The organism is uncultured Shewanella sp., assembly GCF_947491715.1.
GTDB lineage: Bacteria > Pseudomonadota > Gammaproteobacteria > Enterobacterales > Shewanellaceae > Shewanella.
In genome coordinates, this window is record NZ_CANLKR010000029.1 from 1 (window position 1) to 57,671 (window position 57,671).

A 57,671-nucleotide genomic window follows, 5' to 3' on the forward strand; every position below is an offset into this window, starting at 1 on the left:
CTCAAATTAAAGCAGATACCTTTCTGGGCGGGAGTCTAATCGGCAATGGTGAGCAAATCACCAACTTAAATAACGAATACCTGCCGCCGCAAATAGATTTAACCCAGGGGAATACGGTTACCGGCACACAAGTAAAGGCCGAAACCTTAATCGGCAATGGCGAGAAAATCACCAACTTAAATAACGAACACCTGCCGCCACAAATAGATTTAAGCCAAGGGGATACCGTTACCGGAACACAAATAAAGGCCACTCAAATTAAAGCAGATACCTTTCTGGGCGGGAGTCTAATCGGCAATGGTGAACAAATCACCAACTTAAATAACGAACATCTGCCGCTGCAAATAGACTTAACCCAGGGGAATACGGTTACCGGTACACAAGTAAAGGCTGAAACCCTAATCGGCAATGGCGAGCAAATCACCAACTTAAATAACGAACACTTGCCGCCACAAATAGATTTAAGCCAAGGGGATACGGTTACCGGAACACAAATAAAGGCCGAAACCTTAATCGGCAATGGCGAGCAAATCACCAACTTAAATAACGAACACTTGCCGTCGCAAATAGATTTAACCCAAGGGAATACGGTTACCGGCACACAAATAAAGGCCGAAACCTTAATCGGCAATGGCGAGCAAATCACTAACTTAAATAACGAACACTTGCCGTCGCAAATAGATTTAAGCCAAGGGAATACGGTTACCGGCACACAAGTAAAGGCTGAAACCTTAATCGGCAATGGCGAGCAAATTACCAATTTAAATAACGAACACTTGCCGCCACAAATAGATTTAACCCAAGGGGATATGGTTACCGGTACACAAGTAAAGGCCACTCAAATTAAAGCAGATACCTTTCTGGGCGGGAGTCTAATCGGCAATGGTGAGCAAATCACCAACTTAAATAACGAACACCTGCCGCTGCAAATAGATTTAACCCAAGGGAATACGGTTACCGGCACACAAGTAAAGGCTGAAACCTTAATCGGCAATGGCGAGCAAATCACTAACTTAAATAACGAACACTTGCCGTCGCAAATAGATTTAAGCCAAGGGAATACGGTTACCGGCACACAAGTAAAGGCTGAAACCTTAATCGGCAATGGCGAGCAAATTACCAATTTAAATAACGAACACTTGCCACCACAAATAGATTTAACCCTAGGGGATACAATTACCGGTACACAAGTAAAAGCGGAAACCTTAATTGGCGATGGTTCACAGATCATAAACATAGCAGCCAATAATTTGCCGGCGATACCTAATGAAAAGCTTGATTTAATTACCACGAGTAACAAGGTAAATCGTAATAACCTGCCTGAAGCCAGTGGCACTCAAACCGGCATTGTCAGGCTGGCTCTAGCTGAAGAGGCTGAGCAAGGTACAGCCGCTAACCTTGCCATTTCGCCACTGTCTTTTGCCAGTGCCGCTAAATTAGAACATCATTTTGAATTTGTCGAAGATACCAATCAAACCATCACACTTGCCGATATTCCTGAAGGAAAAATCCTTGCTTTATATACCGATGTAAACTGAGGTCGAAATGTTATATACCAAAATTGACAACCAACTAAAAAAACTCTCAACTTGCCTGATCCAAACGAGTCATGGTGTAAAAAAACTTAGCCGCTTGATAATGAAGCAAGGTCAAACGGTAACCACTATTGCTATGCCGGATTCTTTCCCCGTGCTTGGAGAAGATAAGACTCCATATGATAGCGGTACCTTGGTGTTTAATGGCCTGGGGATTTTATTTACTCAGCCGGGAGCACATACTTTTACCATACCTTTTGGAGTGAAAAAGGTTCACATGGTGGCAATTGGCGCTGGCGGCAGTGGTGGCTTGGGAGGTGATCACGGCTCAGGAGGTGGCGGTGGCGGGCTTGCAGCCTTAAATGATGTTGCTGTTGGCCCAGGACAAGCATTAGACATTGATGTTGGTGCTGGCGGAAAAGGTGCTGTTAACAATACCGCTTATGGTTTTGGCATTGATGGCGGAGACAGCCAGGTGCAGGGATATTTATTGGCGACTGGCGGGAAGAAGGGAGGAAGTGATGGCGCAGCAAATAATGCTGCAGGTGAAGGGGGGGAAGGAAATATAATTATCTCAAACGTTGACGACTTTGTGGTTGGTACCGGGGGAAGCGGTGGTTTATCCAATCCAACTACAGGTATAGCTGTTGACGGCGGTGGTGGCGGCGGAGCGGCAGGTTATGGAGGAAATGGCGGTAATGGTGCTGGCGATGTGAATGGCGCTGTTAGCAATGCTTCAGGTGGCGTTTTGGGTGGCGGCGGCGGTGGCGGTACCACTAATAGTGGATTTAGAGGAGGAATGGGAGGAGGTGTCGGAGCTTTCGGCATAGGATCGGCTGGCAGTGGTGGCGCTTCATCAACAACAGGCAGAAATGGTTTTCCAGGTGAAGCGGGAAGTCAACACCTTAGCTATCCAAATGATGTGTTTGGAGCCGGGAGTGGTGGAGCAGACAATGTTGAAATTACAGTTGATGCCCAAAATGGTGCAGTTCTTATTTGCTGGGGAGAGCCATTAGTTTTGTCTTAAATCACTCACTAACTCACTTATTAAAGCAATCAATTTGGCGCTGGTTATTATTCCTGCTTCATATATATCTTCTCTCATTCATTCAATTTGTCGATGATAAGGACGTCCCATGAAACCACTGCAAGTGATGTTTATCATATTGTGTCTCTATTGCGGCGCATTAACCTTAAGCTGTGAGGCTAAGCCCTTGCCCAATGTCTATAGTGCGGAGCTCATTAAAGTCATTGATGCCGATACCATCAAAGTCCGACTCTTGTTATATCCGGGTTTACACCAGACAGTGAACCTGCGCATTGCGGGCATCGATACCCCCGAGTCTCGCCGTGGGGTCAAAAGTGGTCAACGTATTCGCGAATGTGAGATCATTTTAGGCCATCAGGCCAGCGATTATGCCCGCAACTTATTACACCATGCCCAGCAGTTACGGGTCAAAAATATCGACCCGACGCTCACCAAATACGCCAGCCGCATCAATGGCGAACTGTGGCTGCTAGACGGCGATTCTCCTATGAGTAATAGCATGAGCAATAGCATGAACAATGCCATGAACTATGGCGCGCATTTAATCGAACAAGGCTTGGCAGTGCCTTACACCGGCGGCGCTCGCCAGCCCTGGGAGTGTAAAACTAACCCCGCCACACCCGTTCAATAACAGCGACAAGGAGAGGATATGTATTTACAAAAAGAGCAGCAAGAAGATATGGTTACAAGCCAATCCAAGGAAAAAGTCGATTACATTCAAATGCGCAGTTATTCCCGTGCTGGGCGTTATGTGCCTGGGCAAAGTGGCTATCAAGCGCCCACTGTGAATCGCACCGGTCTGCCGGATCATGTTAAAGCGGGGGTGGAGCATTTATCTGGCGTGTCACTGGATCATGTTAAAGTGAATTATAATTCAGCCAAACCCGCACAGCTCAATGCCCATGCCTATGCGCAAGGCAGTGAAATCCACATGGCACCGGGCCAAAATAAACACGTGGCTCACGAGGCTTGGCATCTCACCCAGCAGGCCCAAGGCCGCGTGGCACCGACCACTCAGTTTGCAGGCCATGCCATTAACGACAGTCAAGCATTAGAGCATGAAGCCGATGTCATGGGCGCCAAAGCCGAAAGCATTGGCCGCAGCTTGGTCTAGAGCGCCTTCAGCGAAAAGCCTTGAGCAGGAGCCCTCAGCGGAAGCCTTTAGCGAATAGAAAGAAAAAGGATTGAATCATGTATGCACCATTACAGCTGACAAAGGATAAAAACAGGGTGGCCTTTAGCTCAATTACCACTTTTAAAAGAAAGAAAGCCCTCAGCGATGTTGATGGAAACCTATTTAGCAAACACAATGTATTGCAGACTCATAGTACTAGATCGACTCAGTCTATCGTTCAAAGGCGGGTACTTAACCTAGATAGTTCGGACCCCACAAGTGTTGAAGCAAGTAAAATAGCAGCGAATCGTGAGAGAGCTGTAGGTCGCTCCCCTGGCGTGATAATGACAGATGATGATATTCAGGCTCTGCTAACTATGGGTAAAGGTGAAGAACTAACAATCATAGCGCATGGAAGCCCGATGTTTGGTAAGGACGAACCGACGGTGGCAGGTAAAACAGCCCAAGAGCTATTTGACTATTTAGTACACACTGGATTGAGAGTTGAGCATACTGGTGTAATCAATCTTTCTGCATGCACTACGGCCTGGGCAAGATGGGGGGAGAAATCGTTTGCAGAGAGACTGAGAGATATACTTCAAAAGAATGGGCGCACAAATAAAGTGACAGGTTTTAGAAGTTTTGTGGAAAGTTTGGACGTCGATACGGAAGTTGAATCGGCATACGATGAACGGGAAACTCGATTGGCACTGGCACATTTTGGAAGATACACCATGGCGTTTATGAAATTGGTGGATAGAGAAGAAACAGAGGATGAGAAAAATGAAGTAGTGCAATCATTGGTGAAAAGCGCACAAAATCATATCAGGGAGGTGAGCAAAGCGGGCTCTAGCATCGAAAGGGTATCACAGATACCTCAAGAGGTGCAAGATTATCATCTAGCTATAGGTCAACTTTTAATGTCTTTCAAAAGGCGGTATAACGAAAACGATACTCCGAGTAAAAAGGCGGCGTTTTCAGGGGGAGTATATGAAGAAATGAGAGTTATACACCACACACTCAGGAATCAGGCATTTGGGGGAAAAGATGAAAGTCCGAAAGTGACTGCTTTGCCGGTGACATTTGATAATCGATAGATTAGGGTGATGCTGCGCTTTGTTAGTTATGCTTTTCGGCGCAACTATTTGAAATATAAATCAATTTATCGTGATTTCCCATCATCAAATCCTAACATTAAAACACTTTTTAGCTTCACTCTTGTTCCTATTGATTTACAACTAGTGTTCTGGCATTACTCACAGAAGCACCCTCCGTGGCCCGAAGGCAACTGAAGAAAGCCAATAACAATGAATACAGTCCAAATTTAAAAAGGATTGAGATATGTATGTACCATTGCAGAAAAAAGAGAATACCTTGGTCGTCGGTAGTCGGGGAAGTAAGGGGATAAAGAATTCTGTTGCTCAGAGGAAAAATAATGGAGAGCAAGGTTTTGGTTTTGTGGATAATCGACCTGAGAGTGTTGTGCAAAGAAAAATGCAGTCACAAGCCAATATTACTTCTTTTTTACCAATTCAGAAAAAAGAAGATAATACTGGACTACCTGATAATCTAAAATCTGGCATTGAAAATCTGTCGGGCTACTCAATGGATGATGTGAAAGTAGACTACAGCTCCAGTAAGCCTGCACAATTACAAGCGTACGCTTACGCCCAAGGTTCTGATATTCGCTTAACTGCTGGGCAAGGAAGACTGAGTACCTGCCAATTATATTCTAAAAAAGTAATTGAATTGGCAAAAAACAGCCTAAAGGATAAAAATAGTCTAGACAAGAAAATAGCGAAAATAAAAAAACTTATTCCATATATCGATCATTCTATCATGAAAGATGCTATTCGTTACATGTTGGAAGAAACGAAGGAGCAAGATAATGATTTACAGAGTTTAATCATCGCTGGGGTCGAGCCCACCAAGGCTGCTCTAGAAGCTATACAAGTCGCATCTTGGTCCTACGACCATGTTTCAAAAAGGATGTATTACTTAGGTAAAGATCCTGAAAATGCAAAAGTACATGATTTATATAAAGACTATGAAAATATGGATGTCATGCCAGAAATAGGGATACCTGATTCAAATCAGAAAAAATATAAGGCAAAATTATATTATGACCCTGGAATAGTGGAGGCTTCGAAAGAAAACAAAAAAGAGTGTCAATTGAATGATGATTATAAAGAGCTTATAGAAATAATGGGGATGAAAGAAGCCCAAAAAATAATGTACAAACAAGTTGATCATTACTCACAAGATGATCCAAAAACTGGACGCAGAAAATTGATAAACACAGCATTGGCGCTGTACAAAGGGAGGATAGTCCCTGACTCTCTGATTACCTCCAACACAGCTCCTGATGAGTTACGAAAAGAACATTTCAAGTCGCCTAGAGGTATCACAACGTCAAGCAATAAATACTGTTCAGATCAATACGCTATCAGCGAGTCATATATGAACGCCTTAAAAAAATTGGATGACAAAAAGACCCTAAGACCAGAAGATCTTCAAATTTTACAAAAAGATTTTTTAGAACCGTGTAGAAATGACAACAGGATCAATCAGGGCTTTGCAAATTCTCGGGGAATTAGGATTCAAACCATCGCTCCCTCTTCTAGGGGGGGCAACACTACACATTGGGATTTCGCTCCGAAAAACAATGATTATGAGCAAAGCATCAAAAAAGGGAAGGATGCCTCTACAATACTTGACCATTTAAGACTGCGACTTAATGAGGTCGAAAAAGTCATCGAAAATAGAAATCTAAAAGAAGAGAAACCATTTGGAAATTTATTTTATCGGGATAAGGAATTAAGCACGATCAAAGAAATAAAAAATTACAAAAAATATACAGACAGACAACTGTTCGCTTTTAAACAAGAACTTACTGAAAGACTAAATAGATACCAAAACGTAAAGGATGCTGAAGGCAAAGTCGGTGAAAATGATGGTAATAAGCTTATCGCCGAAAATGCAGAGTGGGAGGGAGGAAAAGTAGCTGTTGAAGGAAAGCGACTAGCGGACCCGTTGAACTCCCGAAATAACAACAAAGATTTGTACAGGGGAGAAGAAAAAAGAGAAAAATACGAGAAAAAACGGTGGACTGCTATTACTGAAAAGCTGCATGTAACAAAAGAGGAACGACTCTTATTGGAAATAAAAGAAATGTTGATAAAGAAAAGAAGTGACGCTATCGACAAAAAGGAGCAGTTACCTAAATCTAAAAAAGCTGATACACCTAAACAAGCAGAGTTAAGAGGTGAGTATAATAATGCAATTAATATTTTGAACGCTGATTTAGATGATGTTGAATTACAATTAAAAGGCAAACAGGGGGAAACTCAGAAAGAGGTGGGAAAACTAGAAAGTCGAATCACATCCTATGAGAATAGAATAATTGAAATAAATAGGATGGTTGACCCTATCAGTCATCAACCTAATGTGGTTCCTGTCAAGGGGGGCGAAGACTTAAAAATAAACGAAACCAGTGATCCTGATTCATATCCAGTACAGGGTGATGTTCAATTATTGCTTGCCCGATACTATAGCCTACTAGATCAAGGAAAAAAATTGTCCTTTGATGAATACCAAGAAATTTTACTAAAGGAACAGGATAAAGATAGCGAAAATGAAAAAAAACAAGTAGATAGGGAATTGGAACGGTTAGGAAGAAGAAGAATAAATACACTTGGAGATGGTGACTGCCTATTTAATTCTGTTTCAAATCAATCGGAATTGGGTCTTTCAGTTAGCGAATTAAGAAACATCGTAGCTTACTTGATCGAAGATAATAGGCACTTGATCCAAGACTGGCTTCCAGGTGGCACATCGATTGCTAATGTCGCCGATGAGATAAGAAACAATGGAAGATGGGCAGGAAATACCGGAGATTATGCTCCCAATTTAATAGCTACCGCCTTGGGGAGGCCCATTACGATTGTCCTAAATGGTGCGACCTTGACTCTTGAGCCCAATCAAAACATGGCTCGAAGAGTAAACTTAAGAGTCCAAAATGAGATTGTAGTTGTTTATTCTGGTAATCATTACGATGCCACTTTACCAATGAAAAAGTCATCTGAAATGCCTGTAAAACCTGTGGGGATTTTGGAGGATTTGAATCAAATGCAGATTAAACGGAAGTACACTTTATAAAGACTCAGTGACTCTGTAAATAATTCTTTTTAACAAGCAGCGCTAACAAGACAGTCATGTTAAAGAAAACGCTGCATCCCACCTGGCTATTTGCGCAAATCATCAGGCGAGGGTAAGGGGGCAGGAGGAAAGAAAAAGCTAGGACAAGCACGCAAATTCTTAATTCTAAACGCCCCTACCATTCAAGCCCATAACAAAACCTAAAAATCATTAAAAACGCTTTTTAGCCCAATTGTTATCGGCCATGAAGAAAAAGCCTATAACAATCGCTAAAGAAATTATAATTTACCCCGTAAGTCGAAGACCATCGGAGGAGGTTTGAGATATGTATGAGCAAGTAGAGAAGCCGAAAGAGAATAAAAGTAGAGCGGTTGCTAATTCTGTTAAACAGAAGAAGAGCTGTGGGATGGAAGGTTTTGGGGTTGTTGATAATCGACAAAATCTAGCGCCCAAAAAGGTATTAAGTACATACAATGGGAATATGCTTAAAAAACATATGATTCAAAGGAAAATCGATACCACGGAATTCACTCACACCACTGAGCAAGACAAACTGAACAGAGTAATTGACAAATTCATGGATACGAACAAAGGAATCGGGCCGTTAAAAGATGAAAACTATACTGTTCGCATCGAAACAGCACCAGCCAATGGAGGGCTATGGGCTAGTACGGAATCGACAGGTATCGACGAAAGTACTATACAGGTTGGGAAATATAACGCTCGTGAACCAATGGAGAGAATCTTAGAAACCCTATCTCATGAGTTTGTGTTACACGTGATGCCTGAATATGCCAAGCCAGGGCACGACAGAGACAACCAGACACCTGGAAAGGAAAACGTAACTGAGCACTTACCATTGATATGGTATCAACTTAACCCCGGGTATATGAACAGGTTAATATTGACGGGTACAAACCTTGAAAATGAGGATTCTAGAAATAACTATAAGGATTGGCTTATAAAAGACATCAATTCCCATGGTGATCAGGTTGCGAGGTATATGGACCTTGCAGCCCCAAGGTATCCTATGGATGCGCCTTGGGCTATCAATGCAGTCCAAATCTATGACTTGGTCGGAGGTAAGTATCAACTAAATGACATAGGAAAAGATAGACTTCAAAACACAATCCAGTATGTAAATGCACAGTTTGAGCTATACGCGTAAAGGAGCTGAATTCGTTATTTTTATCCTCCTAATGGTAGGTAGTAACATAAGCAATAATTATAAATATTTTTAAAATATGGATGAACCGACCTAGCCTATAACAAAACCTAAAAATCATTAAAACGTCTTTTAGTCCAATTGTTATCGGTAATTGCTCCTGCATTACTCTAATAGGTCACATCCCTGTAACGATAGGCAATGAAAGAAAGCCACTTTTTCTAACAAAGAATGATAGGGATATCGGAAATGCCTGAAAAACAGGAGCACATCTTGTCATAAAGAGCTGGCTAACATCAATAAAATCCAATTTAAAAGGTTTGAGATATGTATGCACAATTAGAGAAGCCAAAAGAAAATAAAAGTAGGGCGGTTGCTAATTCGGTTGCCCAGAAGAAAAATAATGTGAAACCAGATTTTAGGTTCATGAGAAATCGTTCGTCTCAACTAAGTCAATTCACTCATAAAACAATAAATAATGATCAAATTATGCAACTCGCACAAGTTGTTGAAACCGAGTCAGGCACATACACAGCAGATACATATACCAAAACAGACAAAGCAAATAAGCTGGGTGCTATTATGTCGTTGAAGTTTATGACTAAAAGCGCCAAAATGAAGTTAAAAGCCGAAAAAATTGGCCTGATACAAGTAGTAGAGCAAAAAATTGGTGAAGAAAGGGAAGATACGTACCCGCAGCATAAAAAAACTACTGCGGACAATGGGTATAGAATTGATAGAGGTCATGTGGCACAAAATCCGATCTATGGTGCACCCAATAACTTAGATAATGATGATATAGAAAAAACTTCCGTAAGTGATGAGTTTAACAAATACAAACTAGGGAGCCATGTGCAAATGCCAATGCTGGGCGATGATGTTCATGCGAGAGAAGCGGCTGAACTGAATGATCATGCCCAAGTTACAACGGGTAAAAAAAGAAGCATGAAATTTGAAGTATCCGCTCTCGTTATTAAAGGGGGGGATAAAGGAAAAAACCTTGGTAGTATTCAATGGGGCTGGACAAGCGAGGATGGATCAAACACAACGTTAATCCCATTAACTAAATTATCAGATGGAATAAGTCTTAATTTATTAGGTGCTAAGGAAAAGTGGAATGAAGTAGACCGAGCTAGGGGAAAGTACCTAAAAGCCAAGAACGAGACTACATTAATAAATGTACAGAAATATGAAGAAGAGGGCTGGAAGGACGTGGAAGGAGGCAATAAGCTTGTTTCAAAAGATACAAAACTACAGGCTACGGATGAGGTCGCATCAACAAATCAGGATAGCCTCATAATGAATCAGGTAACTTGGATAGAGAATGGTGTTCAATTCTTGGGCGACATCAAATTAGTTGACGTGAAAATTCACAATGTTCAACTTGATAAAAATACTTACAAAATTCCATAGATGTTTGCAGGGTAATGAACTAAAAAGAAACAATTGCTGAAGGGCAGAGGGTAATACGAACCCATAACAAAACCTAAAAGCCATTAAAACAGCTTTAAGCCCAATTGTTATTACCCTGGTTTTAAAAAAATGTTCCTGACATGACTCACATAAGCACCCTCCATGGCGCGAAGGCAATGAAAGAAAGCCACTTTTTCTAACAAAGAATGATAGGGATATCGGAAATGCCTGAAAAACAGGAGCACATCTTGTCATAAAGAGTCGATGAACAATCACTAAATCTAATTTAAAAGGATTGAATAATGTATGCACCATTACAGCTGATAAAGAATGAAAGTCGGGAAGTTGGTAATTCTGTTGTTCAGAAGACGGTGAAACGCGGGTGGCATCGCGATAACTTTCAGGACAAGTCGCGAGCCTCGTCACCTATAACATCGCTACTAAGCACTAATAATCAGGGCATAACATATGTGGACAGTATACGCGAACAAGAAAAAGCTGTAGTGAAAGCACTAGGAAATAATGTCACCCAATGTTCGATGCCTAAAGACAGTGGAACTGAAAAATTCTTGAATGAAAATGATTATGATAAAGAAGGAGACTATTACTATAAGAATAATGATGAAGACGGTGTAAGCGATACATTTACAAAAAGGTTTAAGGGGGAAAGAGGAAAAGTGACCGAGAATATAAGGAACGGTCTTTTTGATTTAATATCATTCACTAATGAGAAAATGATAATTGAGAACTCATTTGGCGAAAAAAGAAACGAACTAAGCGATAAGAATGACGGGGCCGTCGATATTAAAGTGAAAATAACAAGAGCTAAAGACAGTGACAATATAACACTGCATGATATCTATCTGAATCCAGTATTATATGATGGTCCAAATGACGACGTTGTGACAAGGATAGATCCTTATGGCACTGATATTATTTCTTCAATCCGGAACGATATAAAGTGGCACTCACTACTACTTCAACAACCTCCCTTTCAAACTGAAGGCTCGAATACAGCGAAAGATATGGACAAGCAGAAAGTAAAGACTTCGACGATAGAGCACATAGTGCATGAAAAAACAAAAGAGCTTGCTTTATCAATAGCGGAGAACATGATCGATACAAGAACAAAATACGAACAAGCCATAAAGGAACGAAGAGTGCTAGTAGAGGATGGCACAGACTCAGAAGGCTATTACATAAACACAATAAGCTTTGTGGTGTCGCAAGAGCATATCGATTCTCTATTAGTAGGGCCAGTTCGGTTGGGAGAAAAGCTTTTGAAAGGTAATATTGAATCAATGCAAATAATACTTAGAGCTAACGAGGAAGCAATTGAAATGGAATATGGCGACGACGGTAAGATTGCCGAATTTGATAGTCAATGGGTCGATGTTGTGATTACCGAAGCGTAGATTCGGGAAACGGGTCACCCATTTAGAGCAGCCGTGTCACTCACTTTCCACTCCCATCACTAAACCCATAACAAGTCCTAAAAACTATTGAAAACGTCTTTATAGCCAAATTGTTATAGGCAATTGAAGACAGCCTATAACAATGATTAAAGTCTAATTAAAAAGGTTTGAGATATGTTTGAACAAGTAAATAAACCAAAAGAGAATAAAAGTAAGGTGGTTGCTAATTCTGTTGCGCAGAAGAAGGTGAAGCAAGGTTTTGGGTTTTTAGATAATCGCGCTGAAGGACTATATCGTAATAACAGTAAAACTCTTCAGCGCGTTGTATATACTGGACAGGGTCATTTTCGTAAAGAACTAACGTTGGATGAGTTTGCAAGAAAAGTGAAAAATCTGGATATTGGAATAAAGAATAGTGGAGATAGACAGCGTAAAGTAATGCAAATATTTAACAGGGAGAATTTACCCCTTGATAAAGCCATCAAATTGTTAACTCCAGATACCAGTAATCCGCAAAACCAACAAAATACTAATCAATCATCGTCAATTACCAGTGGCACTACGAATTCACTAGTACAAGAAGGTACTAAACCTGACACATCCGCACAAGAAATAATGGTCCCTCAAATACAACACGAGCAGCAAGTTCAAGAGACGCAACCGAGTTTAATGGGATTGAAAGAATCCAAAAACAAACAAGTTGTTCTTAATGAGTTAGGTGAAGAAGTCAGCGAGGTCAGTGGTGGTAAGAAAGTAAAGCGCGAAGATTTTAAGTCAGGTAATACGTATGACTATAAACTGCTAAAAAAAGGAAAAGCCAGTGAAGACATAAAACATAAACTTGAAATAGCTGGAATACATAAATTTAGCCAAGTTTATATGTCTGAAACCTTAAAAATGTCAGTTAAGGAGCATGGTTTCGGACCTGGTGATTTTTATAAAATCACCTTCATGTTTGTAATTAATAAAGGGGTAAAGGAACCAATATTTGAAAAAATACAAAACAAAGTTGGGCTGCCCAAAGAGTTAGGTGGTTATAAATATGATAGCTCTAAAGCTCGAGAGAAAGAGCCTAAGAATACATTTAGATCAGAAATATTTAAAGTGGATGAATTGGTGGATACTTTTAAGGAAACACCATTCGGAAAAATTCTAAATCACTTTCTTCCTGCTGATAAAAAAGTAACTAGAGTTGGCACCAAAGTGCTAAAAACTGAAGATAGCAACGAACATAGTCTGATTGAGGTGAAATGTTGGGTCGGTGAAAAGTAATGTTACGTGAACGAGCGTAATCAAGCTAACGTATCATAAATTATGGAGAAATTTATTTGATTACGTATTTTAGCAACCAAAGCCCATAACAAAACCTAAAAGCCATTGAAAACGTCTTATAGCCCAATAAAGTTCTTATAGACATATATGGACGCTCCCCTATAGTCAAGCCTGTTTTAGCCTGTTTTAGCCTGTTTTAGCCTGTTTTAGCCTGTTTTAGCCTGTTTTAGCTTGTTTTGAACGTAAAAATCTAGCCAAGGTCGTAATAGGCCTTGGTAATAAAAACTAAACCCTCATTCTTACTTACTCAGTTTTGGTCATTGGTCTCGATGTTGGCGATTTATTTTGCTCAAACTCGCTCAAGGCGGTTGTACTGACATATATACGGGCTTAACAAGATGGCTTGCGCCCCTAATGCCTAATATTGACGAATTAGCGAACCAACACACCCAATAAAAGAAATAAACACCCAAACGGATTGTTAACGTTAAGTCATATCCTTGCCTCTGACGGGTTTATGTTGGTTGGACTGAGCCATTTCTTCATCGATGCTGACAATTCAGTAAGGAATAAGGTGCTATTGGGCGCTCATACACCCACTCGGGTTATTGTTGCATCTTGTGATGTTACCCTTGTCTTGACCGAGCTTAACCCAATAGCGAATTTCTTTGCATGTTTCGGTTCCATTAAGCCACCTCAACTAAGCAGGCTTGTGTTTGGTAAGGTGTTTGTTTTTTCAATAATACCCACATAATCCTTGCCAATTTATGTGCGGTGGCAATGGTGGCTTTATTAAAGCCTACTCGCTCTTTTAGCTGGGTGATCCATTGATTAAGTACATCATTTTTCTTATGAGCATGACTGACCACTGTTCTGGCACCATGAATAAGCTGTTTGCGTAAATAGCGGTCGCCACGTTTGCTTATCTTGCCTAGGGTGCTTTTATTACCCGATGCATATTGTCTTGGTGTGAGCCCCAACCAAACGGCGAGCTCTTTTGGCGAGCTGAAAGCTTGGCCTTTGTCGATAGCGGCTTCGAAGGCTGACGCAATGATATAGCCAATACCAGGGAGACTCATGAGGATTTGCCCAATAGCCGACTTTTCAACTAATTGCTTTATAAGCGCGTTAATGGATTTTAGCTGAGTCGATATCATGAGGTATTCATCATAAATCTGGTTAACTAAAAACTTAATCGTGGATCTTTGCTGTTCATCACAAATAATATCCCACATGGCTTGTTTAAATGCCGTAAAACCTTGTGGGAACACAATGCCAAAATCAACGAGCAAGCCACGAATTTGATTGGTGCAGGCAATACGCTGCTTAATCAAACGTTCGCGTATACGGTGCATCATTAATATTTCTTGCTGTTCCTCTGTCTTGATAGGCACGAAGCGAATATGAGGGCGAGAACTGGCTTCAAAAATAGCTAATGCATCATTGCTGTCATTCTTATTTCCCCGCACAAAAGGGGTAACGTGTTGTGCTGGTATGAGCTTTACTTCATGACCCGCTTGTCGACAAAACCGCCCCCAATAATGAGAAGAATAACAGGCCTCCATGACGATGGTGCAAGGGGAATGATTGACGATAAACTCACGTAATTGAGTGTTTGAATGTTTGGGGTCAAGTCACTGGATCAATAATTTGCTAATACAGTGGCGTGCTTCTACAGTTAACGTATTCATTTCTCAATTGACTTGCGTATGCCTAGAGCGCTTAGGATTGAATATGACCATGCCTTTTATCATGTGATGAATCGGGGTAAAGGTCGGCAAGTAATTTTTCATAATCGGGACTATTACTTAGCCTTTCTGACCACGCTGGAGGAAGTGCATTGTCGCTTTGACTGTGTGATCCATGCGTACTGTTTGATGGGGAATCAGTAAAACGCTGGGAGCGTTTTACAACAGCTTTAGCTGACCCGAAGGGCGAAAGGCAGGATGCCTGAAGTAATATCATCTACTCATAGAAACGCCCAAAGCTAATCTCGGGCGTATTATGCGCCATATTAACGGTGTGTATACCCAAAGATACAACAAACTTAAGCGTACCGATGGTCCCCTGTTTCGTGGACGCTACAAGGCTATTTTAGTCGAGGCCGATGAATACCTATTGCAGTTAAGTCGCTATATTCACCGCAACCCTATCGAAATGAAATGGCCTTTGGTGACGTCTTTAGATCAGTATCCTTGGTCCAGCTACTGCGCGTTTATTAATGAAGCTGAACCACCTAAATGGTTAGCGCGAGAAATGACTTATAAGATGCTTGGAGATCATGAATGCTATAAAGGATATAAACGTTTTGTTTTACAAGGGAATAGTAAAGATGTTGTTGACTTTTATAGGCATAACCTAGGACAGATATTGGGCAGTGACACTTATAAAGCGTTTATTTGTGAGCAGTTTCTAGCTGATGCAGCAATACGGACAGTGAGTCAGGAGCGCCGACCAGATTTGACGATAGATGAGGTGGTTAATAGTGTTGCTGATTTTTATGGAGTAGATGCGACCAGTTTATATTTGTCAATTCGTGGATTGAGCGAGGAAAATGAAGGTCGTAAGGTCGCGATGTATCTTTGCCAAGAAATGTTGGATAGTCGATTGGTCAGTTTAAGTCATGTATTTAATTTAAGTCATCCTGGTTCAGTCAGCTATGTGACCTCAAAAGTGCGACAACGGATGCTTAACGATATTAAGTTTGCTCTACGTGTAAATCGGCTTCGTCGGCAAATCATTGATCAAGCGACTTGACCCCTTTTCTTTTTTTGCTATTGATGTCGCGGCCTATGCAGTGATGAGTAATCATCTACATGTAGTACTTTATATTGATGTTGCTAAAGCCAACAGCTGGTCAGATAGAGAAGTGGTTGAGGAGTGGCATCAGTTATTTAACGGTACTCAAATTACTCGTCAATTTGCTAAAGGTGAAGTGATTGAAGCACATCAAGTGACCCAATTAAAACATCAAATTTCGATTTACCGTTCACGGCTTAGTGATATTAGTTGGTTTATGCGTTGCCTTAATGAGCCGATAGCAAGGCAAGCGAATATGGAAGATAACTGCACGGGTCACTTTTGGGAAGGAAGGTTTAAAAGCCAAGCTTTACTCGATGAAGCGGCTGTATTAGCTTGTATGGCTTATGTTGAATTGAATCCTATTCGTGCAAAGATGGCGAGTACACCAGAGCAATCAGACTACACTAGCCTCAAATTACGTATTGAAGCCGCATTAACGGGTAAGCAGCCTAAACGACTTCTCCCTTTTATCGGCAATGAACGTCAACATCAACCCAAAGGTGTTGCCTTCGCATTGAAAGACTATCTTGAGTTAGTTGATGAAACTGGCAGAGTTATCCGCAATGACAAGCGGGGATCAATATCTGCCAATGCAGATAAGATATTGGCTAGGCTAAACATTCCAGCTGAAAATTGGCTAAAAATTATCACAGAGTTTGGCGCATTGTTTCATGGCCCTGTCGGTACGTTGCAAGAACTCAGTCGCTATTGTGAGCATTTAGATAAACGACGACGGCATTTCTCAAAATGCTGTCAGTATATGCCTATAGGCTAGCGCGCAGCTTATTTTAATATGTTAAACGTTAAGACTAGGAACCTCAGCCTCATATTATAAAAGGCCAACTGAGTCGGTACTTTTCACATCAAAACTCACTCATTCCGTTAATCTTTTATTCATTTTCTCAGATCAGCAGCAGGCATTACGTTAAAAATAGGCAGATCATGATTTGATAAATCATGAGTGCTGAACTCTAGCGAAAATCTCCGTATGTTACTGATTAATAATGGCTGGCTTTAAATAATAATTGAATGCATTTATGTCATTTTTATTTATACCCGTGCCGATCTACTTTTAGTGGCTTAAGTAAAGCCATCTTTTGTACGCCAATTATTATTACGCATTGACCTCATTTTAACTTGCCAAAAGCTTATCAAGCACTGCCGTCGACAGTTGATTTATGCTGTGCCTATTGCGGTGCCTATTGCTGTGCATGCGAATAAAATACGAAGGTTTAACTTTTTACTTAAAATATTGAATAAGTTAATTAAAACAAGATGTTTGTGCTGTTTGTATTTGATGATGCCAAGGGCATTTTTTGCGAGGGATGAGCATATGTTAAAGGACAAGGTTAAAAGGAAGAAGTGTCAAAATGATACGTTTTCGATGTTTAGCGAGAAGTTTAGCGAGATGCTCAGCAAGAGAGCCTGCCTGATAGCGAGGATAGTAGCGAGGATAGTGGCGAGGATAAGGGTCTTTGGCTGGGCAGTGTTATTCATTGTTTGCTTGTTGAGTCTCAGTCAAGTGGCGCTTGCAGGGCAGGAAACTGCAGGAGAGGATATAACAGGGCAGGAAACACCAGGACAGGAAACACTAGGGCAGGTGACGCTAGATGATTTACCACGATTAACACGCAAGCCTTGGTATCAGCGGCTCGATTATGTGCTCAGTTTGCGCCGAGACATTGAAACCATCACTATGCCCCAAAGTACGGCCAAAGACAGTGAACGCTTTACCATAGACTCAGCGCCCTTTGATATGGCGTTTACAGTGGGGGGCAATCTGTTTGATAACACCTCTGTGTTTGCTGAGATAATGATGAATCGCAATCAATATACCTATAACCAAGCGAACCCTAAGGTGGGAGTAGACTCATCAGAATGGCGGCTGGATGTGCTATTGGAGCATGATTTTGGTGGTGGCTATACTATTGGGGTGGATGGTTATTATGCTGATCGCAGCGATAAGTATAATATCGAATATCAGCTGCCTGAGCAGACAATGATCCAGCGATATAATGATGACACCAAAGCCGTTGGCACCGATCTAATGGCCTCTCGCAGTTTCTTTTTTGATCCTTTTGATGTGCCCTTGCTGATGCGTTTAGATTATAACTTGAGTTATTGGCGCTCTCAGGGCAATGAAGACACGGTTTCTCGGCATTATCAAAACCTGGCGCTGAGTCAGGCCATGCAGTGGCGCTTTGATTTGCAGAGTGTGTTAAGCCTGCAATATGTGGACTTTCCCAGCGATTACTTTGTGTTTACCGAATATATCGGCGATGTGTATTTTGTCTCAGCTGAAATTAATTATCGATTCACTCAAGCGAGTCAATTTTCCTTGGGCTGGCAGCGGCTTGAATTTGGTACCCGATCAAACATAGTGACCTGGTCATTTCGTTTTGAATACCAGTTTGGTCTGGATGAGGGCAAACGGCGAGCGAGGCAATACCGAGTACCTAAGCCCATTTACCGTATTCGTGGGCTATTGCATTGAGACTGGATCACAGCAGAGATAATCCTGTGCACGGCGATGCTTTGTTCTCATATTATTTTCTCTTATTACTTTCTTTTAAAGGACCCATTTTATGCCATTAGTGTGTGTCGGTGGGGCTAAGGTGAGTATTCCTATGCCCCCAGGATATAGCTTGCTTGAAAAACAAGAAGATACTTTACCCGCGACGAAACAAACCCTGTTTGGCTGTATGGATAATGTGCTCATTCAAGCCGATTTAGAGGCATGGGCAAAAAATTATCTGAGCGCGTATGAGAAAATAGGTTATAACCAAGGAAAACTGGGTGATGGCACTGTGGTGGTGGCAAAACTGGCGCAAAAAACCTTTTCGAAAAGCGCTGTGGTGACAATGGAAACCACAGTGACTTTACAGTTAAAAGTACTGACACCAGGACCTGCAAAATCGCCCAATACCCCACCGGATACCATGCCGCCGCCGCCGATAAACGTGACCTTTACCGACGCTGGGCAAGCACTCCTTTTTTCTTTGTAAAACAGGATAGAAAAGGCGTTCTGTTAATGGATGCCCTTAATCACCACCCGCTATGTAGGCCCTATTTTACGTTAACTGTGTTCTTAATCTTTTTTCATCCCAACCTTAATAAGGAAAATCCATGGCTCAATATAAAACGCCAGACGTCTATGTAAAAGAAAGGTCTCTGCTTTCGCCCTCCGTGGCCGAAGTGCCGACCGCCATACCGGCCTTTATCGGTTACACCCAGCTTGTTGAAGACAATAAGGGTGGGGAAATTGTTCAAAAGCCCTATCGTATCACCAATATGATGGAGTTTATGGCGATTTTTGGTGGCCCGTATAGTGAGGCGATTTCGGTGGCTTATAAAACAGCGACCAGTGAATTTGTGATCCCAACGGAGCATACCACAGGTACAGGCACGGATAAGAAAATCGTCAATCCGGCCCTGGCAAACTTCTTTTTGTATCAGGCTGTAGGCCACTTTTTTGCTAACGGTGGTGGCACTTGTTATGTGATCAGTATTGGCGGCTATGAAACAACCGATAGCAGTGGCACTCAGATTACGGGTAAAAGTAAAGCCGATTTTATGTTGGCGATAACAGCATTAAAGAAAGTCGATGAAGTCACACTGATTTCTTGCCCTGAAAGTATTTGTCTCGATGCGCAGGCCCATTATGATGTCCAAAATGCGTCGTTGCAGCATTGTGAAAGTATGCAAGACCGATTTGCCCTGATTGACTTGCAGCAAGTGGGTAATGAGGGCAATGATGATATCCGCGCCGATGCGGCGTTAATGCGAGATAAAGTCACCCAAGGGCTTAAATATGGTGCGGCGTATTATCCGCAGCTGAAAACCTCTGTGGCGCGCAGTTATGATGAAGATACCGTCATGGTCAACATGGAACATAACTATTATAAGTTGCATGCCACTATTACCGGCTTTATTGCTTATTATGATTCTGGGGCAGCGCAAGCTGGTGAAGCTGCGGTTGCTAATGCCGCTGACGGTGCTACAGAAGAACAACTTAAAGATATCTATGATGCTGCATATTATGAGGCCATCACAACTGAGGTCGTTGATCAGTTTGGCTATAGCAGTGATGATGAGAAATTTTATAGTGCGTATTTTATTAAACTGAATGTAAACGTGGAAGGTGGAACAACCCCGGTAGAGAAAATAGTCAACTTTGCTGGTAAAGAGGTATATGGGCTAGAGGCGCTTTATACAGATAAAGAAGGGGAGCCCGGGAACGAAATTGATCATGACAACGTTTATGGTCTTTATCGTGATAAAAATGATGTTAATAATTACCTTAATGCATCGGGTCAAATTATTGTCAATACACTCGATGCTAAGGGGGAGCTGGCTGATTCCGTCGGAAATGGTGAACGTATTGCCGCAACGGTGAACCTAACCATACCGTTATCAACACTCAATACGGCAGGCCATGCTCTGTCATCTACAGCCGCTTATAACCAAGTAAAATCTCTGCTCAGTAAACATTACCTGCAACTGCCACCCAGTGCCGCCATCGCCGGTGTCATGGCGAAAACCGATGCCCAGTTTGGTGTATGGAAAGCCCCTGCCAATGTTGCGCTGGCACAGGTCGTAGAACCGACCATCAATATCGACAACGGCGAACAGGAAGACTTAAACGTTGATATTAATGCTGGCAAGTCGATTAATGCTATTCGCAGTTTTGTGGGCAAAGGCACCCTGGTTTGGGGAGCGCGCACCTTAGATGGCAACAGTAATGAATGGCGTTATGTGCCCGTACGCCGCCTGTTTAATATGGTGGAAGAGTCGGTCAAAAAAGCCAGCTATTTTGCCGTGTTTGAACCCAATACGCCTTTTACTTGGTTAAAAATTAAAACCACCATCGAAGGCTATCTGGAAACACTGTACAAACAGGGGGCATTTTTTGGCGCCAGCCCGGATCAGGCCTTTTTTGTTAATGTTGGCCTAGGGCAAACCATGACAGAAGGCGATATTAATAACGGTATTATGAATATTGAAATCGGCTTGGCGGCAGTGCGCCCGGCGGAATTTATTGTGCTGACCTTCTCCCATAAAAGTATCGAAGGCTAACCGCGGTTAGTTTGACATAAATCTTAATTATAGCCGTCCCAGAAAAAATCTCTGTGGCACCTTTCCTGCGCTGAGCTCTGTTAACTTAACTGAATTTAATTAACGATTTGGCGTATCTATCAAAATAATTGGAGTTTATTTTATGGCAACTACAGTCGCCGAAATTGAAACGGATTACCCTATCCCCGTATACCGGTTTTTAGTCAGCTTTCCCTATAAAGGAAAGGATGAAAAAGAAGAGTTTACCACGCGCTTTTCAGAAGTATCAGGTCTGGATATTGGTGTTGAAACCATTACCTATAAAGATGGTCTGGGTAAAAAGCATATGCCGGGACAATCAACCGATATCAATATTACCATGAAACGTGGCTTGGTACGAAAAGGCAGCGGCTTTTATGAGTGGCTGACATCCATCAGTTTAAATAAAGTTGAAAAGAAAGACATTACCGTATCCTTAATTGCTGACGATGATCCCAAGTCTGCTCCACTGATCACCTGGACCGTGACTAATGCTTTTCCTAAAAAGCTCACTGCTCCTAGCTTTAATGGTGGTTCCAATGAAGCCAGTGTTGAATCATTAGAGTTAATGGCTGACAACATCACTATTGCATTCACGGGATAGTTTGTGTGAGCACCTTAGTGCTTGTTTAGTTTTCGTATAAATACAGCGCCTCGGTAATGGGGCGCTTATCAATCATGTTTCATTATCAGAGAATCCTATGTTGATAGATCGTGGTTTACCCCTTGTCGGGTACCGGTTTGCGGTGGTGATTATAACCACGGGCATTCCGAATCCAGTTGATATTGAGTTTAAAGAAGTCAGTGGTCTGAAAATGAGCCGGGGGGTAACCCGCAATGCCAGTATGACCAGTCTGGAAAATCAATTGCCAACACAAAGCTTGGTACTAAAACGTGGGGTATTCACCGCGCCCAGTCCTTTGTTATTAAGTAATGTTGCCGAGTCCTTGTTTTGGGGCACCCGGATGTTACGCAAAGACATTATGATCAGCGTATTGGACGATGATAATTTCCCGGTGAATACCTGGGTCGTGAGTAATGCTTATCTGGAGTCCTGGGACTGGGACGGCCTTAATGCCGGCAGTAATGATTTGCTGATTGAGTCGATGAGTTTTAAATATTCAGGTATTAAGTATATACCGCTTAAGTTCACTAAAACCTAATGATTTTTGCTAAAAATAAAAGGAAATACCGTTATGGCCGGCACCCCAGAAAACAATCAAAAGGCCCTGATAAATAATGCAACACTTACCGTCGGGGTCAATCAAGATAAGAATAAAAAAGTAAAAGATGACAAGGAGAATGCCGAGTTTACCGCATTAAAAAAACAGTTCAGTGACTTATCCCGTAAATTTGATGCTTTTGCCTGTTGTCAGCAACCTTTTGATCAGGCGTTAAGCCATTATCTAGCAACAAGCTTTGAAGACTTTGAGCTTAAAAAGAGGCCCTAAAGCATGTCTATTTTCAGTGATCCTACGCGGGCTTTTGTTCCGGTAATCAAAATCACCGCATATAAAGATAAAGCACAAACAAAAAAAAAGGGCAGTGTCACTCTGCCATATGATCACGAATCTCTGGATGTTAGTTTCGAAAATTGTATTATCGCCGATAACTCTATCGGTGGTGACAGTGGCGCCAGTGTGTTTAGTAAAACTAAACCTTCAGAGCTAAAGGTCACTTTTGTCCTTGACGATACCACGTTTTCAAACCCTGTGGCTTACCTGATGCCTAATAATATTATTCCCTATAGTGTTGATAGCAAAATAAAAAACTTCAAAGCTTTGTGTCATACCCAAAACCCTGAAACCAATGAGCCGCATTTTGTCGCGATAAAGTCGATGAATATGCCGTTATTGGACTCCCCCAGTGGTGTTTTTTTGGGGTTACTGACCCAAATGAAGATAAAGAATGAATTAGTGGATGCCTTGGGGAACCGGGTTAAAGCCAGAGTTGAATGCGTATTTAAGCATTCAACCGTGCCGGAGAAGAAAAAGCCAGGTGTGTTGGCTAAAGCACTCAAGGTTGCGACTGTGGTGGGAGGAGGTTCTTTGGTGGGGATGGCTGCTGCAACTTACGGCAGTGCGGCATTAACCGCGGGATTAGCGGCGGCTAATGGTTTGAACAGCCTTCGTAAAAAAATCCCGGGTGATGCCATTAAATTACCCGCTTCTGATAAAGTAAAAGAAATCGCCGAAAAAGGTAAGTCAGCTGCGGAAACAGCAGCCGAAACAGTAAGTGATACTGCCACCGATATCAGCGATGAAGCGCCCTCTGTGGTTAAAGAAAAAATTGATGAAGGCATTGAGAAGGGCTTTTAACATGAATTATTACGCTATTTACCTTCAAAGTGGTGATGTAACTGAGAAGGTTAAAACTATCTCGTTGAATTGCCATTCAGGCGTTAATCAAATACCTAAGTTAACATTGCGATTACAAGATGGTGATACCAACAAAGGCACATTTGATTTAACGGACGAGGGGCTGTTTACATTGGGAGAAACTATTGAAATTACAGCCGGGTTTGATGATAAGTCACTAATTTTTAGTGGAATTATAAGTGAACAAACACTTGGTATTGATGGTCATACTTTTTTAGACATTATTGCTTATGGGGATGTTATCAAGTTAACCGAAGGTCCGTTAACTCAGTTGTTTGCCGATAAAAAGCCGACAAAAGATTCGGCCATTATCCAAGCCTTGTTTGAGGGGAGAGATGTGGAAATGACGAAAGTCGATATCGCTAAGGTAGAGACAGATATTGAACATCCTCATTACTTTGTTTATCAGCAAACCCCCTGGCGTGCGATGATGGCCCGAGTGCTGGCGAATGGCTGGTTATTTGTTCCGGCACAAGAGAGCAATAAAATTGTTGATACCACTAAGTATACAGAAGGAAAACCTCATGCCATTTCGGTAAAAGGCAGCGGGTTGGAAAGTTTTAAATTACACCAAGATATTCGTTCTCAATTTGATTCGGTTAAAGCGTCATCCTGGAATACTAAAACCCAAAAGATGGGCGAGAAAGAAAAAAAATCGTCAGCCATCACCATAGGTGAACTTAAATCATCGGCCGAAAATCTGGCGCTTAACTTACTCTTATATCAGCATGGGGTACCACTCCCAGATACCGAACTCGAAGCCCAAGCCAGTGCCCAAGTCGTTTATCGAAAACTGGACCGTTTTCGTGGTCGGCTTGGCTTTTATGCAGGAAAAGACACTGTAAGTAAAGATATTAAGTTATTGGATAAACTGGATTTATCAGAATTTGGTAAGCACTATTCAGGACAATATTTAGTGACGGCTATTGAACATGTTATTAGTCCGCAGGGCTGGCGTATTTATATAACCGTGGGACTGCATTTGAATCATAGCTTGTTTTCTGATTGGCTGACGCCGCCCCCTGTGCCTAATTTAATTGGTAAAGTGGCCGCTAAAGATAAACAAAAAGACGCTACCTATGAGCAGCATATCTCTGTGTTACTGCCAAGCATTGACGAGAAAGCACCGGTATGGGCTAGGCTAGTTTCCCCTTTTGCTAGCAAAAAATCAGGTATATTTTTTCCGCCTAATCCAGATGATGAAGTGATTGTTGGCTTTGTCGGTGGCGATTGTCGCTTTCCCGTTATTTTGGGGGCTACCCATAACCCTATAAATGAGGCCCCATTTCTATTTAATGATGAGAATGTAAAACCAGGCATTTATTTTGGCGACAAGAAAATGTCGTTGGGGTTTGATCTTAAAGAGCCAACCTTGTCGATTGCCGGCGGTGAAAAAGCGGCTATTGTGGTTAAAGATGAAACAGGTCCAGAACTTAAATGTGATGAGTCAAGCTTTACTTTGGGTAATGATATTGCGATTAAGAGTAAAGGAAAAATGATGTTAAATGCTGGTGGTGAAATGAATATTAAAACCAGTGATAAGGTCAATATTAAAGCTAATCTAGTGGAGATTCAGTAATGAATGATAATGAACTTATCGGTACCGGCTGGCTATTTCCACCGCAATTTCGTTCCCCGGCAACGGGTCCTGAAATGGTGACGAACCAGCAACTCATTGAACAGGCGATAACACAGTTATTAAACACCCGAATTGGTGAACGCATGTTTGAGCCTGACTTTGGCAGCGGTTTATATGAGTTTTTATTTCACACTCCGGATGCTGAAGCCTTGGCCGATATAAAAGAAGAAATTGCTAAAGCCATTGCCCAGCATGAAGGGAGAATTACCCTGCAGGAAATAAATTTTGATAGTCGCGACATCTATGACGGCTTGTTAAATATTGAACTGGCTTATCTGATCAATCAAACCAATAGTCCGGCGAATATGGTTTTTCCATTTTACCTCGGTGAAGGTTAGTTTGGCTCAGGCTTATTCATAAAATTCACTTTACCCATAAAAAATCAATTGTTTTTGTGATGGTCCTTACCTCTAAACTGATTCTCTCTAGGCTTACGCTTTTTAGATAAGTATTTTCTATTATAAGTTATCCGGTTATGTTCTGGCATAAACGGTTATTTATGCCATCCTCACTTTAGGATCTTGTTATGACCTATACCAGTAATCAATCTACCGCTCCGACTGAAACAGCTGCAAAGGAGCTGATGCCAGTCACGTTTGAGGCGACGGGGCATGTACAAAGTGCGCGAGGTCTGGCGCAACTGTCGTCCGATTATTTTGCTATGGAAGAGCGAAGCTTTAGTGGCTGGTTAGCGTATATGCGCGGTTTTGCCTCTCAATTAAACTTTATCGATACACAGACACTCAATATAAAGGGTAACTGGTTAGCCGCATTACCAGATGCCGAGCAGGCGTTGGCGTTACAAGGGTTATTAGCCGGTGAACCCGTTACCGATGACATTAAAGCCCTGGCTACGCGGCCCGATATTTCGGTCTTGCTGGCTTTTTTCACTATGATGCAGTACCCCTTTGAGCAATACAAACGTTTTACTCGGCGGCATCAACAACATTACTATCGTGAGGTACTAGGATTTAAAACGCGAGCACCGGTGCCCGATAAAAGCCATGTAGTGCTGATTCTCAGTGATGATGTGCCGGCAATGACCTTGCTAAAAGGCACAAAATTTGATGGCGGGGCAGATCAGGCGGGCAATGCCTTAGTGTATCAAACTAAGAGTAATACCTTACTCACTCATGCCAGTGTGGATAAAGTAATTACTCTTTCTCGGCATAAAACAACGGATGCTTTAGTATTAACCACTTGTGCTGATCTAGGACAAGATATTGAAATGCCTGCTGATGGCGTATTAACCTTTGGTGAAAGCCAGTTGAGTAATGCTGATATTCAGTTGTCACCTGCGCTTGGTTTTACCTTAGCATCACCCGAATTATATTTGTCTGGAGGTCTTCGAACACTGGATCTCAAATTTGACTTTAAAGAAGGGGAAGCCTTTCCCGATTTTGATATTTTGCGGTATTTCGACTTGGCTATTTCTGGCGTGGAAGGTATGTTGCCGCTGACATCAGACACGCCATTTTGTACCGTATTGAGCCCGCAGGACGACTTAACGATTCGGCTTGAAAGGTTATTTCCTGCCATTAGTCATTACCTGGATGAAAGCTTGTCTGTGGAAGCTCAGGCATTGTTGCCCAAAAGCCCTTATTTGTCTTTTATCCTTAAAGCCAGTATGTATGACAAGGAGCTGGATGATACGGATAAACAAGCCTTGGAGCTGCTCAGAAAGGGGGTTTTTAACAATATCCATTTAACCGTGAAGGTGGTCGGTGTTTCTGGCATCGTTGCCAATAATAGCCAGAGAAATTTAGACACGGCCAGCCCGTTTACGCCTTTTGGCAGTGAACCCGGCATTGCCGCTAAGTTTGAATTTACTCATCCTGAGCTCTTGGTTAAACGGGTTGAGCAGGCCAGTTTAACCTTTAGTTGGTTAGATCGGCCGGTAGATTGGCAAAAACATTATCAGGCTTACCTCGATTACCGTCAGCATCAGGCGGATGAAGGGACAACAGTCACTTGGACTGAAAACTTAGTCACTATTTATCATTCTGACCGTTTAGATACCGCTTTTAGCGGGCAAACGATATTTAGCCCGAATGCGCCTGTTAATAACCTGGATCAACATCAGCTGATCTTTATTAGTCAACCGCAGACAAATTTATACTCATATGCCAATTTATCGCTAGAAACACAACAGGCAAACCAGTGGCCAAAATGGTTTAGTTTAGTATTAAGCCAAAATGATTTTGGCCATGGGGAATACTCGCAGGTGGTGCAATATACCTCCTATTTAAATATGGCGTTTTATAGCCAGCCAGCAGATCCAAACTTAGGTGAAACACCGCTTGAGGTGAACCAACCCTATACACCTATGCTGGACTCGCTGCTATTGAATTATCAGAGCCAGATTAATTTTAATCTGGACCAGGTAAGTGAACATAATAAAATTCAGCATATTCATCCACTTGGTCGTCAAGATATTCAAAAAAAAGGAGCCAATGCCTTTGCTCTTTTACCGCAATTGGATGCGTTGGGTTATCTTTATATTGGCCTGTCCGGCGTTGTTACGCCGGGTCAGTTTCGCTTGTATTTTCAACTTGATCCCGTGGATGGCAGTAATATAAAAAATACGCCTAAGGTTGACTGGCATTATTTGACGGACTCGGGTTGGACTTTCTTTGATAACAGTCATCCCGGCAGTGCCAGGATCATCGAAGATTCAACCTATAAACTGCTCGACAGCGGTGTGGTGACCTTTGAATTGCCGGAATTGGCGATAGGCCCGAATTTTATCGGCGATAGCCGCTTTTGGATCCGGTTGTCAATTGGTGAAGATGCTATCTCTGAGGGTGATCATGCTTTGTATTCCAGAATTAATAATATATATGCGCAGGGGGTTGTGGTTGAGTTAGTTGGGCTGGACAATGATCCAAGCCATTTTCTTCAGCCTTTACCGGCAGAGAGTATTAGCGAGCTGGTTGAAGCAGAGCCAAGGGTTGAGCAGGTATTACAACCCTATCCGTCATTTGGAGGCAAAAGTGCTGAGCCTGCGGCTGAATTGGCAATACGGGCCAGCGAACGGTTAAGGCACAAAAACAGGGCGGTAACCGCCTGGGATTACGAGCATTTATTATTGGCACAATTTCCTGAGTTGTTTTTAGTGCGCTGCTTTTTGAATGTTAAAACTGAGCAAACGGCAACAGAACCGTTACTGGCCAAAGTGGCTATTCTTGTGGTGCCGGTGAATTTTAATCTTGATATTTTACAACCTAAGGTGCCGCTCTATTTAAAACGTAAAATACAAGCTTATGTTGAACAGATATCACCTCTGGCAGTAACGACAACTGTGCTTGACCCTGATTATGAAGTGGTGCAGTTAGAGCTGTTTGCACAAATATCCCCAGACTTTGATATTGAAAGCATAGAAGGTCAGCTGAATCAGATCATTATTGATTATATGACGCCCTGGAATGGAATCACGTCAACAAGTCAGGTCTTGACGAAAGAAATCTATCTTACCGAGCTTGCGGCTGTGCTTGAGCGTCATGATGCGGTCGACAGTATTTATGTTATGCGTGCCAGCCAGGCGCTGGCCAATGGTGAGAGCAGGCAATATCGGGGGAAAGGCGAGAATAAAATAGAGCCAAGTGAACCTGCCTCTATTTTGGTTCCTGCACAGAATCACAATATCAGCTTATTCAATAGTGACACGGCACTTTTTGAGGGGGTAGGTAAGTGGCGAATAGACTTGGATTTTAAGGTTACTTAAGCTTTTATTTTAACCATAAAGCGCTTTAAGCGTTTCCTGCCGATTTATTTTCCAGAGAGTAAAAACAGCAGAAACAGCCCCCTAATCAAAACATCCTCTTTTTTCTCAAAGTCTCATTTATTTCGTCTGTTAATTATCGGGTAACTTTGGGCCGTCTGTATTTGGATCAGACTCGCCCAGGTTTTATATGGGGTCACTATGACACAAGAAAATCTCGCGGCACTTTCAGATAGCGCATTGGCTGAAAGTGCTCAAAACAGCGTACTGCTAAAAGAGCAGGCGCTGGCATTAGTTCAAACCGTTTGTGCTGAAAATTGGACAGATCATAATACTGGCGATCCGGGTATTACCTTGCTTGATGTGTTGGCGTTTGTGATTTCCGACTTAAGCTATCGTCTGGATTTTCCCATGCGTGAATTGCTTGCGGTGGATCCTGATGCTGCTGGCGCTAACCAAGAGCCTTTTTTTCTGGCATCACAAATTTTACCGTCAAATGCGGTTACCTTGGCGGATCACCGCCGGGCTGTTATTGATATTCCCGGAGTCAAGAATGCCGATGTTTATCCAATCATTGATGATAAAGGCGCAGGGGAGCATGTGACCGGTTGCGTCAATATTCGGGTGGATCTTGATGATGACTGGAGTGATAAAACAACTGAAGAAAAATGCTGTCTGTTTGCAGATATCCGCCAACGCTTTATAGCCGGGCGTAATGTTAATCAGGATCTCAATGCCATTATTCCAATAGAAAAGCATGCACTGGCCGTTGCGTTTTCATTGGCTTTTGAAAACATTAGCAGTGTTGTGACGGCGATTGCTGATGTTTTACATCGTACTAGAAAAGTCCTGTCTCCGGGTGTTAAGCGTTACAGTAAGGAAACCTTGCGCGGGGCGGGTTATACCGGGGATGATATTTATGACGGCCCCTTGCTCAGTAATGGTTTTATCCGTGAACAGGATGTTGAACGTCTTGATATGCCTGAGGTGATCTATGCCTCTGACGTATTGGAGGCGCTGGATGGTTTACGCGGTTTAAAACGCATCACCTCTTTTTTTTTCTCCCCTTTATCCGGGGATACTCTCAATTATGGCGAGCAGTACCTGAACTGGCGTTTTAAAATACTACCCGAACATGCTCCCCGGCTGGATATTGCGCTCACCTTGGCGAATATGGCAATAGAAATTGATGGTCAGGCGTATCAGCTAACCGAAGCCGATAAACAAAGCATTGAAGATAAACTCGCAGAAATTGCCGGTTTGGAGGGTAAAACGGGGGAATTGAGTCATGTTGTTGATGAATACGTTACTGGCCGTTATCGTGAGTTGAAGCAATATATTTCTTTGCAACATGAATTTCCTGACATGTATAAGTTGGCAGAATCGCGGCTCGACGGGGATATAGACACCGCTGAGTTGGCTAATATTATGCAGTTCAAAGGTTTTTTGACCTTGTTTGATCAGGTCTTGGCGGATCAGTGTGCCCAGGTGGAAAATTTAAGAAAGTTATTGGCTTTGCCGGATCAGGATGTTTTTTCGCGTTTGGCTGAGATCTTCGACAAGATGCTGGCCAGCGAACCTTTGGCACCGATACAAATAGGTCAATTCTGGCAAGATATTCGGCTATTACCTTTGACGCAATTAAGCCAGCCGGTTTTGGATATCAGCGGCAGTGAGCGTTTAATTGGGGATTATTTTAGCACTTATCAGCTGGAAGGTTTTCAGGCTTTTGCTGAACCGGTATTAAGCCAGCTGCAGTTAGACCGACTTAAACGTAGCCTGGAACATTTACTGGCTCGTTTTGCCGAAACCATGCTGGATGCCAATTTACTGAAATACGGCCCAGTTTTTGGCCATTATTTACAGGACTTTGCGCCAATACCACCGGATATCAGCACTGACCAACCTTTGCTGGATAAACTGGTAACGCTTAAACAAGTTATTGAGTTGTCCAAAATCATCAATGACTATCCAATATTAAGCCGAGACCGCTCCGGTGGTTTTAACTATTTGTCTGCGGATATTCAGCAACACCATAGCGCCGGACTTTCTCACCGACTGATGTCTTTTTTGGGGTTTTCTCATCCAGGGCAGATCCCGCTTGCCACCAATAACAGGGAAAGTTTTTATTTGTTGGAAAGTGAGTTACTGCGTTTTGGCGCAGGCCCCGATGACGCTCTGGAACAGGGGATATATTTCATTGCGCCGCAATGGCCAAGCCGCTTGAATAACAAGGAGTTTAAGCAGCTGTGTCAGCAGCAAATCAGTCGGCTATCGCCTGTGCATTTAAGTGCTTATTTTATTCAATTACCCCGTTCGATGATGAGCTTGTTTGAACGCCTTTATTACGCAGGACTTAATGCCTTAACGCAAATCCCCTTGTCTATTGGACACTTTTCAGGTTTGTCCCGTTCGGGATTAGCAGCAAGTTTAGCTGGCATTTTTTACCGGCATTCAGAGGATTACCCTCATATCGATCTTCAGGTGGTTATGGATAATATTCAGCGTTATGAAGCCTCGGAAAGTGTTTTTCTAAAAGACGCTATCACTCCCTGGTTGGCTGCTGCTGATAGAAATAAGTTTGATGATAAAAACCTTGTAGATTATCAAATAACACTGGAAAAAATATTCGCAGAAAACCCCGATATTTATGGTGAATTAGATGCCAAGACCGTTATTGAACAAAGCGCTATCTTTGGGCAACCGGGTGGTCAGCTACTTAATGGCATAAAACCCTGGCTACAACAAAACCACCAAAAAATGCTTGAACGGGAATTGGGTATTATTGCTTTAATTGCTAACTTTGCCCGCTTACTCAGGCACTTTGTCAAACAGCCGGATTCTTTGCAAAGCCGAGTTTTGGACTTGTTTGAACCCGTGCTTAGCCCTGAGCAACTGATTGCTACGGTTGAACCTTGGTTAAAAGAGAGTCATCAAGGTTTGTTGTCAGGTACGACAATGGAAGAAGTTGCTAGCAGTTTAAGTCATCTTTTTAGTCAACACCCTGATGATTACCTGAGTGTTGATAAGCAAGCTGTGCTTGAACATATCCCGAATTATGCTTCGCTTATTAGAAATGATTTAGCCGCAGTATTACACCCTTGGCTGGCTGAAGAAGACAGGGCAAAGTTGCTTAGTCATCAAAATAAGCAGGAAACAACGACTTGTCTTCAGGCAATATTTGCAGCAAACAGCCGCTTTTATGATGGCCTAGATGCGGCCTTGATCGTTAAGAGCAACTATCAATATGCAAAAGCATCCTGGGGGGAGCTTATTGACCTTATCAAGCTCTGGCTGCATGAAGAAGATCATATCAGGCTTGAAGTTTGTGAGCTCAAAGTGAACCTTTCTGAACTTTTAGAAAGTCATTCAGACGCTTATTCGAATGTTTCTGCTGATGATATTCTCAATGAAATTTGCCACCATAAAATTCAACAGCTGGTTAATCCACACCCCATATCCAGAGGGACAATAGGTAGCAACTTTCGAATAAGCTTTGAGCCATTGGATTATTTGCAAATTCCAGCACCCGTGCGTATCGCTACGATTAACCCTGAAACCAATAATCCCTCTGAAACTCAATATATCCCCCAATTAACTGTTGGTGTTACTGAGCCAAATAAAATATAAGGAATTCACATGAGTAATACGCAAACGCCCCTTGATGAGCAAGCATTTGAAACAGGCAGTCGCGGCGATCTAAAAAATAAATTTTCAGATAATAAAACCCCGACCGGAAATGATTTTGCTGATTTAATCGACTCAAGCATAAACCAGCTTGATGATGGTATTGAGGTTGGTTCGGATACTATAACCACGAACAAAAAGATAATCGTGACCGCTCCGGATGCACTAACAGCCTCAGTCGAAAAGAGCAGTTTTATAAGTCATGATCAGCTAAATATAGCCGATCAATTGGTATTGGCTGGTGAGGAAGGCAGTGAAGCTCTTAAGGTTTATCAGCGCTTTGAAGTCCATAAATCAGCAAGCTTTGACGGTGGTGTTGCGGTGGCAAAAGCAGGCGCTATGGGCGAGATCAATGCCCTTGATGTCACTGGTAATACTAAGTTGACGGGGAATATGAGTCTTAGTGGCGAGTTAACGGCTGACGGAGAATTAACGGCTAACGGACATATCCAGTTAAATAATGGGTTGGATGTCACCGGAAATGTTTGCACAGAGCAAGCGTTAACCGTACAAGGTCGAGCTGAATTTCAGCAAGCGGTCAATATTGGTGGTGTAGCATCAACGACTGCAGATGCATTGTTAAACATTCAAAACAAAGTCAATGGAACGCAAGATTTATTAAGATTAGAGGATACTACGGAAGATCCATCTCCGGTGGTTGTCAAAGGCAATGGCCGAGTCGGTATTAATAATGCCGATCCGAAAAATTTACTGGAGGTTATCGGTAATGTCAGAATTGGAACCAGCGAGACCATGGGGGGAATGGGTAACAGTCTATCGGTGGAAAACAGAGTGGGGATCGGCACGGCCAGTCCCGCTGCTATGCTGGATGTTGATAGTACTGGTGAAAATGAGCTGGTTAATATTCGTAAAAATGATAAAACCTTGGTTAAGATTAAAGTGGCTGAAAATGACAGTGATGCCGAAATTCAGTTAAATTCCCGTACCCAGGTTGATGGTGCGCTCACTGTTACCGGGCTTTTAACGGCAGGGTCTACGGATGTGAATGGGGCGCTATCAGCATCATCGGCAATTATCAGCGGCAAAAGTGATACCGGGAGCTTAGTGGTGGGGGGGCATATTACCAAAGTGAACGGCCCGCAGTCTGAGGCTTCAGCCACCTTTAATGTCGATGTTAATGCTAAGGGACTGACATCATTACAAGAAACTGATGTTTATGACAAATTAAATGCAAAAGCACAATTATCTGCGCAGAAGGCCAATGTCAGGGAAAAATTAGCGGTTGGTTTACCTGATGATAGCACTGTTGATGCTGTACTTCAGATCAAAGGGGCCGGAGCAGACAGCTCGGCATTGTTGGTCAGCGATTATGAAAACAAAGACGTTATTCGCGTTAAAAAAGCTCAGGTGAATATCGGTCTTGATAGCAACCAGGTGAATTTAACCGTTAAAGGCAATACTCAGGCAAACAGCTTAACGGTGACCGGTTTATCCAGCTTAACCGATACCAGCATTAGTAAGCACTTATCGGTGGGTGAGTCAGGCCATGATATTAGCAGTGACTCTGCAGAGCATGCTCGTTTTTGTCTAACCTCAGATACGCAGACTCCGAAAGCGATTCATGTTAAGTATAAAAATGGTGATACAGAGACCGATTTACTCTCTAGTCATGCTAATAAAATTGGTTTTCATTGCCTTATGCCTGAAGCAGATTTTCATGTGGGGGCGGCAAGTTTGTTTGATGGCAATGCCACCTTTGCCAGTGGTTTTCAGATCAAAGGAGCTGGAACGGATACAGCTTCATTTAGTGCAAACAGCACACAGGTGAGCTTAGGTACCGCTTCGACCCCAGTGCCTTTTAATATTTTTGGTAATACAGGGATTACTGGTGATTTGAACGTTAATGCCCTCGTTAATATCAATGAAAATACCTTTACCTTAACTCAGCACGCAGAGGTAATGGCTTTTAAAATAAAACATAGCCAAAGCCCTGACTATATCCATGCCTTGGCCGGTAAGTTGGCCATGAATACGCCACTGTCTGATTATCACTTTGCTTTGCAGGGGGATGCCAAAATAGCCGGCCGTTTGGTGATCGAAGACAATAACAGTGAACTGACTGCACTTGATGTTACCGGATCTGCTGTTATCACGGACCAGTTCAGCCTGCAGGGTGCAGCGTTTTTAAATGATGCGGTTACGGTTAACGGGCCCTTGACTGTCAGTTATAACGGTTTGACTGATAATGTAGCCACTGAATTTGCGTTGAATGTTAACGGCCATGGTGCCATCAGCCAGTCATTAACCGTTTCCGATGCGCTTATTGTTGACAACGGCCTTACTGTGAGTGCTAGCGGCACGTTTAACGATAATTTGAGTGTCTCAGGCGCTGCGGATTTCAGTCAAACATTAACGGTGACGGGGAGAATAACCGCAGAAGATGAGTTACATATTCAAGGAAATAACGACACCGGATTGTCAATAACCGTGGATAAAAGGGCGGATTTTCGAGATAACCTGATGGTATCCGGTGATATTGGCTTTTCAACTCTAACACCTGAAGCCCGTTTGCATATTCATCAAACCGATGCCAAAAAAACGGCGTTTAAAATCGATGGTGTTGGGGGAGATGATCATGGTTTGATTTTCAAGCAAGGTAAATTGGGCATAGGCATTGATGAACCCAGTGACATGCTAGAAGTGGCGGGCACTGCCAAGGTTCATCAAGATTTACATGTCAAACGGCAGGCCTATTTAGATAACTGCTTATATGTCGATCAATTAGCGACCTTTAGCAGTAACATCAAAGTGCATGGGGTGTCTGAGCTTAATGGACAGACGGTGATCGGTGATTTACATTGTCCAGATAATGATGAAGCGAGAACGGCGCAGCTATGTGTATTTCAAAATAATTATGCCAGCGCGTTTAAGGTGATGTTTGAAAATGACAGTCCAGTGGTGTTCTCTGATGGCAAATTGGGTGTGGGAACGGAATCGCCAACAGCTCAATTAGATGTGCGCGGCAAGGCGGAGATCCAGGGAGGGGTATTCGTCAAAGACGCTGTAGAAATTCGCGGACCATTGACCCTGTATCATGGGGCGGATGTTTGGGGGGATGTGGTACTTCATTCCGATCTAACGGTAAATGATAATACTGTGCTGGAAGATACCTTAGATGTGAGAGGGCAAACGAGGCTCGGTAATACACTCGATGTAAGTCGAGCGGGGCGTTTTTCCAGTACCTTGGATGTGACTGATAATGTGACATTCAGTGCGAATTTAGAGGTGAACACCCTGACCCATTTAAGAGGGGACTTGACCGTTTCCAATGTTGATGCAGCGGTGACTTTGACCCCGCCAACACTGCTTGAAAATACCTTAACGGTGAACAGAGCGAGTCGACTTAAAGGCAAAGTGCAGTTGGATGACACACTTGCCATTGGGGGAGATATCGATAAACCGCTGGCGCAAGTTCATTTAAAGGCGACCTCTGAACAGGCGGCATTGATTGTGGATATAGTCGGAACTTCTCAGTCGAATGCAGTCAATCAAGCTGACCTTGTTAATAGTGAGAGCAGGGCGCTCACCTTAGATGCCAGTGGTCGTTTAGGGCTGAATTGTTCAGTGCCTTCAGCGACGCTTGATGTACAAGGGGATGTCCATATCTCATCAGCATTAACGGCAGATAAAGTGATCTTACAGCAAGCGCTAACGTTTGCAACGGGTCATGAGATCACCAATGTGTCTGATGATGTCACGTTAGGGGGAGATGACAGCTCAGATGCTATTTTACCAACACAGGCTGCAGTGAAAACCTATATTGATGAGAAGGCTTGGGGATTTGGCAACAGTCAAACATTGATCATCAATAATCAAACGGAATTCGATGCTGTCTTTAATGGCGGCGAGCTGACATTTGTACCAGACAATACCACTATTTTACTCTTTCCTCTTATGAGGCACAGTGCCGTCAGTCGTGAGTATCTTTTGAAAAACCCAGTGAGATTAGGTACAGGTGTGAGTGTGATAGGTTTTAATGAAAAGAGCACTTATATTGTCAAAGCAAACGGGGCTTGCCGTTTTATTATCCAAGGGGATAGCGCATTAGCTTTGGTTGAAGGGATTAAAATGAGCGGCTTCACCTTTGATGGAAAACATTATCTTTACTCTGGATCGGGTGGTGCTTTTGAGCTCAAATATGCTCGATATTGTCAACTTAATTGTCGTATTATTAATCATAAATCAGCATTAGATGGCGGTGCGATTTATGCCCATAGAGAGATAGAAAATCATACTGTGAGCGATATCGAAGCCTTGAATATTCAGTATTGCAGTGCAGAAAATAATGCGGGAGGCGGTGCATATGGTTTAGCCGATTCAAACATATTCGCAAGAGACTGTGTGGCTAAGTACGGAGGAGGAGCCGCTTACTGTCATAACAGCAAAGTGCAATCCATCAATAATACCGCATCGATGCAAGGAGGTGGCGCATACCTGTGTAAAAACCTTATTTGTGAGGGCTATTGGAAAAGTAATCATGCTACAGAAGGTCAACATATTTACGCCAATAATTGTCAATCGTCAGCAGAGGGACATCATCATGACGAGAAATATTATTGGCATGGATTGTATCTTGATGGACCGATTATTCATCATAAACACTATTGGCGTACTGATAATATCTAGGCTAAGTGAAAAGAGAATGGGTATAAACCATTAGCCGGGAGATCGGCTATTTATCCCCAACCGATTGAAGGTGCAACTTGAATCGTTCGGGGAGAGATCAATAGTAGAGGGCTAGAACCATGTTATTAGCCATTGATAACCTGCACTTGGATATTCAATATCACCGTCATAGGCCAGAAGATGCCACCGAACTTGAACAAGTGCTGAAGTCTTTAGTGGTGTCATCATTTGAACAATTGTCGTCAGATATATGGGGAGGAGTTGATAATAATTTGAATGAAGCATTATTATTGCCTGATATTCATATTGACTTGCCGCAAATTGATTTTAATGCATTTATGCAAACTCCGATGGATTACTTTTATCGGTTTATTTTTCCTAAAATAGAGCAAAGTGTAAGACAGTCTGTCGAGCTGGGCATGAGACAAAGTCGTCATAATGCTAGTCAAGCTCAACTCGTAAGCGGGTGGCGGGAGATAAAGTCTGGACTCCTGTATTCTCGCGGCATCTTTTTTGATGTGAATACACAACAGCTCACCTCAAGATTGTTAGCCGTATTACTTCAATGTTTACACTCAAATTCGAGTAATCAACAAGCATTAAAATCGTGGATATTATTACCTAAATGCCGAAAAAATATGGCCAGCTTATTGGCAATCCAGAAGGATATCTCCGACGCAGCGGTATTAATACCCTTGTTGTTTTCACAAGAATACATCGAGCAGCAGCTACATTGCTTCTTGCATCCAGTGTTATCAGTAAAAGTGAAGCAACAAATGTGGCAGCTTTACCTAGAACATTTAAGTTATTTTTCTCAACACACTGCTAAATCAATGGAGTATAAAAAGCAAGCCTTGTTGTTGTCACTGCAAACCTATGCGTTAGCACTCACCTCTAAGCAAGACAAGCATCAAGCTAAGCTTGATCACATCATGGGGCAGTTACGTCATCATTTAAAGCAAGGGGTCAATACTCGGTTATTTAAGGCGATGATAAATTGGATCAATATTGTTGAGTACCAAGGCATTAATGAAGGAGATATTACTGGATTGACTCGTTTATTGGATAAATCACCTTGGGTGCAGCCGGTAATCACGCAGCCTAAGTGGCATAATTTTACTGCGGTGAAAAAAGCATTAGGTTTGTTATTACAGAAATTAGCGTATTTATCGCGCTTTTCTGGTACAGATCTTCAATTACAAGTAACACTGGCTGCAATAAAAGAGTGGTTACAGCAAGCGTGGGTTTTGCCTGCGGATATTATTGAGAGCACGCTGAAAGCATTGGCTTTATTTTCTGAAAAACCTAGCGAAGTGACCGATTTTCATGGATTAGAACGTCGTTTCTCTGCAGTATTGAATGCGCCCTTAGCCTTAAGCAGAAAAGAGATTATCTCTGCGATTAACCGAGTATTATCATTTACTTACTTACCTTTGGGATTATATGATCGATTACATAAGGCATTAGATAGGATAATAAAGAGCGATGAGACCTTCAGTTTACAATCCCCTGAATTAGCGCTGCTTGCTGAAGTAAAAACTTGGTGTCAGTTAGCGGATAATGTGACAACACAAAAAAGCGTATTAGTCAGTAAAGATGAGCGATTATCTGAAGATGAGATAGGCCTTTGGCAAGGACTGGTTTCGTGTTTAAACTCGATTGATTTTTCTGAGGATACGTTTGTTTTAACCATTGATGACAAAAAACGCCTACAGCCGCTATTGTTGGCTTTGCAATTTCTCAAACAACATTTACCTACGCCTCATTCGTTATTAGTGAGTCGCTTTTTACAAACAAGTGATGATATCGCTTTGCAGAAGCTAATAATGGCACTGTCTTCATTGGAGAAAGATCAAGGCGCGAGCACTGAGCTCCTTGATGAGTCAAATGAAGATATTAGTCAGAATGAAGGTGCTAGGTGTAAAAGAGCAGGCTTTGACTCTTTTTATCAGATTGAGCGTAATCTTGCTCAAAAAGTCGCTGGTTTGTTAGCGCGCTTTATTCAGCAACTGGGTGGGGACAATGAATACCATCAGATGATGAAGTTGTTTCACTCAGGGCTGAGCAGATTTACTGAAGAGCCATCGATGAGTGTTTTTTCCGAACATTGCTTATACCGAGAATGTGTACATTTATATTTATTTATTAGTAGCTTACAACTTGTTGAACCTGATGAGATATTTTTTCTCGATAAGTTTAGCAATGCGTTGAAAAAGCAAATATTTGTTTTGGAGAAACGAAAGCAGGATGTCACAGCTGAGGGGGAGAGCTGGTGGTTGCCCTTGGTTACTGTGAGTTATGAGCCGAATATCGCAGTTGAAGAGATGGTATTAGCCCTTAACACCAGCAAGGAAAAGATGGAGAAAGCAACCTCGGAGCGTGCTGATGAAGCGTCATTGATTGAGTTTAATGGATTTGATGCGAGTGTGCCTGATCCCGTTATCAATATTGCGGTTTTGATCCGTCAGCAAGCCAACTTATTAGTCTCTGTACTGGCGTTACCCATTATGACGCTACAAAGCAACAGTCATTATTTTAATGCCATAAAAACCTGGAGTGAGCGCAGTCTTATGGTATTAAACGTCAGGCTTAAAGAGGCTAAGCCTGAAGACATGGAAAGAGGCAAAATACTCCTCCATTCGTTACAGCAGCTGAGCACCTTTTTATGCAATAAATTGTTAACACAGTCAAGAAAACAGCTGTTGAACGATAGTGTGTCGAACAATGTGACCACTGCAAGCGTTCCTAACAATGTTGCCAGTGCTGGTGTTTCTAACAATGTTACCAGTGAGAGCGTGTCGAACAATGTCGTCAGTGCTGGTGTTTCTAACAGTGTGGCCAGTGCTGGTGTTTCTAACAATGTTGCCAGTGCCGGTGTTTCTAACAATGTTACCAGTGAGAGTGTTTCTAACAGTGTGGCCAGTGAGAGTGTGTCGAACAATGTTACCAGTGCAAGCGTTTCAAACCGTATTGCCAGTGTTTCTAGTGTTTCTAATGTTTCGAGCAGTGTTGTTGTCAGTGATAGCCGTCTTTTAGGTCAATGTTTATCTGTCGATCATCATGCACTGACTCGAGTGAGTCAACTGAATGTTGCTGAGATTGCGCTTGCAACGGATCATGATCAAATTGCAAAGCAGTTAGCCCCTTTGGCGCCTTATCATCAAGGAGCGGCGCTCAGTTTAGAAAGATTAGCAAGCTGTCAGTCTCAGTCGTTATCGATTCATGGAAAAGAGCATTTGCAGGCTTTAATGAAAGCATTAGCCGTTAAAAGCCAACAGATCCACTTATTACAGAGGGAGCAAGAACAAGAGTTAATCAGCTTAGATGGTGGATTATTGCTGTTATGGCCTTTTTTACAGACTTTCTTTAATCAGTTGAGCTTATTGACAACTAATGAGAAGGGGGAAATGCGTTTTGTCGATGAGTCAGCCCAGTTAACAGCACATGCATTATTGGTACATATGTTGGTAAAGTCGTCGACAGAAAGTGTCTATGTTGTGGCGAATCTACTCTCAGGCTTAGAGCCTGATACTTGGGTTGAAACCGAAATCGTTCTTAACCAAGAGGATAAAGCGGCTTGTGAGCATTTACTACAGGCGGTGATTGGTCATTGGAAGGCATTAAAAACCATGCCTATTGGTAGTTTTAGAGACATGTTCTTATTCAGGCAAGTGCAATGCGTTAAATCAACGTTAGGTTATCAGTTAGTGGTGGAAAAACAGGCGCAAGATGTGCTAATGACGAAATTACCTTGGGGGCTTGGCATGATAAGCCTACCTTGGTTGGATAAACAATTACTGCAAGTACTATGGTAGAGGATTAACTATGGCAAACAGGGATCATGAAGCAATATGTCAAGAATGTGAGCAGCCTATTATCAATAGGCCCAGTGGTGAAGACTATGATTATTTAGACGATTATGATGAGGATCTTGAACACATTATACATCGCCATGACACTCATGATGAACATTATCAAATGCTGCAAGTCCAGGCTGATAAGAGGCAAAATAAAGCTGAATGGGCGAAATTAAAAAGCATTCACCATGACTTGAAAAAGCACATTAGGCCCTTACTGGAAAATGCGCAACAGGTACTCTGCGAACATGGATTTCACAGTGGGATAACGGAAGAAATAGTCACCTTAACACGCAATGACATGAGTACTTCATTTGTGGTGGCAGTGATCTTACATATTGCGGATGTGCCTGTAAAAGAAGGGGAGGTGGCCAGTAAAAATATTCATTCTCATAATATCATTCGTTTCTATAGGGTGGCACAAGAAGACAATATTGAATGTCAGTTCAGTAATAGAAAGATGCAAAGTCGAATATTTCCGCTTCACTCTTTTCATCAAGACAGCCGTCACCAACACCATGATAGCCATTATCAACACTATGATAGCCAACACCATGATAGCCGTCATCAACACCATGATAGCCAACATCAACACCATGACAGCCGTCCTCAATACCATGATAGCCAACATCAACACCATGACAGCCGTCATCAATACCATGACAGCCGTCATCAACACCATGATAGCCATCATCAACACCATGACAGCCAACATCAACACCATGACAGCCAACATCAACAAGACCAAGGCAGCTATCATCGTGAAGAACGTCATACACACCAAGAGATCCATGACATTCTTTCGGATTTCATTCGCTATATTCTGCTTTCTCGGCGTGCCGAAATGGTGCCCTTAGCCTAAAGGATTGACGCAATGAGGCCGCTCATATTCGCTAGTGGTAGTAAGCGGCGCTTAGATTTCGTATTGGGACGACAGAAATAGGTAGTCAGTGTCATTGTGCTAAAAGTGAAGAAACTTGTGCATTTTTCGAAGGCGCTGAAAAGCAGTTAATTCTATTATATTGTTATTCAAGCATTGTCTCTGTCATTATTCAGGTACCATGTAAAAAATACTGATATAAGTATTAGTATAAGCATTAGTATAAGCATTAATATAAGCAAATCTTAAATGGCGGAGCCTGCCTGGAATTAGACTGGAATTAGACTGGTATTAGGTAATGGCATTATTCTCTATTTATTTTTTGTTTATTCTTTATTTATTCTCTGTTTGTTAATTCTCTGTTTATTCATTCAACTGTATCGCTATTTTTATTCATTTTCAGTCAATGGGTGAAACCATTTTAATGGCTTCCATTACGTCATGTCTTTATGCGTTTATTCATTTTTAGCCTTATTCCTTTTTGATTTGTTTTTTATTATTGTCAATAAAGGTTAAATCCATATTAATGGCAAAGTTTAGGTGGGAATTTTATTAGGTGAGAAGTTTAATAGAAAAGTTAAGAGGAAGTGGGAGAATAAAACTAAGGAACAAAAAAGCCCTATTTAGGCCCATGTTTGAATAGGCAAGGCGATTCAATATTAATTACAATCATATCCAGTACTAGTACCGAGTACTTTTCAATTTTCAGGTTGTTTATTGTTTATTTTAGCATTTATTTTTAGCTATTTATTTTTATAGAAGGGATGTCGATGTCATTTATTTCAATACAAGCTGTGATAACGGCAGAGGGGCAGCGCCAGCTCAAAGCGGCGCACAGAGCAAACAAGGTGTTGCAACTGACTCAAGCTAAGGTTGGAGTGGGCGCGCCGAATGCGCCTCGCGGCGATAGACCCATGGGGGTGATGTCAACGCTTGAGCATGTTTGTCAACGTTGGAGTGGTGAGAATGGCCTGACGATTACCCCAGAGCAATTGGCGCAAGGGCAAACCAGCTGGCAGCTTATCATGAGGCTTACCGATGAGCAGATCCCGACACTCAAAGCGGATTATGATATCTATGAAATGGGGTTTTACTTAGCCGATGGCAGCTTGTTTGCCCTTCTGGCCAGTGACAATCCGCTACTTGAGAAGCGTTCAGGGACTGAACTCAATGTGAATGTGACATTGGCATTAACCCAAACATACATAAAACAAGGCCAAATAAAACAATTACCGATAAAAAAAGCACAAGTGAAGCAGCCGGAAGAAACATCGACGCTGAGTACATTGAACAATGCTATGTCGCTTGTAAATGCTATGTCCACGGTGAATGATGACTTGCTTGTGGAAGGAGGATTTGAAGTCAAGGGCAATGTGGTTTTAGGCCAGGCGGCCGATACCTTATTGTTATTTAAAGGGCAAGTGATCACCAAAGCCGACTTGAATATTGAACAAAATATGATTTTGTTTGGTGACATGACCTTGAGCCCTTTTAGTCAAATCAATAGCAGCACCTTTCATATTTCAGGCGGGAATAGCGCTTGCAAGTTAGTGTTAGAAGCGGATAAGTCTGGCACCAATACCAATGCACATCCTGAATTATTATTACAACAGCAAGGTGGCTTAGCGCTTGGCAGTATTTCTCTTAATGGTGACGCACTGATCATTAAACATGGGGCGTCAACTGATAGCGGGATCCGTTTAGCCACCAGTATGGATAATGATCTTAATAACGCTGTTGAACGCTTGGGTATCGATTCGGCGGGTGATGTGCGTATTCATGAAGCGCTCAATGTGGATGGCGCTTTGACAGTAAAAGGGAGTACGATTTTAGGGGATGGTGATACAGACGAGGTGACCATTGAAGGCATGTTAATTTCCGCTCATAGCAGTGATCAATTAGAAATTAATGATGCAGTGCATGTCAGCGAAAGCCTTGATGTTGATGGTGCACTAACAGTGAATGGGGCTTTGACGGTTAACGGGAATACCAATTTAGGGGACAGTGACACCGATGAAGTGATCATTAATGGTCAACTAAAAACCACAAATAGCAGTGGCAGACTTGAGGTGGACGATGCGCTATATGTTAGAGAGGCATTGGATGTCAGTGGCAATACCACGTTAGGTCTTGAAGATACCGATGAGGTTAGGATCAGAGGACAGCTTAAGTCCAATCACAGCAGTAATGCTGTTGAGGTTTCTGACGCATTGCATGTGAGTGAATCTTTGTCTGTAGACGGTCAGACTACACTGGGGAATGAAGACGCGGATAGTGTCACCTTTGCTGGTGTGCTTCAATCGGTGCATTCCAGCGGCAGTCTGGAGTTGAATGATGCATTGCATGTGAGTGAAACTTTATCTGTAGACGGCAATACGACGTTGGGGAATGAAGATACGGATACCGTCACCATTTCAGGTACGTTAACCTCTGGGCACAGTAGCGGAGAACTTACGATTGATGATGCTGTTAATGTGAGTGGTGCGATGACATTAGGCGATTCTTTGCAGTTGGGAGCCAGTCAAACCATAACGCATATTGCTAATACGGCTCAGGTAACACCCAGTGATGAGGTCTTATTAACTGAATCTGCCATTCATCAGATTTTACCTAAAGGCAGTATTATCATGTGGAGTGGCGCCAATATACCCTCTGGTTGGGCGTTGTGTGATGGGGACAGTGGGCGTCCAGATTTAAGAAATCGATTTATTGTTGGTGCGGGCAGTTCTTATAATGTTGGAGATACGGGAGGATTGAATGAAGTTGTACTTACGGAAGGTGAAATGCCCAATCATAGCCATGTTGTGACTATTTCTGAGGCTGGTGAGCATACGCATACTATTACCATTGATGCAGACAAAGGAGCCGCTGGGGGGGAGGTGACACATGGTTTGGATGGTTCAGAAGGAAAAGAAACAACAGAAACCTACACATCCAGTTCCAAAGGAGAACATACACATTCAGCTTCAGTAGACTCTAGCGGATCGAATCAATCCCACGAAAATCGGCCACCCTATTATGCCTTATGTTTTATTATGAAACTGATGGGGTAATTTTATAAGGTTTTATTATTGTTGCGCCATTCAGGCACTTATTTCTATTTCATTTCGTTTTAACTTTTTATTTTAACTTTAAGGAGAGCATGATGGCAGGATTACTATCGAGTTTATTTTCAGGTAGCGTTGCCGAGCCTGTGGCCGCTATAGGATCGGTACTGGATGATTTATTTACCAGTGATGAGGAAAGATTGAATCTGGAAATGGTCAAGCAGCGACTGGCGCAAAAGCCTGCTTTAGCCCAGACGGAAATCAATAAAGTTCAGGCCAGTCATCGCAGTGTGTTTGTGGCTGGGGCGCGGCCCTTTTTAATGTGGGTTTGTGGGTTAGGGTTTTTATTTGCCTTTGTGATCAATCCCGTGTTGCAGTGGTTGTTTCCTGATGTGGGGACACCTGAGTTGCCCTTAAATATTATGATGGAGCTCACCTTGGGGATGTTAGGCCTTGCGGGACTCAGAACGGTTGAAAAATTAAAAGGAGTGAGCAAATAACGTAAAATCAGCCATGTAAAATAACTCATGTACAGAGGGCGAAGGACAAGCGCGGTGAAAGCGCCATTGGAATAGCACAAGTTTAAACCTTGTTGGCCCCACTTTTGAGTTGTTAACCCTTTTCATTTTTTCACCTTTCACCTTTCACTTTTCACTTCTTCATTTTTTATTTCTTCATATACCGAAATACCGCTTGCTAACGTGCTTTTAGTGAATGTTTAAGCGGCTTAATACTGGGTTAGCTCATAAGGAAAGGGGTGGTTATGCTTGATGATTGTTTTAAAGCCCTTAGTTTAACGCTTTTAGGGGGGATCTTGCTGTGTGCTCAGCCTTCAGTGTTATTAGCCCAACAAGGGGGACTTCAAGCACAGAATGACTTGCCTGATGAATTTGAATTAATCACTCGTGATCTTGTGTTTGATAAAACAAGGCAGCGTGATTGGTATCAAAAACTCAATTATTACCTCGATGTCGCACATGAGGTGAGGCAAATAAGGTTAAGCCGAACGCCGACGAACTTGGCATTTAAAAAAAGTGAGTTAGACGCCCAATATGATGTCAGTACTGTGTCTTTCACCTTGGGCGGGAATCTGTTTAAGCGTACCTCGGTCTATGCCGATGTCATCTATGAGCAATTTACGCTAGAAGGGGAAGTGGTTGAACACACTCAAAGTGATCTCGCTATCATTGAGCCGCTCATGTTCCGTCGAGGTCGGGGGCAAACGGAGTTATTTGTTGAATATGATGTGGGCCAAGGGGGGAGTGTCGGCCTAGATGGGTATTATGGACAGAGCCAATATGCAAATAATGAAGGTGGTGGCAGTTATCTTGATCAAGAGTTTGGTTTTGGCTTGATGGGCGCTTATCGGTTCGATTTTGATCACAGCGATCTCACGCTTGAGTCAATTTTCAGTTATCGGCAAGTGTTACCTGGGGACAGTGATTTTAAAAATGTGTCCCAGCACTTTTATAGTGTGCTAACTCATTATCGTTATCGATTTGATTTTGCGCTGGAGTGCGATATTTATGGCCGACTGTCTTACTACCCCGCCTTCGATCCCAATAGCTTTTGGGATACATCCTTTCTCTATTCTGTCGGGAGTGAACTCCGTTATCGTTTAACGCCTGCCATGTCGGTCTTTTTTCGTATCGAGCAGGCACAATTTAATAGGGGTGGCCAGATCAGTAGCGCCTTACTTAAATTCGAGTATCAGTTTGGTTTGAAACAAGGCAAGCGCCGAGCACGTCGCAATAAAATCCCTCAATTATTAATTCGCTAACAAATTTTGATGATTTGATGGGATGAATCGTGATGAGTAACGTCATTGCTATTGGTCTCGTTTGTGGAAGGGGTTTATGGGCAGTTGTATTTTGATGATTTGATGAGATGAATCGTGATGAGTAACGTCATTGCTATTGGCCTCGTTTGTGGAAGGGGTTTATGGGCAGTTGTATTTTGATGAATAGAATGGATAAATGATGCCGTTATTATTGGCCTGTTATGCGGGCGCGGGGGTGGGGTTACTCTTAGGTGTGATCATGGGAAGCAGTGTCACTCCAACGGTAGCGACCCTACTGAGTGTGCTAACCAGTTTACTGGGGGCGATGTTAGGCTTAAATGATGGTCACTTTAGTGCGGCCAAAGCCATGAGGTTGGGCAGTTTTGGCTTTGCTTGTGTGTTGGGGGCCTATTTGGGCATTTATGTGCGCAGTCATAATACCCTTTCGCCTTCGCTTTTTGAGCTTAAAAGCCGCTATTTAGCCGTGGGCTTTAATGAACAGCAAGCTATTAATTTGGTTCATATTAAAGCTTTCGGCACACCGTTGAACACTGAGCATGCAGTGGCTTCTGTTAACCAAACTGTGGCAGCCGCCCGGACTCAGAAAAATCAAGTTGATCCTGAAAAGCAGCTCAGTGAGCCGGCGCTTAAGCCATCTGCAGCGCCGGTGCCTGCATCGACGGCGTCTTCGGCTGCAATGGCGCCAACAACATTTGCTCACCAGCAGCATGCAAGTTTGCTCTTTTCCGCCAGTGTTCAAGCCCAAGCCTGTGATGAATTAATGAGTACAGATGACTCATTACCTCTGGATGAGGTGATGAATAATGTTGAACTTACCGGTGGGCAATGGGAAGTTTTAGCCACAAATGTTCGCCAGCATATTGCCAGTGAACATCAAAAAGCGCTGTTGTTATTGGTTAAACACTTAGTGTGTGAACTGCCTGTACCATGGCGCGCTGATGAAGCAATGACTGAAACGGCCTGCCTGTCATTGAGGCGTATTCAACAAACTTATCATAGTGATCTGTGGTTAACGCACCTTGCTACTCAACCACTCTGGCAACCCATTACTGAGCATATTCAACAGCAGAATGTGCCCACGAGTGTCAAGTCAGCAAGCCTTAACTATTCTTCTCCTCTTTTATGCGAGTCAGTGAAATGAAATGTCATTATTGGTGTTTAGTTTGCCTATGGGCTGCGTTGAATGTGCAAGCCGAATTTGATCCTGAAACCTTGAGTCAGTCGACAGTGAGGGTGCAAGTTAAGGACAAAGGACGCTTAGTGTCCGTGGCGAGTGGATTTGTTTGGAAAACACCGTCTCAAGTGGTGACGTCTTTACATGTGATGCAGGACAGTCCCAACAGTCAGATCATCATTGAATTTGGTAAAAAGCGACGTAAGGCTAAGGTTAAGGCGGTATTGATGGAGGCGGATCTGGTGTTGCTGGAAGTCAGCCGTCCCATCAAAGAATGGCGACCTCTAGAGGACTTCGAGGGGGAGAAACCGCCTTATAAAACGCGTATCACCGCCCTTGGGTATCACCATGGGGCATTGGGCATGAGTACCAGAGAGTTATTGAAAGGCTATGCCAAACCGGAAATATTGCAGCAGTTATTGCCTCCGCAAGCGGTGGCTATTTTGCAACAAACCAATATGCCCAGTGTCACTTTACCGATTTATTATTTAGATGGCAGTTTATTACCCGGCTACTCAGGTGCCCCCGTGGTTGATTTACGTGGGCGCTTGATAGGCATTGGTAATGGTGGACTGGAAAATGGGGCGGCGAATGTGAGTTGGGTGATCCCTGCATCATTTTTAACCGCGTTAGAGCAATCGAATAAGGCAAGCTTGCCGAATAAAATGGCGCAAAAGAGTCTATTATTTTCGCTAGACAGACGAACGATAACACCGAAAAAAGCCCAATTACAGTCCCCTAGAAAGCGTCATGATAACAATCCATTTAATTGGTTTTTTGCCTCGGCGGTGGCCAGCCCTTTATGGGAAAAGGATCATGACTTTTCTCCTTTTGGCGTCGATTATCAGGAAGTGACTTATCAGCAGTTTCGCTTTATTAAGGTCAAGCAGCGACGTTACGCACAAATGATAGCATCATCCGGCACCCCTAAGTTGCTCAATCATGTGTTAACCATTTTTAGTCATTTCTTTCCCGACATTAGCATTGATTATCAAAATCAGTTATTTGATGTGTATACCGATCCCCATTATGGATTAAATATTGTGGTGCCTGCGGGGGCTGAGCTGATCACCGATGATGGTTTTTTATTGGCGAAGGGGCAGGGATTGTGCCGTACTTGTGCCTTTGAAATTCAATATCATGCTCGCTTGCTCAGTGAGGAGCGTCAATTAAGGGTGGTGAAAACCCCGATGCGTTTTTTAAATGATATTGCCGATCAACATTGGGAAGAGCTGAATCAAGAAGGGGATTATGATGAATACAGCCAATTACGCCAAATTGAGCGAGCAGGGAGCTATCGTTATGTATTAAGGGCGGTATTTTCAGACTTTTTAGAGCCTTTTAAGGATAAATTTGAGTTAAATTACTATTCTGCTGCCATTAGCCGTAATGCGTGGTTTCAAGCTCAGGGGATCATTAATCCGTTTACTGTGTCGTTTGTCAGGCAAATTAAGCGCAATAAGGGCTTAAATTGTCAGCAAGCAATGCTATCGAGGTTACAACATGATTTTTGCAGACAAGTACTCACCGCATTTCATGTACTCACTAGCACCCATTTAACGTCTTTTTCGAATCGCATTTTTACCCCTGAACCCTTAATTCTTAATCCTTAACCCTTAACTTTGACCCCTGAGTGTTGGCTCTTGGGGCGCTATCTCTTTTATTTTTTATATTGTTATAGGCGTATGTATGAGAGTAAAGCAAATTCGCGTGCTGTTGTTGTGTTTATTGGTTGTGATTTTACCTGCTTGTTTAGAAGAGGGAGTCACAAGGGGCGATAAAAAGTGGTTGTTAAACGCATCCATTCTTAAGGGGCAATTGAAAAAGGCCTCCGTTAGCGTGTTTGATAATCAAGGTCATTGGCTGTGGAAGGGGGAGTCTGATAGTCAGGGGAAAGTCTCTATTCCCCTTTTTAGTCAGCTGAGTGGTGAGTTATCAATAGAGGTGGTGGCAGGTGACGAGACGCGTATGCGGTGTGATGCTAAAACCTGTGTTGATCAGAGTACGCAAGTCATTTATCAATTTAATGACATCATGCCAAGTGTGGGATTAGATGCCTTGAAATTATCAAGCTATGTGGATTTAAAGCATCTCAATGATAATCAAAATCAAATGACACAGGTAAACAGTTTAACGCATTTAGCGAAAACCTATTTAGATACTGCAACCCCTATACTGCTTGAGCGAGAAGATGAGGATTTTGCGCGGTATGGGCAATATGCCAGTCAAGTGATTTTACGGGCATTAGGCTTGGTGCTACCCGGTGATGTGGATCTGTTTTCTTTATCGCAAATTGATTTAAATGAAACAGTGCAATTTGAAGGAATGAGTGAACAGTTAATCTTATTGAGTTTAATTAATGCCAGTTTTTCAAGTGACATTCATGCCATTAATGACCTCTCTTTAGCATTACAGGCTTTTAGCGTGGATCCGACCAATCTTCAGCTGCAAAATACATTAGAGCGTGTTCAAAAAGGCGTATTAAAAGCAACTGAAGCATTAACCACGTTACCTGAAATGCCTAAGGTGCCGACCAAGGTGGCCAACCAAATTGACACTGCAGCGACGACACCGCTGGATTTTAGTGCGTTGACACAAGCGATGATATTCAATCCCCCAGTGCCTGATGACAATGAGATCAAGCAGATCAGCGCATCAAGTAGTCACTGGTCACCCACAATCAGTAATATCAGAGAAAAAACATGGTGGTGGGTGAGTCAAGAAGAAAGTGGGGTCAATGAATGGATCCAATTGGATTATGCGCAATCCATTCGACCAAGCTATTTCAGATTGTCTGTAGATAAACGGTTTCAAGGTGTTGAGCTTAAATTACAAGGGAGAAGTATTGAGGAGCCTGTGTGGGTAGACTTAACGGATAACTTATCTGGCTCCCTTACCGCTCAGGGACAGCTGGATGAGAAGAACACCCTAACCTTATTGTCCCCTTTGGCACTTTCTGCTGCATATTCATCGTTTCGCTTGTACTCCTTACCCCCAAATGTCATTTGGCTCGAAGCCTTTTGTGTATTCATTGGCACTGATGAGCCCGAAGGGAGGTGTGTCAATGATCCATCAGTGCAGCCGGAGTCGGTACTGACATCCTCATTGTATTTTTCACCCAAAAACGTGATTGAAGATCAAGGCCATTTTTGGTTAAGTGGTATTGCAGCAGGTGAGCCGCAGTGGTTATCAATTGAATATTTTAATGCTTTTCAGGCGCAAAGAGTCCACTTGAGTGCGCACAAGGATTATTTGGGGACTCAGCCCGTCATTCAGGGGATGGACAGCCAAGGGGAGTGGCACACTTTACTTGAGCTGGATGTGAATGCATTACAAAAAGAAGCGAATGATAAGGGGATCTTATCCGTTGATTTGCGATTAGATGCGCATCAAGCCTATCAAAGGTATCGATATTACTCTGATGTCACAATATTTGTTCAACTTTTCTCTTTGACTTTTACTCCATAAGGAAGATGACATGATAGATTTTACGTTTATAGAAGCGTTAGAAGGCAACACGCTTAATGCCTATGTGCCGGATCCTGAGCACAGTCAGTCAGGGGTGACGATAGGTTGTGGATTTGATCTGGGGGCGCGTTCCCGTTGTGAATTGGAGCAGGTATTTCCCCCTGAGCTGGCCAAAAAACTCACGCCTTATGCTGGGTTGAGAAAACAGCAAGCTCAAGCCGCCTTAGTGAGTTCACCTTTGGCGCTATGCTCAGGTGAGGTGTCTGAAATTAACGGTTATGCAAAGAAACAGGCTCTGGAGCGACTTGAATCCTTATGGCAAGATTCCCATGGTTTTGTGCCTTTTGATTGCTTACCTTCACCTTGTCAAACTGTGATTGCCTCGGTGGCATTTCAATATGGCAATTTATCTATTCGCACGCCTAACTTTTGGCGTCAGGTGTCATCCGGTGATTGGTTTGCAGCACTTGAAAATTTACGTGATTTCAAAGATATGTATATGACTCGTCGTAACAAGGAAGCCGATTTATTAGAATCTTGGCTGATAAAAGGTGAAACGGCTTAAGTCTATTTAATCATGGATTAATGTCACTTTTATCTCGCTTTCCTCCATTTCCCTTCGATAACTCTGTGCCGTTCATGTGTGAGTGGCACGCTTTTAAAAGTCTGTTAATGATGAAAAATGTATTGAAAAATAACCGCCGTGGCATCCTGCTATGGTTGCTGACTTGTGCGCCATTTTTGCTTGAGTCCAGTGAGAATATTGGTGATGAGTCAAATTTATGTGGTGATATTGGCTTATTCAGTTTCAATCGTATTGCCAATCGAACTGTGATGCAGTGTGGGGCTTATCAAATCAATGAATTCAGTTATTCTGTGGATGCAATATTGACAAGCACCACAATGGAATATCGATTTCATCAAGGCAGTGGAACGGATGGGGATGGCAGTGATGAGAGCTTAATTCCCAGTGGCGATTTACTCAGTCCTGATGGGCTAGAGCAAACGGCATTTTCGAGTGCAAGAGGCAGTGCTGGCTCGACGAATGATGGCAGCGATGTGCTTGTTCAGCACAATCTAGTGTCTTCAAATATTATATTTAATTTCAATCAGTTTACTGAGTATTGGATAGAAGCCAGCGCGCCTCTTTTTACCCTATCGATTTGTTATGGTAATGCACCGGGTCCTGATGCTTATGGCAAAGATGATGGATTTTTATCATCGGGTGAGCAGTTCTTTCATGTCGATGCGACCCTGATAAGCCCTCACTTAGAGATTATTGGCGTCACTGACTTATATCACAATCAAGTTATGGTTAGGGTGAATGCGAGTTTAGCGGCAAGTGTTTATTGGTTGGTTATTCCAAAGGGGGAGGTGGCGCCCAGTGCCGAGGAGATTGTCAGTGGAACGGATTATGCCAGTGTGGAAATTGTTGCGGCGGGAAACCTTTCACTGACGGCAAATGATGAGACAGAGTTGGTGGTGAGCGGATTAATAGAAGCCACTGAATATGATCTTTATTTTGTTGCTAATGGGGATTATTTAGGTTGCATTGCACCCAAAGTCAGTGTGACAACACCGCCTTTTATTGAAGGCGTTCCTCCATTAACAGTGCTTCAAGATCAGCGATATGCATTTACGCCTTTCCACAATGCTGTCGATGCTAATGCATTAACTTTCTCAGTACTTAATGCGCCGACTTGGATGCATATCGATTCGGTAACGGGGTTGCTGTCTGGCACACCTAATAATGGTGATGTTGGCATCTATCCTAATATTGTGCTGTCAGTGACGGATGGAATAGTGAGTGGACAGTTACCGGCTTTTGAATTGGAAGTGATCAATGTTAACGATTCGCCTGTGATCTCAGGTAATGCCTATCCTTTGGTTTATCAGGATGAAGCCTATACTTTTACGCCAGTGACACAAGATATTGATGGTGATAGCTTAACCTTTAGTATTGGCAATAAACCCGATTGGGCAATGTTTGACGAAACAACCGGTACCTTATTCGGTACGCCGACAAATGATGATGTCGGCATTGATTACGATATACGGATCACCGCCTCTGATGCAGAGTTGCAGGCCAGTTTAGTCTTTACCATTACAGTGATTAATGTTAATGATCCGCCAATAATCAATCCACTACAGCCGATTTTGGCTTATCAAGATCAGGATTATTTTTTTCAGTTTGAGGCGGTGGATGTTGATGGCGATGGGCTCACTTTTGACATTGAAAATAAACCTAATTGGGCTAGTTTTAATCCGTTAACGGGGGAATTAACCGGCACACCTCATAATGATGATGTGGGGATTTATTCCCATTTGATTGTTACCGTCAGCGATGGACAAGAGATGAGCAGTGGAATATTTTCGGTGGAGGTGGAGAATGTCAATGATCCGCCCTCAATAGTGGATGAGCAATTTGTATTAGTGTCGGGAAGCCGTATTCTATTTACGCCCAGTGTGGTGGATATTGATGATGATCCTTTAACGTTAGTGATCGCCAAGTCGCCCACTTTTGGTTATTTAAGCGAGGTGAATGGTCAATGGTATTATCAGGCCGATGCCGATTTTGTGGGGCAAGACAGTTTTGATCTCCGTGTACAAGATGATATCGGTGCAGTGGCGACAGCCCAGTTCATTGTGGATGTGGTTGAGGCCCAGGAGATAGTGCAAAATGATGTCATCGAGCAAGATGAAGCGATTGATAAAGTGTATGTGCTCGATGTGTTAGATAATGATTATGATGAATCAAATGAGCACATTAGCTTAGTGGCTTCCATCAGCATCGATGGCGTGGCCAGCGTGGATGACAGTGTGATTAAGTTTACGTTAACTAATCAAAATAATCGTTTTGTGACAATCAATTATATTATTAAAAACGAAAATGGCCATTTTGCCTATGCGCAAGTGAATTTAGTGATAAGTGAGTAATGTTTCCTAAATGCTAAATTAAGTCGGAACTAGTAGTGTCTCTTTCTTAAATTCTAGCGTTGGATAAATACAGGTTCGATAAAAATCCGCCTCATTTTATGAGGCGGATTTTTTTGTTTTTAGGGTGGGTAAATTGAGGGAAGCTGGGTGTTGGGGGATGTGTTAAATTGAAAGTACCCTGTCACTTTATATATTTAACCTCAGATCGGTTTTAGGGCTATAACAAAGTATGCTCTTGCCGATCGTAATTTCTCACTCTTGAAAATAACATATTGGGCTAAGTGACCGTCCTTGGTACGGCTTTAGGAGTGACAAGCTTTGACAGCAGGTATCATACTAAGCTGCTATCTTTATTTTATGCGAAGAAAAACACCAGCTAATAAATAATTATCTATTAATTTCGCTTACTAAATAAAAGGGGATGTGATGCCTGCCTATGAAACAAAAAAAATAAATACATCGCTTCATCAAAGCGTCAACTTTAAACCGTTAACCAAGCAAAAATCATCTCAACATCTCGGCCAAAAAGTAACTAAAGGCCCAGGTCACAGCATTGCCCAGTTGCAGATAACAGCCGCAGCGGATCAAAATAGCGCTGTTGCTCATTCTACTGCTCAGATGCAAGATAATTTAATCCAAGGTGTTGGGTTTTTGGGCAGCAGGCCTGAAGCTGTGACACAAAGGAAGGGTATAGCTAATAACCATTTTTCTGAATTGAATTCTCCTGCAACGATGAAACAGGCTATTCAGCAGAAAACTATGGCACATATTAACGGGTGTGGATGCTCCTCCTGTTTAAAAACTACTCAACTTAAATCTAAATTTCTAAACCAATCAACTTCTCTTTTTACGCAGCCTCTACAATTCACCAGAAATAATCGTGAGGAATTTACGAAGCAACAAAAAGTCGCCATTCTGAAGAAAAATAAGGCTAAAAAGGCTAATGGTGGCTTTCATACATGTGTACATTGTGGATTTCAGCATGCCTTAGTCAATTACGCCACATTAAGTGGGAGAAGGACAGGAGATGGTGGTTTTCAGATAGATCATATAAAACCGGCGTCATCAGGGGGAAGAGCAATCGCCAAAAATGCGCAAGTGTTATGCGGTACATGTAATACCTCTAAAGGTAATAGGAAAGTAATCACTAGTACTGGTATGAAAAAATACAAAGGTTGTCACAGGGGGAGTTCTGTAAAAAATTACTTAGTAAAAAGGAAAGGAAAGTAGACTTGATGAGGAAAGAGGTCTGAGGGGGATGGGTGATAGGGACAAGGCACCTAGTCAGCGAGGAAAGTTAATAACAACATCTACAAGCCATTGAAAACAGCTTTTAGCCACAGTGTTATCATTGACTTAAAGCGGGTGTCTCAACATGATCAATCATATCTGTCGCGATGAACCATGACTGCACTACATGTATTAATCTAGCGTAAACGACCTATACTGTACCGCTAACTGTTCATTCAGGCAAAGAGACACCAATTCAACCTAACTCAGCACAGCACAACAAAGGCCGATGATTATGGCTTATAGCCTGCTTTGTTCTGCCACCTGACGACAAATAAGATGATATTAAAAACATACAAGAAACTTTTTACAAACAAAACAATTACAAATAAAGCGCTATTACCCAAACAAATAAACACAAAAATAATCTTTGACGGTTAAAGTCCTCCTACCAGTTCATATAATGTAACCTTTGGCAAAGTTCCGCTATCTTAGGTCAACCTAGGTTATTTAATCTCTCTTATTCCCATTATTCACTCATTTTGACCCAAATTATCATCCTATTAACCCTCTTTATTCGATACACTCTCTATTAACCAAATAGCACTAAAAGGTGTTTAAAATGTTACCAATTTATTATTAATATAATTTAACTATAATAACAAATAGCAAATAAAAATAATTAAAATCAAACAAATACATTAACACTGTACATAGTCTGAACAAGTTTAGACAAAGTTGAGCAACATACGGTGTTCAAAACAATACTTACCCTCTTTCATTTATCTGATTAAAAATATCAGCAATAAGGCCTAAATAACCTTAGGTCCCTTAAGTCCATATACAAGTACAGGTGAGAAAATCCATTCATTTCACAAAAAAGAATGGGAAAGTAAACCGCAAGCACAAGTTGTACAAGCAGTCGTTGAGGTCAATGTTTTATGTTAAAAAATTCGGAAACACCCCATAAACTCTCACTTTTTAGTGGCGTCCTGCTGTGTTGCACTTGTATGGTCGGCTCTGGTTGGCTATTTAGCTCACAATTGGTCGCACAAAACGCGGGTAACTATGGTTTCATTTCATGGATTGTCGCCGCTGCCATTATTATTGTGATCAGCTTGTGTATTTCATCAGTCGTGACTCGGTATCCACAAAGTGGTGCCACGACGCGCATGAGTGCCATCAGTCATAATGCCATGTTCGGCATGACTTTTGCCTTTGCCAATTGGTTTGGTGTGTCTGTTGTTATCGCCACCGAAGCCCAAGCTACAACAGAGTATTTAGCGCCCTTTATTGGTGATGGGATCATGCAAGCAGGTACACTGACTTGGGCGGGAAAAGGGATTGGTTTAATCTTGCTCTGTCTTTATTTACTGGTTAACTGGTACGGACTCAAGCTATTGGCCCGAGTCAATAATGTGATCACTGTACTCAAAATATTCACGCCTATTTTTGTCATTGTCATTTTATTAGTCTCCCATTTTGACAGCACTAATTTCACGCAAGTGAGTCAAGATGCCTTTTCAACGGGAAGTATTTTTACGGCAATCGTGGCCTCAGGCATGGTCTATGCGTTTAATGGCTTTCAAGTCATCGCTTCCTTTGCTAGCGAAATAGAAAAACCCAAAAAAAATATCCCATTAACTATGATCCTTTCTGTGCTCATCACATTGGGGTTTTATCTATTATTACAGCTGGCGTTTATGGGCGCCATGCCACACGAGATGCTCGCTAATGGCTGGCCTAGTCTCAACATGAACTCCCCTATTGTAGGGTTAACCCTCATACTCGGCCTTAACTTTCTAATGTTACTGTTGCTAGCTGACAGTGTCATTGCGCCATCGGCTGTGGGGTACACGTATTTGGGCACTTCTTCTCGCATGTTATTGGCCATGGCAAAAGAGAAGCAGGCGCCCACTTTTATTAGTCGCAATATCCACCCCAAACGTGGGTTTTCGACGCCCGCAATCATGGTTAACTTTATTATTGCGGTGCTATTTCTTCTGCAAGCCGAAAACTGGGCCGGACTGATGGTGATAGTCACCATGTTACATCTTATCGGTTACATGGCTGCGCCCATCAGTATGTCGGCCCTGAATCCCAAAACTAAATTGTTCGGGCTAATGGTGTTTATTATCATCACCATCCTGATGTTAACCGTGCCCAGTCGAGACATTCTACTCACCAAT

General features: G+C 42.4%; 36 protein-coding genes and 1 pseudogene (1 of these 37 running past the window's edge). 36 read left to right on the forward strand and 1 reads right to left on the reverse strand.

Annotation, left to right across the window (positions count from 1 at the left end):
- From Q0779_RS17415 to Q0779_RS17460, 10 genes are all read left to right on the forward strand, one after another.
- On the forward strand, window positions 1–1,538 hold a 1,538-nt coding region (locus Q0779_RS17415), incomplete at its 5' end, for a hypothetical protein (RefSeq protein WP_298774502.1).
- Between the two features lie 7 nt (window positions 1,539–1,545).
- Entirely contained in the window at window positions 1,546–2,562 is a 1,017-nt protein-coding gene (locus Q0779_RS17420) for a hypothetical protein (protein ID WP_298774504.1), read from the forward strand.
- Between the two features lie 109 nt (window positions 2,563–2,671).
- Window positions 2,672–3,214, forward strand: coding sequence for a hypothetical protein (locus Q0779_RS17425; protein ID WP_298774506.1), 543 nt, complete (start codon window positions 2,672–2,674; stop codon window positions 3,212–3,214).
- An 18-nt stretch (window positions 3,215–3,232) separates the two neighbouring features.
- Entirely contained in the window at window positions 3,233–3,697 is a 465-nt protein-coding gene (locus Q0779_RS17430; RefSeq protein ID WP_298774507.1) for a DUF4157 domain-containing protein, read from the forward strand.
- Between the two features lie 77 nt (window positions 3,698–3,774).
- Window positions 3,775–4,794: a hypothetical protein gene (locus tag Q0779_RS17435; RefSeq protein ID WP_298774509.1), complete on the forward strand. Its 1,020-nt coding sequence runs from the start codon at window positions 3,775–3,777 to the stop codon at window positions 4,792–4,794.
- Between the two features lie 244 nt (window positions 4,795–5,038).
- Window positions 5,039–7,855, forward strand: coding sequence for an OTU domain-containing protein (locus tag Q0779_RS17440; RefSeq protein ID WP_298774511.1), 2,817 nt, complete (start codon window positions 5,039–5,041; stop codon window positions 7,853–7,855).
- A 325-nt stretch (window positions 7,856–8,180) separates the two neighbouring features.
- The gene (locus Q0779_RS17445) at window positions 8,181–9,023 is read left to right on the forward strand and encodes a hypothetical protein (RefSeq protein ID WP_298774514.1); all 843 of its coding nucleotides are present in this window, start codon (window positions 8,181–8,183) and stop codon (window positions 9,021–9,023) included.
- A gap of 324 nt (window positions 9,024–9,347) precedes the next feature.
- Window positions 9,348–10,433 (forward strand): hypothetical protein, encoded by a 1,086-nt coding sequence (locus tag Q0779_RS17450; protein WP_298774515.1) that lies wholly within the window; start codon window positions 9,348–9,350, stop codon window positions 10,431–10,433.
- A 302-nt stretch (window positions 10,434–10,735) separates the two neighbouring features.
- Entirely contained in the window at window positions 10,736–11,848 is a 1,113-nt protein-coding gene (locus tag Q0779_RS17455) for a hypothetical protein (protein WP_298774518.1), read from the forward strand.
- Window positions 11,849–12,022: 174 nt separating this feature from the next.
- Window positions 12,023–13,120 (forward strand): hypothetical protein, encoded by a 1,098-nt coding sequence (locus Q0779_RS17460; RefSeq protein ID WP_298774519.1) that lies wholly within the window; start codon window positions 12,023–12,025, stop codon window positions 13,118–13,120.
- Between the two features lie 686 nt (window positions 13,121–13,806).
- Here Q0779_RS17460 and Q0779_RS17465 read toward each other — a convergent pair.
- Window positions 13,807–14,745 (reverse strand): annotated as a pseudogene (locus tag Q0779_RS17465) (IS110 family transposase); the annotation flags it as partial.
- A 379-nt stretch (window positions 14,746–15,124) separates the two neighbouring features.
- On the opposite strand from Q0779_RS17465, the gene Q0779_RS17470 reads away from it, so the two are divergent.
- The 26 genes from Q0779_RS17470 to Q0779_RS17595 all read left to right on the forward strand — a co-directional run.
- Window positions 15,125–15,877 carry a hypothetical protein gene (locus tag Q0779_RS17470; RefSeq protein ID WP_298774523.1) on the forward strand — a complete coding sequence of 251 codons (753 nt, stop codon included), beginning with the start codon at window positions 15,125–15,127 and terminating at the stop codon, window positions 15,875–15,877.
- 43 nt (window positions 15,878–15,920) lie between these two features.
- Window positions 15,921–16,697, forward strand: a complete 777-nt coding sequence (locus Q0779_RS17475) for a transposase (RefSeq protein ID WP_298774570.1) — start codon at window positions 15,921–15,923, stop codon at window positions 16,695–16,697.
- Window positions 16,698–17,378: 681 nt separating this feature from the next.
- Window positions 17,379–18,416 carry a hypothetical protein gene (locus Q0779_RS17480; RefSeq protein ID WP_298774525.1) on the forward strand — a complete coding sequence of 346 codons (1,038 nt, stop codon included), beginning with the start codon at window positions 17,379–17,381 and terminating at the stop codon, window positions 18,414–18,416.
- Between the two features lie 91 nt (window positions 18,417–18,507).
- Window positions 18,508–18,927 (forward strand): hypothetical protein, encoded by a 420-nt coding sequence (locus Q0779_RS17485; protein ID WP_298774526.1) that lies wholly within the window; start codon window positions 18,508–18,510, stop codon window positions 18,925–18,927.
- 121 nt (window positions 18,928–19,048) lie between these two features.
- Window positions 19,049–20,998 carry a phage tail sheath C-terminal domain-containing protein gene (locus Q0779_RS17490; RefSeq protein ID WP_298774528.1) on the forward strand — a complete coding sequence of 650 codons (1,950 nt, stop codon included), beginning with the start codon at window positions 19,049–19,051 and terminating at the stop codon, window positions 20,996–20,998.
- 142 nt (window positions 20,999–21,140) lie between these two features.
- Entirely contained in the window at window positions 21,141–21,620 is a 480-nt protein-coding gene (locus Q0779_RS17495; protein WP_298774530.1) for a phage tail protein, read from the forward strand.
- A 97-nt stretch (window positions 21,621–21,717) separates the two neighbouring features.
- Window positions 21,718–22,179, forward strand: coding sequence for a phage tail protein (locus tag Q0779_RS17500; RefSeq protein ID WP_298774531.1), 462 nt, complete (start codon window positions 21,718–21,720; stop codon window positions 22,177–22,179).
- 33 nt (window positions 22,180–22,212) lie between these two features.
- Entirely contained in the window at window positions 22,213–22,467 is a 255-nt protein-coding gene (locus tag Q0779_RS17505) for a hypothetical protein (RefSeq protein ID WP_298774533.1), read from the forward strand.
- A gap of 3 nt (window positions 22,468–22,470) precedes the next feature.
- Window positions 22,471–23,334: a hypothetical protein gene (locus Q0779_RS17510; protein WP_298774535.1), complete on the forward strand. Its 864-nt coding sequence runs from the start codon at window positions 22,471–22,473 to the stop codon at window positions 23,332–23,334.
- Window position 23,335: 1 nt separating this feature from the next.
- The gene (locus tag Q0779_RS17515) at window positions 23,336–24,973 is read left to right on the forward strand and encodes a phage baseplate assembly protein V (RefSeq protein ID WP_298774536.1); all 1,638 of its coding nucleotides are present in this window, start codon (window positions 23,336–23,338) and stop codon (window positions 24,971–24,973) included.
- Window positions 24,973–25,371, forward strand: coding sequence for a GPW/gp25 family protein (locus Q0779_RS17520; protein ID WP_298774538.1), 399 nt, complete (start codon window positions 24,973–24,975; stop codon window positions 25,369–25,371). The genes Q0779_RS17515 and Q0779_RS17520 overlap by 1 nt, the downstream gene beginning before the upstream one ends.
- Before the next feature lie 188 nt (window positions 25,372–25,559).
- Window positions 25,560–28,757 (forward strand): hypothetical protein, encoded by a 3,198-nt coding sequence (locus Q0779_RS17525; protein WP_298774540.1) that lies wholly within the window; start codon window positions 25,560–25,562, stop codon window positions 28,755–28,757.
- 198 nt (window positions 28,758–28,955) lie between these two features.
- Window positions 28,956–32,384 carry a hypothetical protein gene (locus tag Q0779_RS17530; protein WP_298774541.1) on the forward strand — a complete coding sequence of 1,143 codons (3,429 nt, stop codon included), beginning with the start codon at window positions 28,956–28,958 and terminating at the stop codon, window positions 32,382–32,384.
- A 9-nt stretch (window positions 32,385–32,393) separates the two neighbouring features.
- The gene (locus Q0779_RS17535; protein ID WP_298774542.1) at window positions 32,394–37,088 is read left to right on the forward strand and encodes a hypothetical protein; all 4,695 of its coding nucleotides are present in this window, start codon (window positions 32,394–32,396) and stop codon (window positions 37,086–37,088) included.
- Window positions 37,089–37,207: 119 nt separating this feature from the next.
- Entirely contained in the window at window positions 37,208–40,903 is a 3,696-nt protein-coding gene (locus Q0779_RS17540) for a contractile injection system tape measure protein (RefSeq protein ID WP_298774544.1), read from the forward strand.
- 10 nt (window positions 40,904–40,913) lie between these two features.
- Window positions 40,914–41,807 carry a hypothetical protein gene (locus tag Q0779_RS17545; RefSeq protein WP_298774546.1) on the forward strand — a complete coding sequence of 298 codons (894 nt, stop codon included), beginning with the start codon at window positions 40,914–40,916 and terminating at the stop codon, window positions 41,805–41,807.
- A gap of 788 nt (window positions 41,808–42,595) precedes the next feature.
- Entirely contained in the window at window positions 42,596–44,878 is a 2,283-nt protein-coding gene (locus Q0779_RS17550) for a tail fiber protein (protein WP_298774548.1), read from the forward strand.
- A gap of 92 nt (window positions 44,879–44,970) precedes the next feature.
- Window positions 44,971–45,372 carry a 3TM-type holin gene (locus Q0779_RS17555; protein ID WP_298774550.1) on the forward strand — a complete coding sequence of 134 codons (402 nt, stop codon included), beginning with the start codon at window positions 44,971–44,973 and terminating at the stop codon, window positions 45,370–45,372.
- A 263-nt stretch (window positions 45,373–45,635) separates the two neighbouring features.
- A complete protein-coding gene (locus Q0779_RS17560) occupies window positions 45,636–46,652 on the forward strand; it encodes a hypothetical protein (RefSeq protein WP_298774551.1) in 1,017 nt (338 codons plus the stop codon).
- Window positions 46,653–46,851: 199 nt separating this feature from the next.
- Window positions 46,852–47,814 carry a hypothetical protein gene (locus tag Q0779_RS17565; protein ID WP_298774552.1) on the forward strand — a complete coding sequence of 321 codons (963 nt, stop codon included), beginning with the start codon at window positions 46,852–46,854 and terminating at the stop codon, window positions 47,812–47,814.
- Window positions 47,811–49,460, forward strand: a complete 1,650-nt coding sequence (locus Q0779_RS17570) for a serine protease (RefSeq protein ID WP_298774553.1) — start codon at window positions 47,811–47,813, stop codon at window positions 49,458–49,460. Before Q0779_RS17565 ends, Q0779_RS17570 begins: the two co-directional genes overlap by 4 nt.
- A 76-nt stretch (window positions 49,461–49,536) precedes the next feature.
- Entirely contained in the window at window positions 49,537–51,315 is a 1,779-nt protein-coding gene (locus tag Q0779_RS17575) for a hypothetical protein (RefSeq protein ID WP_298774555.1), read from the forward strand.
- A gap of 10 nt (window positions 51,316–51,325) precedes the next feature.
- Complete coding sequence (locus Q0779_RS17580; RefSeq protein ID WP_298774557.1) at window positions 51,326–51,880, forward strand: pesticin C-terminus-like muramidase; 555 nt, start codon at window positions 51,326–51,328, stop codon at window positions 51,878–51,880.
- A 107-nt stretch (window positions 51,881–51,987) separates the two neighbouring features.
- The gene (locus tag Q0779_RS17585) at window positions 51,988–54,252 is read left to right on the forward strand and encodes a putative Ig domain-containing protein (protein ID WP_298774560.1); all 2,265 of its coding nucleotides are present in this window, start codon (window positions 51,988–51,990) and stop codon (window positions 54,250–54,252) included.
- Window positions 54,253–54,678: 426 nt separating this feature from the next.
- Entirely contained in the window at window positions 54,679–55,482 is an 804-nt protein-coding gene (locus Q0779_RS17590; RefSeq protein WP_298774561.1) for an HNH endonuclease, read from the forward strand.
- A 941-nt stretch (window positions 55,483–56,423) separates the two neighbouring features.
- Window positions 56,424–57,671, forward strand: the 5' portion of a protein-coding gene (locus Q0779_RS17595) for an APC family permease (RefSeq protein WP_298774562.1). 276 nt of this gene lie beyond the right edge of the window; only the first 1,248 of its 1,524 coding nucleotides appear in the window; its start codon is at window positions 56,424–56,426; the stop codon falls past the right edge of the window.

What these genes read in the sequence shown, in the direction of transcription:
- Q0779_RS17420 (WP_298774504.1), top strand. Translation starts at nt 1,546, where the DNA reads ATGTTATATACCAAAATTGACAACCAACTAAAAAAACTCTCAACTTGC.
- Q0779_RS17425 (WP_298774506.1), top strand. Translation starts at nt 2,672, where the DNA reads ATGAAACCACTGCAAGTGATGTTTATCATATTGTGTCTCTATTGCGGC.
- Q0779_RS17430 (WP_298774507.1), top strand. Translation starts at nt 3,233, where the DNA reads ATGTATTTACAAAAAGAGCAGCAAGAAGATATGGTTACAAGCCAATCC.
- Q0779_RS17435 (WP_298774509.1), top strand. Translation starts at nt 3,775, where the DNA reads ATGTATGCACCATTACAGCTGACAAAGGATAAAAACAGGGTGGCCTTT.
- Q0779_RS17440 (WP_298774511.1), top strand. Translation starts at nt 5,039, where the DNA reads ATGTATGTACCATTGCAGAAAAAAGAGAATACCTTGGTCGTCGGTAGT.
- Q0779_RS17445 (WP_298774514.1), top strand. Translation starts at nt 8,181, where the DNA reads ATGTATGAGCAAGTAGAGAAGCCGAAAGAGAATAAAAGTAGAGCGGTT.
- Q0779_RS17450 (WP_298774515.1), top strand. Translation starts at nt 9,348, where the DNA reads ATGTATGCACAATTAGAGAAGCCAAAAGAAAATAAAAGTAGGGCGGTT.
- Q0779_RS17455 (WP_298774518.1), top strand. Translation starts at nt 10,736, where the DNA reads ATGTATGCACCATTACAGCTGATAAAGAATGAAAGTCGGGAAGTTGGT.
- Q0779_RS17460 (WP_298774519.1), top strand. Translation starts at nt 12,023, where the DNA reads ATGTTTGAACAAGTAAATAAACCAAAAGAGAATAAAAGTAAGGTGGTT.
- Q0779_RS17470 (WP_298774523.1), top strand. Translation starts at nt 15,125, where the DNA reads ATGCGCCATATTAACGGTGTGTATACCCAAAGATACAACAAACTTAAG.
- Q0779_RS17475 (WP_298774570.1), top strand. Translation starts at nt 15,921, where the DNA reads ATGAGTAATCATCTACATGTAGTACTTTATATTGATGTTGCTAAAGCC.
- Q0779_RS17485 (WP_298774526.1), top strand. Translation starts at nt 18,508, where the DNA reads ATGCCATTAGTGTGTGTCGGTGGGGCTAAGGTGAGTATTCCTATGCCC.
- Q0779_RS17490 (WP_298774528.1), top strand. Translation starts at nt 19,049, where the DNA reads ATGGCTCAATATAAAACGCCAGACGTCTATGTAAAAGAAAGGTCTCTG.
- Q0779_RS17495 (WP_298774530.1), top strand. Translation starts at nt 21,141, where the DNA reads ATGGCAACTACAGTCGCCGAAATTGAAACGGATTACCCTATCCCCGTA.
- Q0779_RS17500 (WP_298774531.1), top strand. Translation starts at nt 21,718, where the DNA reads ATGTTGATAGATCGTGGTTTACCCCTTGTCGGGTACCGGTTTGCGGTG.
- Q0779_RS17505 (WP_298774533.1), top strand. Translation starts at nt 22,213, where the DNA reads ATGGCCGGCACCCCAGAAAACAATCAAAAGGCCCTGATAAATAATGCA.
- Q0779_RS17510 (WP_298774535.1), top strand. Translation starts at nt 22,471, where the DNA reads ATGTCTATTTTCAGTGATCCTACGCGGGCTTTTGTTCCGGTAATCAAA.
- Q0779_RS17515 (WP_298774536.1), top strand. Translation starts at nt 23,336, where the DNA reads ATGAATTATTACGCTATTTACCTTCAAAGTGGTGATGTAACTGAGAAG.
- Q0779_RS17520 (WP_298774538.1), top strand. Translation starts at nt 24,973, where the DNA reads ATGAATGATAATGAACTTATCGGTACCGGCTGGCTATTTCCACCGCAA.
- Q0779_RS17525 (WP_298774540.1), top strand. Translation starts at nt 25,560, where the DNA reads ATGACCTATACCAGTAATCAATCTACCGCTCCGACTGAAACAGCTGCA.
- Q0779_RS17530 (WP_298774541.1), top strand. Translation starts at nt 28,956, where the DNA reads ATGACACAAGAAAATCTCGCGGCACTTTCAGATAGCGCATTGGCTGAA.
- Q0779_RS17535 (WP_298774542.1), top strand. Translation starts at nt 32,394, where the DNA reads ATGAGTAATACGCAAACGCCCCTTGATGAGCAAGCATTTGAAACAGGC.
- Q0779_RS17540 (WP_298774544.1), top strand. Translation starts at nt 37,208, where the DNA reads ATGTTATTAGCCATTGATAACCTGCACTTGGATATTCAATATCACCGT.
- Q0779_RS17545 (WP_298774546.1), top strand. Translation starts at nt 40,914, where the DNA reads ATGGCAAACAGGGATCATGAAGCAATATGTCAAGAATGTGAGCAGCCT.
- Q0779_RS17550 (WP_298774548.1), top strand. Translation starts at nt 42,596, where the DNA reads ATGTCATTTATTTCAATACAAGCTGTGATAACGGCAGAGGGGCAGCGC.
- Q0779_RS17555 (WP_298774550.1), top strand. Translation starts at nt 44,971, where the DNA reads ATGGCAGGATTACTATCGAGTTTATTTTCAGGTAGCGTTGCCGAGCCT.
- Q0779_RS17560 (WP_298774551.1), top strand. Translation starts at nt 45,636, where the DNA reads ATGCTTGATGATTGTTTTAAAGCCCTTAGTTTAACGCTTTTAGGGGGG.
- Q0779_RS17565 (WP_298774552.1), top strand. Translation starts at nt 46,852, where the DNA reads ATGCCGTTATTATTGGCCTGTTATGCGGGCGCGGGGGTGGGGTTACTC.
- Q0779_RS17570 (WP_298774553.1), top strand. Translation starts at nt 47,811, where the DNA reads ATGAAATGTCATTATTGGTGTTTAGTTTGCCTATGGGCTGCGTTGAAT.
- Q0779_RS17575 (WP_298774555.1), top strand. Translation starts at nt 49,537, where the DNA reads ATGAGAGTAAAGCAAATTCGCGTGCTGTTGTTGTGTTTATTGGTTGTG.
- Q0779_RS17580 (WP_298774557.1), top strand. Translation starts at nt 51,326, where the DNA reads ATGATAGATTTTACGTTTATAGAAGCGTTAGAAGGCAACACGCTTAAT.
- Q0779_RS17585 (WP_298774560.1), top strand. Translation starts at nt 51,988, where the DNA reads ATGATGAAAAATGTATTGAAAAATAACCGCCGTGGCATCCTGCTATGG.
- Q0779_RS17590 (WP_298774561.1), top strand. Translation starts at nt 54,679, where the DNA reads ATGCCTGCCTATGAAACAAAAAAAATAAATACATCGCTTCATCAAAGC.